The following is a 49,221-nucleotide window of genomic DNA, read 5'->3' on the forward strand; positions in this document are numbered from 1 at the left end:
GCGGTGGCGGCGCGTCTGGCAGCTGGTAAATGCACCCCGGCGCTACAGCGCAGCAAACAGCGCCTGGGCCATGGCACCGACCAGGGCCTCGCGACGGGCGTCCGGCACAGGATCCTCGCCGATCGATGACCATGCTGGATGGCCCCGGGCTTCGTCCAGCATGCGCTGCACATCCGGCGGCAGGCGCCGCAGGGGTTCGGGCGGGGTAGTAGCGGCGTCGGTCTCGGCGGCGGCCTGCCCCCCCTGATCCTGGGTCACATCCGGCCCGCTGTCACCCGTCCCTGACCCGGCAGGTTCAGGCCCTGGCGGCGTCAGCAGGTCACCGTCGATAGGCCGCATGGCCGCATGTCCCCGGCATTCCAATGCCCGCACCAGGGCCAATTGCCGCAATCCCAGCAGATGCAGGACCGGATCATCCACCGTCATTTCGGTATTGCCCGCCAGCCGGCCCACCAGGCGCTTGCCCCACTGGCTGGCGCCCTGCCAGGCGCCGCCGATGGCAGCACCCAGCAACGCAGCCGTCCCCAGGCTCAGCCCCCCGGTCAACACATCGATGGTGGCACCCGCCATGGCGCCTGTGGCCAGGCCTTTGCCAACCTGGATGCCGAACGTGCGCAGCGCCTGGGGATTGAACAGATCCATGCCCCAGCGTTCGCCTTCCAGCGGCAAAGGGTGGTGAGGAAACGTCATCTTGCTGAAACGGTAGCGTTTCAGCAGCGCATGCACGCAATCCTGTTCCCGGTCACGGGTACGCTTGCGCAATCCCAGGGTGATGGTGGCCATGTCGGTCGGATCTTGGGAACAGGGCAACCGCAGTGCGGCCGCATCCACCAGCAGTTCGGCGATCAGGCGCGTGGCATCCTGCAGCCGCCGCAGTCGCTGCTGGCCCAGATCGGCACGCAGGGCCTGCAAGGCGACGGCATGGTGGTCCAGCATCAAGGCCAGACGATCCAGCAACTGGCCCTCGCCATCCAGCGCAGGCGCGACGGTATCGAAATCTACCGTGGCATGCAGGCCCAGACGGGCCAGCGCATCGCGCCAGGCAGCCGTGTCCGACAACGCCGCGCGAGTGAAATTCAGCACTGGCAGAATGGGCCGGCCGCACGCGGCCAGCAACATCAATTCGTCGCGATGCTTGGGCAGGACCGGGTCCCGGGTATCGATGACGTACAGGGCCGCGTCGGTCTTCAGCACCGCATCCAGGACCCGGCATTCCTGCTCGAACCGGCCAGCGGCCTCGGGGCTGTCCAGCAGCGCGCGGATGCGTTCCGGGCCATCGTGCCGTTCCTGGGGCGGTGACAACTGATCCAGGTAATCCAGGACACCCATGGCGTCTTCCAGACCCGGCGTGTCTCGCAACACCAGGATGGCCTGGCCAGTCTCGGTCAGCAGCTGGGCGCTTTCGACATGGCGGGTAGTCCCGGGGCGGTCCGCGACTTCGCCAAAGGATTCATCACGCAGCAACGTGCGCAGCAACGAAGTCTTGCCGGTGTTGGTATGGCCGACGACCGCCAGGTCGATGGGTTTCGAAGCGTCAGTCATGGCGGGGGGGTTCCGATGTGTTCGAGCCAGCTGTCCAGGCTGACGGCCTGGGCAACGGCCTGTTGCGACAGGAGATCCTGCCAGGCCTGCACGCGCTGCGGTGATCCACCGAGGCACAGGACGCGCAGGTCGGGGCAGGATCGGCGCAATTCGTCCAGCCAGGCGGCAGCAGCCCGGTCCGGGGTCAGGCGCGCATCACACACGAGCAGCAAGTGCGCAGGCGGCGGGTTCAACAACCCACGGATGCGCGCGCGGTCTGCACGGCTGTTGCAGCGCCCCAGATCAGCCACCCCTGGCGGCAATCCATCCGGTGGCCAGGCCAGGTCGGGCCCCAGTTCGTAGGCCAGCACCGCTGACCGACCACCGTGCGCCGTGGGTGGCGGTACGGCAGGATCGGCTGCGCGCCCCTCGGCTGGCGCCGGACGGTCGATTCCCAGGCTGACATGAGTGGGCATCAGGCGCTCACGCAGATCCAGCCAACCCGGCAGACCCGGATCGACCGCCAGCCCGGCCAGACGGCGCCGCAGACACAGAATGCAGACGGCCAGCGCCAGCAGCCGCGGCAGCAGTCCCCAAGCGATGACGCTGCCGACCAGCCACAGGGACCAGTCGGCCTGAACGCCTGCGGCCAGTGGCTGGACACCCAGGCTGGCGGCGACCTGAGCATCATCGGGCGCCGGAAAACCCAGCAGCCCGGGCAGCCAACCCAGCGCCTGGGTCACACTCACGAATGCATCCGGCGAGAGCAGGGTGGTTTCCCAATGAAACGTGTATCGGCGTGCGCTCAACAGCAGCAGCAATGTGGGCACCGCCCCCAGGAAAGCGGCGGTCCAGGCACCGTGGCTGATCAGCCCGATGGCCATTTTCCAGGACCGCGCCCGGCCCAGCAAAGACAGGAATGCCTGGGCCGCCAGGGCGGCATCCGGCCCCCGGACCAGGCGCTGCGTCAACCAGAGCCACAACCGTGACAGCGCGGTTGAGTCAGGCAACCCCGGCAACCAGCCAGCCAGCCAGATCAGAAAGGTCAGCGCATGCAGGCCCAGCATCCCCAGCAGAGCCAGGGCCAGATTGACCTGCCCCGGCCCCAGGACGGCAGCCGCCGTGCCGATACCCGCCAGACACGCGCACAGCCACAGGATGGCCAGCGCCCAGCGAGCGCCGACTGACCACTGGATCAGGCGGTCGTGCAGTTCACCGTGTTCAGCCAGCCAGGCAGCCCGCGCCAGGATGCGGCCCTGGAGATCGGCCGGGAGACGCAGCGCCGCTTGGCAGGCAGCGCGATCTTCCAGTGGTCCCCAGTGGGCTTCCCGCAAACGCACGGCCTCGGCCTGCCAGTACTGAAGCAACGGACTGGCGGCGAGATCGGCAGTGGACAGGGGGCGACTCCTCATGGGGGCACAAGTGATTGAAAACAGGATGATACCGAGTTTTACCGGCTCCGGGCGCACTGGTGCGGAAAGGCGTTCAGCCATTCTGCCGGCGTGCCGCCGGCCCGTGCGCCTTGCGCATGCTGGCCGGCGGCACGCCCATGGCCTCGCGGTACTTGGCCACGGTACGCCGAGCGATCACCACCCCCTGGTCCGCCAGCAATTGCGCCAGGCGCATGTCGGACAGCGGCTTGCCAGCCGGTTCTGATTCCAGCAGCGTGCGCATCAACGCCTGCACGGCCAAGGCCGAGGTTTCCTCTCCCGAGCGGGTCTGCACCACGGTGCCGAAAAAGAATTTCAGTTCGTGTACCCCCCAGGGGGTCTGCGCGTATTTCAAGCGTGTGGCGCGAGAAATCGTCGATTCGTGGAGTTCGAGCGCCTGCGCGACCTCTCGCAGAGTAAGCGGCCGCAATGCTGCCACGCCAGACTCCAGAAAGCCCCGCTGGTGCCGGGCGATATATTCGGCCACCCGCAGGATCGTCTGCCGTCGCTGGTCCAGGCCATGGATCAAACTGCGCGCCTGGCGCACCCGGTCACGCAGATCGGGCGACAGATCCTGGCCCGCCAGGCCATCCACCAATTCCGGGTTCAGCCGGACACGGGGTTCGATGGCCGGATTCAGGCTGACCTGCCAACCGCCTGCCGTGCGATGGAACAGCACGTCGGGCACCACATAATGGATGGGACCTGTCTGCCAGGCGCCCGCAGGCCGGGGATCCAGGCGCCGCAGGGCACGGTGGGCGGCATCCAGCAATGCACGATCGCAGGCCAGTGTTTCGCACAGCCGCCCCCAACGGCCCGCGCCCAGGTCCTCCAGATGGTCCGTCAACCGACGGGCGCAGGCCAGCACGTCTGCTGGCCACTCGCCAGCGCGCGCGTCCAGCTGCAAGCGAAGACATTCCGACAGATCGCGCGCGCCCACCCCGGGGGGATCGAAAGACTGCAACAAGCGCAACGCCGTGTGCCATTCTGCGTCCTCGATGTCCAGTTCTGGGGGCAGGCCGGCCGCCAGGGCTGCCGGATCGAATTCCAGGTAGCCGCGTTCATCCAGTTCGCCCATCAGCCGGATCACCAGCAGGCAATCGCGTTCGGTGGCGCGGGTGGCATGCAGTTGCAGCAGCAGATGATCGACCAGGCTGGTGGGCTGGCCGGGTTCCGGCAAATCATCGGGCAGGGCGGCGCGCGCAGGTTGCGACCAGAGGCGGTCCAGCCGTTCTGCCTGGGCCGCCGATTCCGGATCCGGGTCGATGCGTTCAAGCAGCGGATTGTCAGCCAGCGCCTGGGCGATTTCCTGGTCCAGTTCCTGGGATGAGCATTGCAGCAAGGCCAGCGCCTGGCGCAACTGCGGCGTCAGCGCCAGGTGCTGATGCTGGCCCAGTTCCAGGGATGGTTGCACACGCATGTTCAACTTAAAATAAGGCTCATGAAACCAGAACGCAACGAATCCCCCAGCCGTCAGGACCACGCGCTGCTGCGCAAGGTTCTGCTCAAGCTCACCGCCACGTCCAGAATTCTTGCGGCGGTCCTAGTCGTGACGGTCGCCCTGATCTGGTATGACGCGCTGAACCGGCTGCTGGCGTTCGGCAACGGTATCGATTATGCCGGAAACCGTATCGTGGGGGCGGAAGCCACCGCCCTGCTGCAGCGCTACAACCCCTATTTCTGGGGCGCACTGGCCACACTCTGTTCCCTGCTGCTGGCCTATCTGACCTGGCTGGCCGTGCGCGCGATTCTGGTGCGCGCACGCCTGCGGCCTGTCGATGCCACGTCCTTTCAGCAGCTGTCCAGTCAGCTGTCGGGCGCTGCGCTGGACGTGCTGCTGTGGGCCTGGCAGACGCGCGACGAACCCCTGCGCGTGGGCGATCTGATGCTGACCCGGACCGAACTGTCCGCCGGCCGCGCCGCCCGCCTGCATCGGGCGGCCGAACAACTCGCTATCCTGGAAAACGCTCGCCAGCGATCCTAGCGGCGCGCAGGGCAGGGCTCAGACGGACGGACCCTCCACAGGGCCACTAAGGATATTAATGATAATAATTATCATAATCATTGATTGATTTGGCTGGTTCTTCTATAGTGTGGCTCCGCCAGAACGGCGGACACGCCTGCCATTCACCCACACATCCTTGCCACACACCATGACCGCATTCCGCCCGCCCTGTCACTGATCCATACAGGGAGCCTGAACAATGAACCATCCGATCACAGGCCGGGGGAAAGCACCCACCGCGCCGCGCGTTGGCACGCGCGCGCTGACGTTGGCATCCAGTCTGCTGCTGGCGGCTGGCGCCGCCAGCGCGCAGGACGCCAGCCCGCCACACACCACCTGGCTCGACACCATCACCGTGACGGGCACACGCACCGAGACATCCGTCATGCACAATCCCGCCTCGGTCTCGGTCGTTGGCCAGGATCAACTCGAACGCCAGGCCCCGGAAAGCATCGCCGATCTGGTGCGCGACGTGCCCGGGGTCGAAGTCGTCGACGCGTCCGCACCGGGCATGAAACGCCTGCGTATCCGGGGCGAGTCCTCGCACCGCGTGACCATTCTGGTGGACGGCCAGGAAATCACCGACCACAGCGACTACGGCACGCCCATCCTGGTGGACCCGGCCAATGTCGAACGCATCGACGTCATCCGCGGCCCTGCCTCGGTGCTGTACGGCGCCAAGGCCATCGGCGGCGTGGTCAACATCATCACCAAGCGCGGCGCACCCAGGCCGATCCAGCTGGAAACGGGCACCAGCTACTATTCCGGCACGCGTGGCTGGCAGGGCTGGGCCGCCGTATCCGGTACCGTGGGCGATTTCGACTATCGCCTGTCGGGCAGCGCCGACCGCCACCACGACCGCGCCGTGCCCAATGGCCGCTACACCCAGGACGGCCGCCTGGACGGGTCCAGCTACCGCGACAGCGACCTGGCGCTGCATCTGGGCTACACCTTCGGCACACACCGCAACCACTATCTGGCGCTGAAGGCCGAACAGCACATCCTGAGCACGGACAGCTGGACGGATCCAGGCTACCTGCAGGGACCGATCCGCGATTTCCGTATCGAACTGCCCAAGCGCGACCTGCGCAAGATCGGGCTGTACTACGACGCCAGGGACCTGAGCCCCGTGGTACGGAAGATCCACGTGGACGCCTACCGCCAGACCGTGGACCGGCTGTTCGAAAACCGGGTCGAGGTGCAGCCCGTCTTCTTCATGAACGTCAAGAACACCGCCACATCGGACGACCGCAACCTGAACTACGGCGGGACTGCACAGGTCGATCTGGCCCTGCACCCCGATCACTACACCATCGTCGGCGCGCAGTACCTGATGGACGACCTGGACACCCGCAAGAACAGCATCACGACCACCCGCCGGACGATTCCATTCCCTTCCACGACAGTAAAGAGACACCCAACGCATACCCGTGCCTCGATCCAGACGGCTTCGCTGTACGCCCAGGATGCGTGGTCCTTCGCCCAGGATTTCAAACTGACAGCGGGCCTGCGTTATTACCATGTGCGTTCAAGCCTGGACGAAACCACCAACACCGCATTGGCGGGCCAGGGCGACCGCACCACCGGTCGCCTGGTCAAGTCCCTGGGCCTGACCTGGAATGGCCTGGCGCACACGACGCTGCGCGCGCTGTATTCCGAAGGCTACACGACCCCCACCCTGATGCAGCTGTACAGCGACACCACGGCCGGCAGCGGCTCGCCGACCCGCGCGAATCCCGACCTGAAACCCGAGACCTCGCAGAACTACGAACTGGGCGCCCGCTACCAGCATGCCGGTGTGGTCCTGGATGCGGCGGTGTTCTACACCCAGGCCAAGGACTACATCAGCACCACATCATGCGTCTCGGCAGGCACCTGCCCGCCAGGCCACGCCGCCAGCGACCGCACCTACATCAACGCCGACCGCGCCGACACCCACGGCATCGAACTGGCCGCCGAATACGCGCTGCCCGGCACGGGTTTCACGCCCTATGTCTCCGGCGCCTGGACGCGACGGGAACTGAAATACGCCCGCTATTCGACCCGCGACAGCGGCGTGCCGGCCTTTTCGGGCCGCACGGGGGTGCGCTACGACACGACGCTGTACGGCGCCGATGTCTGGGCCGACCTGTTCGTGCGCGCCGCCACGGCGATCAGGCAGGCAGAAAACGCGACCCACAGCGAACGCCTGCCGGGCTGGGGCACGCTGAATCTGGCCTTCGGCGGCACGCATGGCAAGGACCGCAAGGTGCAGGTCAGCGTGCAGTTCAACAACATCCTGGACAAGGAATACCGTTCTGCGTTCGATTCCCTGCCGGGCACCGGCCGCAATGTGGAAGTCACCCTGCGCACCACATTCTGAGCCGGACTCCGCGCGCGGCCGCCAGCCCGGTCGGCCGTTGCGCCAGCGCCGCATCCGCGCGCGCCGGGTCGGCCTGCGACTGCGATCGCCCGGCGAAATATCCGTGAAAACTTGCCAAACGCCTCGAAATGTGTTTGACTTTCACCTATGAACGTCACGCACACCGCCTTTTTTGACACCCTGCAGCGCCCTGCTGCCGGGCGTGTGCGTGCGTCTTGCCTCCTCTCCCTGTCGGGCCTACTGCTGCTAACGATCGGTTGCCGGGCCTAGCGCCGCGTGGCAGTTCGGCAGCCTGTTTCGCCACATCCGTACATTTCCGCGCCCGTGATCCGGGCGCATCCGCCCAGACAGGTACCGACATGATCAAGAACCCCGCCGACAAATACGTCCCGTTCGTCCCGTTCACGCGCGACTTCGCCGAACGCACCTGGCCCAGCCGCCGCATCTCCGCCCCGCCGATCTGGATGAGCACCGACCTGCGTGACGGCAACCAGGCGCTGATCGAACCCATGAGCGTGGAACGCAAGCTGCGTTTCTTCGAACAACTGCTGAAGATCGGCTTCAAGGAAATCGAGGTCGGCTTCCCGTCCGCGTCCCAGACCGACTTCGACTTCGTGCGCAAGCTGGTCGACGAAAAACGCATCCCCGACGACGTCACCATCATCGCCCTGACCCAGTCCCGCGAAGACCTGATCCAGCGCACGGTCGAAGCCTGCGCGGGCGCGAAACACGCCATCGTCCACCTGTACAACGCCTGTGCGCCGGCCTTCCGCAAGATCGTCTTCCGCATGAGCCGCGACGAAGTCCGCACCATCGCCATCGAAGGCACCCGGATGGTCAAGGCTGCCATGGCCAAGCATCCGGAAACCCACTGGCGTTACGAATATTCACCAGAAGTCTTCAGCACCACTGAGCCCGATTTCGCGCTGGAAGTCTGCAATGCCGTGGTCGAGACCTGGCAGCCGACCGTCCAGGACAAGATCATCCTGAACCTGCCGGCCACCATCGAAGCCACCACGCCCAATCTGTACGCCGACCAGATCGAATGGATGCACAACAATCTGGCGCAACGCGACCGGATCATCCTCAGCGTCCACCCGCACAATGACCGGGGCACGGCCGTGGCCGCCGCCGAATTCGCCGTCATGGCCGGCGCCGACCGCATCGAAGGCTGCCTGTTCGGCAATGGCGAGCGCACCGGCAACGTGGACCTGGTCACTCTGGCGCTGAATCTGTACACCCAGGGCATCCACCCGGGCCTGGACTTCTCGGACATCGACGAAGTCCGCCGCTGCGCCGAATACTGCAACCAGTTGCCCGTGCACCCACGCCATCCCTATGCCGGCGATCTGGTCTTCACGGCCTTTTCCGGTTCGCACCAGGACGCCATCAAGAAAGGCTTCGCGGTGCGCCAGGAAGGCACCGTCTGGGAAGTCCCCTACCTGCCCATCGATCCGGCCGACCTGGGCCGCAGCTACGATGCCGTCATTCGCGTCAACAGCCAGTCCGGCAAGGGCGGGGTGTCCTTCCTGCTGGAACAGGAACACGGTCTGGTCCTGCCGCGCCGCCTGCAGATCGAATTCAGCCGGGCGATCCAGCGCGTCACCGACGAAACTGGCCGCGAGGTCACGCCCCAGGACGTGTTCGAGATCTTTTCCAGCGAATACCTGGATCGCGAAGCGCCGATGAAACTGATCCGGCACCGCATCACCGGCAGCCCCAAGACTACCGGCCAGAAGCAATTCATGATCGAGGTCGAACTGGAAGTCGACGGCCAGGTCCGCCACCTGTCGGGCCAGGGCGACGGCGCGATCTCGGCCTTCATCGCGGCCCTGGACATCGATGCGCGTGTGATGGACTACCAGGAACACGCCATCGGCACCGGCACCGATACCCGCGCGGCGTCCTACATCGAAATGCGCATCCAGGATTCTGCCAGCGGCTACGGCGTCGGCATCCACGAGGACATCGTGACCTCGTCTTTCCTGGCCATCCTGAGCGCGGTCAACCGCCACGCGGCGGCAGGCGGCAGCATCCAGCCCCGCGCCTCGGCCGCAGCCTGATCCAGAACGCAGCAACGCACATCCCGCATGGGGTGTGCGTCATGCGACATCTCAGCGCCAGCGGGCAGCGCTGTCCCCCTATCCCGGGGTTTCATGGCACCACAAGCGCCCGCCTCACCGAACCTCGTCCTACCGGGCGGGGTTTTTTCAATACACGATCGCCAGCCCCGGCAGATCCACCGTCACGCGGGGTTTTTCCAGCGCCTGGATGGCATGGCCGGCAAATTCCTGGGCCAGTTCCGGCTGCGAGGACAAACGGCTGTAGCCCAGGCTGTCGGCCACGCCCAGGATCTTGTCCAGCAGCAGCACCTTGCCGCTGACCCGCAGGGGCTCGCATCCCATGGATTCCCAGGTCTGCTCGAACCATTCACGGGCGGCATGGGCCCGCTCGGCATCCACCGGCGCATCAACGGTCAGTTCCAGTGAGCGATGGGCATCGAAAATCACGATCACGTGTCCCTGCATGGGGTGTCTCCAAGAGTGAAAGGCGTGAATTTACCAGGATGGGGCGGGTTCCCAAGTGACATCCTCGCCCTTTTCACGGGCCAGGCGCAGCATGGTCAACAACGGCCAGGCCCGACGACGCATGCCGACCGGCTGGGCAATGGGATGTTCGGCCGTGTCGTCGTGATCCCCGGAAGGATCGTCATGCCCGGGATCGGCGGCGACCAGCGCCTCGATGCCGGCGATGGCGGCGTCCAGTTGTTCCCGGGTGATGACGCCGCGTTCCGGCACGCCGGGCGCATCGAACGTCTTGCCGGCGGCCAGCAGAATGGGCCGGGCATGCTGGGCAAACATCAGGACTTCCGCTGCAGATTTCGACTGGAACAAAATGAGCATGATGGACTTCCCGCAATGGACACATTCATACACTAACCGATCTTCAACCTCCCTGCCAAGCGACACAATGAGCGTCCCGACAGGAGGTTCTCATGCCCGCAACCCGTGCCCGGCACCGCTGGCCGGCCCGACTGGCCAGCCTGCTGCTGACGCTCTCGTCCTGGTCCCTGCCGCCGTGCGCGCTGGCCGCCAACCTGAGCTGTCCCGTGCCACAGATTCAGACGCCCTGCGGCGCAGGGCCGGCCCGCGGACCGGGAGCGGAACCCGCCCCCGATTCGGGCCTGACCAACCCCGTGCATCTGGCGACCGGCGAGAAATTCCTGCGGGAAACCGATCTGCCCGCACCATTCACGGACAGCCACCCATCCTTCATCCGCCTGTACCGCTCGGGATCCACCGTAGACGGGCCGCTGGGTCGGGGCTGGACCAGCGAATACGACATCCGCCTGCATCCCATCCAGACAGGCTGGCGCCTGGACCTGCCCGACGGCCGCCGCGTGCATTTCGACCCACGGGGTCGGGGCGCCAGTCCCGCCGATGGCCGCATCCTGGCGCCGGCCTCGAAACAGGACGCACCTCTGGCGTGGCAGGGCACCGACGGAGGGCAGCTGCGTTTTGACGCACAGGGCCAGCTGCAGACCATCACGACACCCGGACGGCCCGATATCGTCATCGAGCGCTACATCAACGGCCCGCTGGCCGGCCTGATCCAGGAAATCCGCCGCGGCACGGCCGCACTGCGCCTGGACTACGACACCGCACCACCCCGCCCCCGCCTGCGCGCGCTGGACACGCCGCTGGGCATATTCCGATACACGTATGCGCCCGCCAGCGACACTGGGGCAGCGCACGCCGCCCCAGCCACCCCATGGATGCAGCTGATTGCCGTGCAACGCCCCGACGGCATGCGCCGCCGTTATCACTATGAACCCGAGCGGCAGTCAGGCCACCAGGCCGCAATCACCGGCATCACGCTGCAAGCCGCCGATGGCCGGCGCTGGCGCGCCCGCAGCTGGACCTACGACACCCTGGGTCGCGTCATCCAGGCCATTCCCGGCGCCCCAGGCACAACGACAGGCCAACTGGATCTCCGCTACCCGAACGATCCATCCGGCACCGGCGCGACCCGGATTCAGTCGCTGGCCGGCATGGTCGAGGTCGAGCACAGAGTGCATGGCCATCGGACCGTGCCGCACACCGTCCGCTCGACCGCCTGCGCCGCCTGCCCGGAGACCATCCGGCACATCGGGTACGACACGCAAGGCCGGCTGAGCGCCATTGAAGGCCTGCGCATCCACCGCACACCAGACGGTTCGATCCGCGCACTGGAACAAACGCACGGCGGCTGGCCCGACCTGCGCCTGGACTACCGGCCCGACGGCCGCCTGGCGCGCTGGTCCAGCCGGCTGAGCGGTACGACCCGGCTGGCACATGATGCGCAAGGCCGCCTGGCGCTCATGCGCCTGGCCGATGGCAGGCGCCTGGACATCCAGCGCGACAGCATTGGCCGCCCCGTGCGGCTGCTGCACACCATGCCGGGGCAGCCGCCACTGGATATCGGCCTGCGCTGGCGAGGCGACCACCCCATCCGGCTGACACACCCCGCCGAATCCGAGTCCCTGACGCATGATGAACACGGCCGGGTGACGGCCCGGGCCATCACCCGACCCCACCCACAGGGCACGCTGGACTATCGGGAACAGTTCAGCTACGACATGCACGGGCGACTGGTGCGCCATGATCTGCCCGAAGGCGGTGCGCTGCACTACGCCTGGTCCGCCTCGGGACGCTTGGCCCGGCTGGACTGGGAAGCAGCCGACGGCACGCGCCGTACCGTCATCGACTCGGTCCCGGGCAGTGCCGGCTACCGCTACGGCAACGGCCTGTGGCTGAGCACGGCCACCGGGACAGACGAGCGGGCCGATACGCTGGTCCTGGCCGACGGGCCGCGCATCCTGTGGGGCGAACGGCGGCACCACGACGCACGTGGCCGGGTCACGCGCCAGACCACCTGGCTGGCGTCTGGACACTGGCAGCAGCAGCGCCTGGCCCACGACGCACAGGATCGCCTGATCGGATTCCAGGATGACACGACCCGGACCTGGCTGGCCTGGCACGAAGACGGCAGCCTGGCCGCCCGCCACGACCAATCCACCCGGACTGGCACCGCCCCCGGCCCACTGCCCGCCATCCCCCGCAACACGGCTGGCCGGCCCTTGGCCGTCGGCGCCAGGACGCTGCGTCACCAGGCCCAGGGCAGGGTGGCCGAGGTCCTGGAAAACGGCCGGCCCCTGGCCCGTTATGTCTACAACGCCCGGGGGCAGCGCATCCGCACCATCCAGGATGGCCAGGAGACGGAACGCTATTACCTGGACAACCGCCTGGCGGCGATCTGGCGGCGGCCTGCCTCGGCGCCGCCGCACGCGCCGTCCTTTGGCGTCACCCAGCGCTATCTGTACGCCAATGAGGTCCCGGTCGGCCTGCTGCAGACTGACGCAGACGGGCGCACGCACCTGATCTACCTGCACGCCGACCTGCTGGGCGCCCCCGTTCTGGCCACCGACGATGACCGCGCAATCCGCTGGGCGGCCCGCTACGACGCGCTGGGCCGCGCAACCCGCCTGGACGGCGACCTGGATCTGCCGCTGCGCCGGCCCGGCCAGGACGAAGACCCGGCAACCGGCTGGCACGACAATGTCTTCCGTACCTTCCTGCCCGGGCGCGGCCACTATCTGGAACCCGACCCCCTGGGGCCGCTGCCCGGCCAGCAGGCCCTGGGCTACGCGGCCCAGCAGCCCTTGCGCCACGTCGATCCCCTGGGCCTGATCCTGCTGGCCTTCGACGGCACACGCTACGGCCCGCGCAATCAAGGCAACGTCTGGAAGCTGGCCCAGATCTATGAAGACGGCCCGGCCTACTACCACGCCGGGCCGGGCAACAGCTACTACATCGACTGGGATGCGATCACGGCCGCCAGCAGCCGCCAGATTCTGAAAAACCAATGGCAATCCCTGCTGAACGCCCTGGACCGGGCGCAGGGCAGCGCCACCCCGGTACCCATCGACATCCTGGGCTATTCGCGCGGCGCTGCCCTGGCCCGCGATTTCGCCAACCGCATCGCACGCCATACTCGCAACGGCTGGTTTTCCTACGACGACCCGCTGCGCGGGACCATCGGCCTGTGCGTCGACCTGCGCTTCCTGGGCCTGTTCGACACCGTGGCGCAGTTCGGACTGCTGGGCGCAGCCAACGCCGGCTTCGACCTAGGCATCGGCGGTGCCTGGCACTGGGTGGCGCATGCGGTGGCGCTGCACGAACTGCGCGCCCTGTTCCCTCTGGTCTCGGCTGCCGGGAACACCGGCAATACCGTCGAAGCCCCCTTCATCGGCGCCCACGCCGACATCGGCGGCGGTCTGCTGCTGGACGAACAGATGCAGCCCATCGCAGACGGCGACCTGTCGGACGTGGCCCTGAACTGGATGCGCTGGCAGGCCCTGGCCGCTCTGGTGCCCCTGGCGGAACTGGCGCCAGAGGATCGAACCGTGACTCACCCGCTGCTGCACGACGAACGCAGCCCCGCGCTGCGCCTGCTGAAAGGGGACCGACCCCTGCAGGATGCTGCTACGCAGACAATCGGCCCGCAGGGTGCGGACCCGCGTCTGGGGGATGCCCAGCGGCGCATCGTCGAAGCCTTCATCCGCCGCGCCGACGGCGCGGATGGCAACCCAGGATCGGTGGCCGGCACGGTCGACATGACAGCTTACGGCGCCTGGCTGGAAGCCGAACTGGGGCTGCCCATGATGTGAAATCGGGCTATCATTTCGCGATACCCTCAGATACGGACACCATGCTACCCGAGCACCACACCCGGCTCAGTGCCATCCTGCGCTCCGTCCTGGACACGCTGATCCCCGGCCAGATCCCGGACATCACCCTCGAACGCCCCAAGGTCGCCGCCCATGGCGACGTGGCCAGCAACGTCGCCATGCAGGCCGCTCGCGCGGCGCGGCGCAACCCACGCGAACTGGCCCAGGCCGTCGTGGCCGGCGTCCTGGCGCACCCGGACGCCACCGGCCTGATCGCCTCGGCCGAGGTCGCGGGGCCAGGCTTCATCAATTTCCGCCTGTCGGCTGCGGCCCACCAGGCTGTCCTGAAGACCATCCAGGCCCAGGGCGAACGCTATGGCCATCGCCCCCAGAATACCGACCGCGTGCTGGTGGAATTCGTCTCTGCCAATCCGACCGGGCCGCTGCACGTGGGCCACGCCCGCCAGGCAGCGCTGGGGGATTCCATCTGCCGCCTGTTCGCCACGCAGGGCGCCCAGGTCTCGCGCGAGTTCTACTACAACGACGCCGGCAATCAGATCCACAACCTGGCCATCAGCGTCCAGGCGCGGGCGCGCGGCATCGAACCCGACGACCCGCGCTTTCCGGCCGATGGCTACCGAGGCGAATACATCCAGGACATCGCCCGCGACTACCTGGCCCGCGCCACGGTCCAGGCCAGTGACGGCGACCCGGTCCAGGCGACCGGCGATCTCGACGATCTGGACGCCATCCGGCGCTTTGCCGTCGCCTACCTGCGCCGTGAACAGGACCTGGACCTGCAGGCCTTCGACCTGCGCTTCGACCACTACTACCTGGAAAGCTCGCTTTACACCAGCGGCCGTGTCGACCGCACGGTCCAGGCCCTGATCGACGCCGGCCATACCTACGAACAGGACGGCGCGCTGTGGCTGCGCACCACCGAATTGGGTACGGGCGACGACAAGGATCGCGTCATGCGCAAGTCCGAAGGCGGCTACACCTATTTCGTGCCGGACGTGGCCTACCACGTCACCAAATGGGAACGCGGCTTCCATCACGCCATCAACATCCAGGGCACCGACCACCACGGCACCATTGCCCGCGTGCGCGCCGGCCTGCAGGGCCTGGGCCTGGGCATCCCGGTCGACTACCCGGCCTATGTGCTGCACAAGATGGTGCGCGTCATGCGGGACGGCGCCGAGGTCAAGATCTCCAAACGCGCCGGCAGCTACGTCACGCTGCGCGACCTGATCGACTGGGTCGGTCGTGACGCGGTGCGGTTTTTCCTGGCCCAGCGCCGCGCCGACTCCGAATTCGTGTTCGACATCGATCTGGCGCTGTCGCACAGCGAGGAAAACCCGGTCTACTACATCCAGTATGCGCACGCCCGCATCCATTCCCTGCTGCGCCAGCACGACGCCGGCGGCCAGGGTGCAGCCGCAGATCCATCCCTGCTGACTGCCCCCACCGAAATCGCGCTGCTGCAGCGCCTGGCCGAATACCCCAGCGTGCTGACACAGGCCGCCCACGAACTGGCCCCGCACCAGCTGGCCTTCTGGCTGCGCGACTGTGCAGCCGATTTCCATGCCTGGTACAACGCGGAACGCATCCTGGTCGACGACCCCGCCCTGGGGGCCGCCCGCCTGCGCCTGGCGCGCGCCACCGCCCAGGTGATCGCCAACGGCCTGGGCCTGCTGGGGGTCAGCGCCCCCGAACGCATGTAACGCCATGGCTACCCGCAAGAAATCCTCCTCGCGGTCCGGCAGCGCCTGGTTCGGCCTGATTCTGGGCATGGTTCTGGGCGTTGCGGCCGCCGTGGCCGTGGCCCTGTTCGTCACCAAGGCTCCCATGCCCTTCAAGGACAAGGCCAGCCGCAACGCCCCGACCACCCTGCTGCCGGACGTCAAGAACGCCCCGGACCCGAACATCGCCCTGTACGGCAAGGACGGTCCGGCTGGCACCCGTTCGACCGCCCAGGGCGGCAGCGCCATCAATCCGCCAGCGCCGGCTCCTGAACCCGGCACGGCCCCCGACAACCCCCTGTCCGACGCCATCGGTCAGATCATCGCCGGGCTGGACAAACCCGAATCCAAGCCCCTGCAGGCCCCGGCCCGCACCCCGGCTGCACCCCAGGCCAGCCAGCCCATTCCGCCCCCACCGCCACCGCCGCCCGCTGCCCGGCCTGCGCCTGGCACGCAGACCACCTATTACCTGCAGACCGGCGCGTTCCGATCCCAAAAAGAAGCCCAGGCCATGCTGGCCCGGGTCGTGCTGCTGGGCCTGCCGGTACGCATCGAAACCGGCGAATCCAACGGTGCCCCCATCAACCGCGTGCGCGTCGGTCCATTCAAGGGCATCGACGAAATGAACCGCGCCCGAACCCGCCTGGGCGACGAAAAGATCGAATCGACGGTCGTCCGCCCCTGACCCATCTTTCAAAGGACCCTCTCATGCAGACCTCCTTGTTTTCCCGACTGATCTCGGGCCTGGTCCTGGGCCTGGCCGCACTGGCCATGGCCCCTGCCCAGGCAGCCCCCTATGACACCCTGGATCCGGTCCAGCCGTCGGACACCCCGGGCAAGATCGAAGTCCTGGAATTCTTTTTCTACACCTGCCCGCACTGCCATCAGATCGAGCCACTGATCGAACAATGGCGCAAGACCCTGCCGGAAGGGGTGGCCTTCAAGAGCGTGCCGGTCGCCTTCAACGCCGGCATGCGCGACATGCAGAAGCTGTACTACACCCTGGAAGCCCTGGATCGCCTGGACCTGCAACCGGCGGTCTTCAAGGCCATTCACGAAGACAACCAGGATCTGACCCAGGCCCGGAACATCATCGACTGGGCCGTCGCCCAGGGGCTGGATCGCCAGACCTTCACCGACACCTTCAATTCCTTCGGGGTGCAGACCAAGGTCACCCGGGCCGACGAACTGACCAGGTCCTACCATGTCGAAGGCACACCCGCGATCGCCATCGGCGGCCGCTACCGGACATCCCCCGCGCAAACCGGCACCTACCAGGGCGCCATCGACGAAGCGGACAAGCTGGTCAAACAGTTGCTGGCGGGAAAACAATAAGACTGGCCAGGACCACTCTGCCCTGCCTATTTTGTCCGGCTCCACATGGAGCCGGAATTCGCTCGCCGGTACAATCGGTTTGATGTGAGGCCCTGTTTGAGAGCGCTCCGAACAAACCCAGGCGATCCGCAATATGCCCGTCAATCTTGACAAGCCGCACCTTTGGAAGACTGATGTGGCGGCGTCGGTCGACATGTACAACCGCTGGTTCATGGATTTTGCGCCGGTCGTTTTTCGCGACACGCGCGTCCAAACCACGCAAAGCGTGAAAGATGCGCTTCGCGCCACTGCCCATCTGACCGATGTTCAACCAGCACTGCTGCGTCAGCACCCCGGGATCCTGCCGACACTCCGAATGTCGATGTGCCCTCCGCTCGCTGTAGACCGGCTCATCGGCTTATCTGGCGTCTCGCCGAATCTCGTCAAATGCATGGAGAAAGAACAACGGCTGCCGGTGCGAATGTCCAGCGCCAAAGCAGATCATGAGCTTGGCAAGATCGCCGCCGTGATCGAACGCCTGGCCGACCCGGATATCTTCGTCTGGCTCGCTCGCGAGGCACCGGCTACCAACGCCGAAATTCATCGGGCAGCAACCATCATCGCCGACAGACTGTGCGGCGCCGTGACGAACCCGATCATTCGCAACGCACAGGAGCAACGGCAACTTACCGTGATCCAGACCTATCTGGAGCAACACGGCTACAGGCGGCTTCCTCCCGGAGATGGCGCCAAATTCGACACCATGCCTCCCGGGACGTTCAGCTTCCGAATGAACGTCCCAATCAGACAAACGACCGGCACGCAAACTATCAACATCCCTGTTGATGCGGTCATCATGCCGAAGACGGCAAAGCACGGAAATCTACCGCTGTTCTTCGAGGCAAAATCCGCAGGCGACTTCGCCAACACCAACAAGCGGCGCAAGGAAGAAGCGGTCAAGATGGCCCAGCTTCGCCATACCTATGGCCCCAACGTACGCTTCAACCTGTTCCTGTGCGGCTATTTCGATAGCGGTTATCTGGGCTACGAGGCTGCGGAAGGCATCGACTGGGCGTGGGAACATCGCATCGATGATCTGTCATTGTTCGGGATATGACCATGATTCGCAAGACCGAGACAAGCGACTCCGTGGAGAAACGGCGCCTGACCCTCCAGGCGGAACTCGACGGCAGCAAGACGCAGGCCGAACGAAACAGGCTTGGTCAATTCGCCACACCCACCCGGCTTGCTCACGACATACTCGCCTACGGCTTGCATCTGCTGCCCAAAACCGAAGCCGTGCGCTTCCTCGACCCCGCCATCGGTACAGGCTCCTTCTACTCGGCCTTGCGCTCGACTCGCGGACGATATTCTGTCGCCTGGGCGCGTGGTTTTGAAATTGATCCTCACTACGGCAATCCTGCCCAGAAGTTCTGGCGAGACACTCCGCTCGACATTTCTCTCTCGGACTTCACCCAGGAAAAGCCCCCATCGCACAATGCAGACAAGTCGAACCTGCTCATCTGCAATCCCCCCTATGTGCGGCACCATCACATCGGCAGCGACGACAAGCGCCGCCTGCAAAACGCTGCACGAGAGGCCGCCAACATCGAAGCCTCTGGGCTATCAGGGCTTTATTGCTATTTCCTGGCGTTGTCACATCGCTGGATGAGCGAAGGCGGCATCGCCGGATGGCTCATCCCCAGCGAATTCATGGACGTGAACTATGGCAAAGCCCTCAAGGCGTACCTGCTGCGGGAAGTCACGTTGCTGCATATCCATCGGTTTGATCCCAACGACGTGCAATTCGACGACGCGCAGGTGTCTTCCGCCGTCGTATGGTTCAAGAAACAAAACCCGCCCCCAGGCCACCAGGTCACCTTTTCCTTTGGTGGCACACTGCAAAAACCCTCACTGGTGAAAAAAGTAGCGATCAATGAACTGAAAGCCACAAGCAAATGGACTCGGTTCCCCCATCAAAACACTGAGCTCACGCAGGAGGGCTACCGGCTCGGTGACCTTTTTTCGATCAAGCGAGGCCTCGCCACAGGAGACAATGACTTCTTCATCCTGGACGAAGACCGGGCCATTGCGCTCGATATTCCATCCCAGTTTCTACGACCTATCCTACCGAGCACCCGGTACGTCAGAGACAACGAAATCATGGCGGATGAACACGGAATCCCTTTACTCGAAAAGCGCCTGTTCCTGCTCGACTGCAACCTGCCGGAACATGAAGTGCAGCGCAAGCATCCAACGCTATGGGCCTATCTTCAAACCGGACGGGACCGTGTTGCGCAACGCTATCTCTGTCGATCACGGCGTCACTGGTATGCCCAGGAGCGCCGACCGGCCGCTCCCATTGTCTGCACCTACATTGGCCGTAGCGATCACGGCGGAAAGCCTTTCCGCTTCCTGCTGAACCACAGCAAAGCAACCGCGACGAATGTGTACCTCATGCTTTATCCGTCCCCCCTGTTGATGAGCAGGCTCCAGAACGCGCCTGCCACGCTGTATGCGCTATGGCATGCGCTCAACGCCATCGACAGCACTGTTCTGCTCGGCAACGGCCGTGTATACGGCGGAGGGATGCATAAACTGGAACCCAGAGAACTGGCCAATGTGCCAGCCAACGATCTTGCTGCGCTGGTGGGTCTCGACGAGAAACGCGCGGCAAGGCAGTTGGAACTCGAAGCGATGGCATTGCTCTGACAGCCTATCGAAACATCCACAGGCCCTAGGCGCGCCCGGCAACCTCGAACGCCTGGGCCAGATCTGCGATCAGATCGGCCGGATCTTCCAGGCCGATGTGCAGGCGCAGCACCGTGCCGGCCTTCATGCGTTCGTCGGCCAGCGACGTCCAGTAGCCGTGCGCGGCCAGGGCAGCAGGTTCGACCTGCGTGACCAGGCTTTCGTAGCCCCCCCAGGAATAGCCGATCCCGAACAGCCGCAGCCCGTCGATCAGGCGGCGTACCTGGGTAGTGTCAAAATCCACGGCCACGGACAGCAGGCCGTTGGACCCCGTTGCGTCACGCCGCCACAGGGCGTGGCCCGCGTCATCCGGCCACGCCGGGAAAAAGATCCGCGACACCTGTGGCTGGGCAGCCAGCCAGCGGCAGACTTCCAGCGCATGTTCCGCGCAGGCGCGCAGACGCACCCCCAGGGTGCGCGCCCCACGCAGGGCCAGCCAGGCATCATCGGCGCTGACAGTGCTGCCCAGGGCATAGTGGGTCTCATGCAGCCGGCCGATCAGGGCCGGATCGCGCGCCACGGCTGCGCCCAGCATCAGGTCGGAATGCCCGCCCACGTACTTGGTCGCCGCGATCACGGACACATCGGCTCCAAGCGCCAGGGGACGGTAGAGATAGCCCGAACCCCAGGTATTGTCCGCCACCACGGTCAGACCGTGTTCATGCGCCCAGCGCGTCAGGGCAGGCAGATCCAGCATTTCCATCAGCAGCGAACCCGGAGATTCCAGATACAGCACCCGGGTCTGGGGCCGCAGCGCAGCTTGCAGGCTGGCGAGATCGCCATGCACGAAGTCCATGGCCACGCCCATGCGCGACAGAACGGTCTTGTGGAAGTAGCGCACCGGCCCATACACGGAATCCACGACCAGCGCATGATCGCCCTGGCCCAGCAAGGCCATCAACGCCATGCTGATGGCCGCCATGCCCGACGGCGCCAGGAATGCCCGTTCACCGCCTTCCAGTTGGCACAGCAGGGTTTCCAGGGCCTCGTGGGTCTGCAGGCCGACCCGGCCATAGGTGGGCACGCGCTCGCCGCGCTGCTTGGCTGCCTGCGCACGGTCCAGCACGTCCATGGAGGCAAAACGCACCGTGCTGGTGCGATAGGACGGCAGGGCCACCGGCCCGGAACCCGTGGCGGGATCCAACGGGGCCTGGCCGATGTGCTGCAGCACAGTGTCGATACGATCGGAATCGTGGCTGTTCATGGCGTGGGGCAGAAGTCTTACACACGTTGAAAGCGGTACACCCCGTCCTCGCCCAGGCTGCGCCGCAATTTTCCCTGGAAGTATAGGGCGTGCAGATGAGCGATGGATTCCCCCATGGCAAAGGACAGCTGGTGCAGGTCGAGCTTGCGATGAAACAGCACAGGCAGCAGATCATGGGCGCTGCGCGGCTGGTCACAGGCGGCCAGGACCTCGGCCAGGCGTTCGGCATGGTGCGCCCGCTGCTGGGCGACGCGCTGATGCAGGCCCAGGAAAGGCCGGCCATGGGACGGCAACACCAGAACGTCCTCGGGCAGGGCATCGTAGGCGGACAGCGAATCCAGATACAAGCGCAGGGGATCGGCCTCGGGTTCCAGATCGAACACACTGACGTTGGTGGAAATGCGCGGCAGCACCATATCGCCCGAAATCAGCACCCCCGGATCCGGACACCACAGCGAGACATGCTCGGGCGCATGCCCATAGCCGACGATGACCTGCCAGTTGCGGCCACCGATGGGCACTGCCTGGCCGTGCATCAGACGATGGAAACGGGGCGGCACGTCAGGCACCAGGCGGGTGTAGTAGTCATGGCGCGCACGGATCAGGTCCTGCGCCTGGGGATCGACCAGGCCATGGCGGGCGAAGTGCCGCACGGCCGCGCCGCCGGCCGGGCCGCTGCCCTCGACCGAGGAGTCGGACACAGAAGTCCCCGCCCACTGCCGGGCCAGTGCGTAGTCGGTCATGGACATCCACAGTGGCACTTGCCAACGGGCGCACAACCAATGGGCCAGTCCGACATGGTCCGGATGCATGTGCGTGACCAGCACGCGCAGTACCGGCAGGCCGTCCAGCGCCTGCTTGAACACGGCTTCCCAGCAGTCCCGGACCTCGGCCCGATCGATGCCGCAATCCACGACCGTCCAGCCCTCGCGACCATCGATGCGGTCGCGCAACAGCCACAGATTGATGTGGTCCAGCGCGAAAGGCAGCGGCATGCGGATCCAGCGCACGCCATCGGCCACGTCACGCGCATGGCCAGGTTCGGGCAATGCATCGCCCCAGGGATAGTCCAGTTCGTTTTCCAACGGGTTCATTCCGTGTCTCCTTCAGGGAAGTCCCCGAGCATTATGTCAGAATTTTTTCTTTACGTTGACGTAAACGTCAGTCATAATGACGGCTGATTCCGCCATCCTTGATTCAGGCCACGAACGACCCATGAGCCAAACCACCTGGACCATTTCCGATCTGGCCCGAGAATTCGGCATCACGCCACGCACGATCCGCTTCTACGAAGACCAGGGCATCGTCAGCCCGACGCGCGCAGGCCGCAACCGCGTCTACGCCGCGCGCGACCGCACGCGGCTCAAACTGGCCCTGCGCGGCCGACGCCTGGGATTGCAACTGTCCGAAATCGTCACCCTGATCGATCTGTACGACCGCAGCAGCGCCAGCAATGACGCGCAGCTGCGTCAATACGCCGAAGTCCTCGCCAGCCACCGCGAAAAGCTCGAACAGCAGCGGCGCGACCTGGACGAGACCCTGAAAGAACTCCGTCGCCAGCAAGCCGATTGCGAGGCATTGCTGGCGGCCCGCCACCCCTAGGAGCCCGTCCATGAACCTGCCTGGCCTGAACTTCGACCTCGGATCCGACCTCGACATGCTGCGCGAAGCGGTCCGCAACTTCGCTCAAACCGAAATCGCCCCGCGTGCGGCTGCCGCCGACCGCGACGATCAATTTCCCATGGACTTGTGGCGCAAGTTCGGCGACCTGGGCCTGCTGGGCATCACGGTGGCCGAAACCTATGGTGGCGCCAACCTGGGATACCTGGCGCACATGATCGCCATGGAGGAAATCTCGCGCGCCAGCGCGGCCATCGCCCTGTCCTACGGGGCGCACTCCAATCTGTGCGTCAACCAGATCCATCGCAATGGCACCGAAGCCCAGAAACAGAAATACCTGCCTGGCCTGATCTCGGGCGAACAGATCGGCGCTCTGGCCATGAGCGAACCCGGCGCGGGATCGGACGTCGTCAGCATGCGCCTGCGTGCCGAAAGAAAGGGCGACCGCTATGTGCTCAATGGCACCAAGATGTGGATCACCAACGGCCCGGATGCCGACACCCTGGTGGTCTACGCCAAGACCACGCCCGAAGCCCACCAGCGCGGCATCACCGCCTTCATCATCGAAAAGTCCTTCCCCGGATTTTCCGTGGCGCAAAAACTCGACAAGCTGGGCATGCGCGGCTCGCACACCGGCGAACTGGTGTTCCAGGACTGCGAAGTCCCGGCCGAAAACGTGCTCGGCGAAGTCGACGGCGGCGTCAAGGTCCTGATGAGCGGCCTGGACTATGAACGCGCCGTGCTGGCGGCCGGCCCCCTGGGCATCATGCAGGCGGTGATGGACGTGGTCGTGCCCTATGTGCATGAACGCAAGCAGTTCGGCCAGTCCATCGGCGAGTTCCAGCTGATCCAGGGCAAGCTGGCCGATCTCTACACGACCCTGCAGGCCTGCCGCGCCTATTGCTACACGGTCGGCAAGAACCTGGACAGCCTGGGATCCGGCCACGCCCGCCAGGTGCGCAAGGACTGCGCCGGCGTCATCCTGTATTGCGCCGAGAAAGCCACCTGGATGGCCGGCGAAGGCATCCAGATCCTGGGCGGCAACGGTTACATCAACGACTACCCCACCGGCCGCCTGTGGCGCGACGCCAAGCTCTATGAAATCGGCGCGGGCACCAGCGAAATCCGCCGCATGCTGATCGGCCGCGAACTGTTCAACGAAACGGCCTGAGCCACGCCATGGACGATACTGGCGACCACCGCCGCATTGAACCCGTCCCGCCCCGGGGGCAATCCCCGGAGGCCGTGGCGCGCATGATCCTGGCCGGGTTCGACCGCCACTATGCTTTGTTCCGCTACAGCGCGCAGCGGGCCAAGTCGCTGTTCGAGTCGGGCGACTGGCACGGCATCCAGCAGCTCTCGCGCGAGCGCATCGAATACTACGACACCCGGGTGCGCGAATGCGCCGCCGCCCTGGACCAGGCCTTGCGCAACACCACCCGCGCCCAGGCGGCGCCGGACACGGCGCTGAGCAGTGAACAGATCGAATTCTGGCAGGCGGCCAAGACCAGCTACATCGGGCTGCTGGCCGGTCACCGCCAGCCCGAATGCGCAGAGACCTTCTTCAACTCGGTATCCTGCCGCATCCTGCACCGCAATTACTTCAACAACGATTTCCTGTTCGTGCGCCCTGCAGTGGCGACCGATTACATCGACGGCGAACATCCGTCCTACCGGGCCTACTACCCGCTGACCGAAGGCCTGCTGCCCAGCCTGACCCGCATGGCGGCCGACTACGGCCTGGCCGCGCCCTACCACGACCTGCCAGCAGACGTGAGGCGCATGGCCCGCATGGGTTTGCGCCACCTGCGCCACACCCTGCCGCGTGGCCTGGGCCGACGGCTGGCGCCCGATTGCCAGATCCAGGTGCTCAACACCCTGTTCTTTCGCAACAAGGGCGCCTATATCGTCGGCCGCCTGATCAACCAGACCACCATCCATCCATTTGCCGTCGCGCTGCTGCACACGCCTTCGGGCCACATCCGGTTCGACGCCCTGCTGCACACCAGCGACGACCTGAGCACGCTGTTCAGCTTCACGCGCGCCTATTTCCTGGTCGACATGGAAGCCCCGGCAGCCTATGTGGATTTCCTGTCTTCGCTGTTCCCGCGCAAGCCCAAGGCCGAGATCTACACGACCATCGGTCTGCAGAAACAGGGTAAGACCCTGTTCTATCGCGACTTCCTGCATCATCTGTCCCATTCACGGGATGCCTTCGACTATGCACCGGGGATCGAGGGTATGGTGATGACGGTGTTCACGCTGCCTTCCTATCCCTATGTGTTCAAGCTGATCCGCGACCGCATTGCCAAGGACGGCATGGATGAAGCCACCGTACGGCGCAAATACCAGATGGTCAAGAAACATGACCGCGTCGGACGCATGGCCGACACCTGGGAATATTCCCTGGTCGCCCTGCCGCGCAGCCGGTTCTCGCCGCGCCTGCTCGAAGGCCTGCGCCGCGAGGTCCCCAGCCTGCTCGAAGAAACCGGCGATCTGGTGGTGCTGCGCCACGTCTACATCGAACGCCGCATGACGCCGTTGAACATCTTCCTGGCCAATGCATCGGATGCCGCCCTGGAGGCCGCCGTACAACAATACGGCCAGGCCATCCGGGAACTGGCCGCCGCCAACATCTTCCCGGGCGACATGCTGTACAAGAACTTCGGCGTCACCCGGCTGGGTCGCGTGGTCTTCTATGACTACGATGAAATCCAGCGCATGACGGAAATGCAGTTCCGCCGCATTCCGCCCGCCCCCAACGAAGAAGCCGAACTGTCCGGCGAACCCTGGTACCCGGTGGGCGCCAACGATGTCTTCCCCGAGGAGTTCGAACGTTTCCTGCTGGGAGACCCTCGGGTACGAGCCGCTTTCCTCAAGCACCACGCACCGCTTTTGGATGCACAATGGTGGCAGGACTGCCGCACGCGCGCCGCCCAGGGTCGCATCGAGGACATCTTCCCCTATGACCAGGCCCGCAGGCTGCAGCCACCGGACGGCCACTGACGGCCTGCCCGGAGCGAATCTAGGGCTACCCCCTTAAAAAGGAGCTTCACTATGTCCGAATCCATCGTCATCGTATCCGCCGCCCGTACCCCCATGGGAGGCATGCTGGGCAGCCTGTCCGGCCTGGCCGCGCACGAACTGGGCGCTGTCGCGATCAAGGCGGCCGTCGAACGCGCAGGCATCGCCGGCGACGCCGTCCAGGAAGTCATCATGGGCAACGTGCTGCAGGCGGGCCAGGGCCAGGCGCCCGCCCGGCAGGCGGCCCTGGGCGCCGGTCTGCCGAAAAGCGTGGCCTGCAGCACGCTGCACAAGGTCTGCGGATCGGGCCTGAAGGCCGTCATGCTGGCCCACGACATCATCAAGGCCGGCTCTGCCGACGTGGTGGTGGCCGGTGGCCAGGAAAGCATGAGCAACGCCCCCTACCTGCTGCTCAAGGGCCGCCAGGGCTACCGCTACGGCCATTCCACGGTCTACGATCACATGGCCATGGACGGCCTGGAAGACGCCTACCAGCGCGGCACCGCCATGGGTGTGTTTGCCGAAGACTGCGCAGCAAAGTACAGCTTCACGCGCGAACAGCAGGATGCGTTCTCGCTCGAATCCCTGCGCCGCGCACGCCAGGCCATCGAGGACGGCAGCTTCAAGTGGGAAATCACCCCCGTCACGGTCAAGGGCCGCAAGGGCGACACCGTGATCGACACGGACGAAGCACCGCTCAAGGCCATGCCGGAAAAGATCCCGACGCTTCGCCCGGCCTTCAAAAAGGATGGCACGATCACGGCCGCCAATGCATCCTCGATCTCCGACGGCGCGTCCGCTCTGGTCGTGATGAGTGCATCCAAGGCCCAGGCACTCGGCGCCACGCCCCTGGCGCGCATCGTCGCGCATACCCAGTTCTCGCATGAACCAGAGTGGTTCACCACAGCCCCCGTTGGCGCGATCCAGAAACTGTTCGACAAGACCGGCTGGAAAGCCGGCGATGTCGATCTGTACGAAATCAACGAGGCCTTCGCCGTGGTGACCATGGCAGCCATGGCCGACCTGAATCTCCCGCATGATCGGGTCAATATCCATGGCGGCGCCACAGCCCTGGGCCATCCCATCGGCGCTTCCGGCGCGCGCTTGTTGACCACGCTGATCGGTGCCCTGCGCAAGACCGGCGGCAAACGTGGTATTGCCTCGCTGTGCATCGGCGGCGGCGAAGCCGTGGCCCTGGCCATCGAGATGCTGTAACGCCTGCAGTACGCCCCACGGAATGCGTCCAGGCGCCGAACAGTCTGCAAAGGCTGTCCGGTGCCTGGCGGATCGCAGCGCTCTCGCTGGTCTTTCTCTTTACTTCCAGGAACCGACATGCCGGTCATCGAGTCCCGCATCAACCCACGATCCCAGGAATTCCAGGACAACGCCCGCACCATGCGGGCGCTGGTCGACGATCTGCGCGAACGCATCGCCCACACGGCGCAGGGCGGCGACGATGCCGCCCGCGCACGGCATCTGGCGCGCGGCAAGCTGCTGCCACGAGAACGGGTCGAACGCCTGCTCGACCCCGGCACGCCCTTCCTGGAACTGTCTCCGCTGGCGGCACTCGACGTCTACGACAATGCCTCGCCCGGCGCGGGCCTGATCACCGGCATCGGCCGAGTAGGTGGCACCGAATGCGTGATCGTCTGCAATGACGCCACGGTCAAGGGCGGCACCTATTACCCGCTGACGGTCAAGAAACACCTGCGCGCCCAGGAAATCGCCCAGCAGAACCACCTGCCCTGCATTTACCTGGTCGATTCAGGCGGTGCCAACCTGCCCAACCAGGACGAGGTCTTTCCCGACCGCGACCACTTCGGACGCATCTTCTACAACCAGGCGGTCATGTCGTCCATGGGCATCGCGCAACTGGCCGTGGTGATGGGGTCCTGCACCGCCGGAGGGGCCTACGTGCCCGCCATGAGCGACGAATCCATCATCGTGCGCAACCAGGGCACGATCTTTCTGGGCGGACCGCCGCTGGTCAAGGCCGCCACCGGCGAGGAAGTCTCTGCAGAAGACCTGGGCGGCGGCGACGTGCACACCCGCTTGTCGGGCGTGGCCGATCACCTGGCCGAAAACGACACGCACGCACTGCGGCTGGCGCGCGACGCAATGGCCCGGCTGAACCGGCCCATCCCGCCCGGTGGCGCGCCCTGGACCGAGCCCGTGTACGACCCGGCCGAACTGGACGGCATCATCCCCCAGGACACGCGCAAGCCCTACGACGTGCGCGAAGTCATCGCCCGCATCGTGGACGGATCCGATTTCGAGGAATTCAAGGCGCGGTTCGGCACCACCCTGGTCACCGGCTTCGCACGGATCTACGGCATGCCGGTGGGCATCATCGCCAATAACGGCATTCTGTTTTCCGAGGCCGCCCAGAAAGGCACGCACTTCATCGAACTGTGCTGCCAACGGAACATCCCCCTGGTCTTTCTGCAGAACATCAGCGGTTTCATGGTAGGCCGCAAGTACGAAAACGAAGGCATCGCCCGCCACGGCGCGAAAATGGTCACGGCGGTATCCACCGCCTCGGTGCCGAAATTCACCGTGCTGATCGGCGGTTCCTTCGGCGCGGGCAACTACGGCATGTGTGGCCGCGCCTTCGGCCCGCGCCTGCTGTTCCTGTGGCCCAACGCACGCATCTCGGTCATGGGCGGGGAACAGGCCGCCAGTGTCCTGGCCACCGTGCGGCGCGACAGCATCGAACGCAAGGGCGGCGCCTGGTCCACCGCAGAAGAAGAAGCCTTCAAGGCGCCCATCCGCGCCCAGTACGAACACGAGGGCCATCCCTACTATTCCACCGCGCGGCTCTGGGACGACGGCATCATTGCGCCGTCGGATACCCGGCGGGTGCTGGGCCTGGGCCTGGCCGCCGCGCGCCACGCCCCGGCCGAAGCCACCCGCTTCGGCGTGTTCAGAATGTAAGGAAACCACCATGTTCGACACTCTCCTGATCGCGAACCGGGGCGAGATCGCCTGCCGCATCGCCGCCACGGCCCGCCGCATGGGCATCCGGACCGTCGCCGTCTATTCCGATGCCGACGCCGACGCCCGCCATGTCCACGCCTGTGACCGGGCCGTACACATCGGCGGCCCGGAACCCGCCGCCAGCTACCTGCGCGCCGACGCCATCCTGGATGCCGCCCGTCGCACGGGCGCCCAGGCCATCCATCCGGGCTACGGTTTCCTGTCCGAAAACGCCGACTTTGCGCGCGCCTGCGCCGACGCCGGCCTGGTCTTCGTCGGGCCGCCGGCAGACGCCATCGCCGCCATGGGCAGCAAATCCGCCGCCAAGACCCTGATGTCGGGCGCCGACGTGCCCCTGGTGCCGGGCTACCACGGCGAACGCCAGGAAGCCGATTTCCTGCAGGAACAGGCCCGCGCCATCGGCTACCCCGTGCTCATCAAGGCCAGCGCGGGCGGCGGCGGCAAGGGCATGCGCATCGTCCACACCGACGCCGAATTCCCGGCCGCCCTGGCGTCCTGCCAGCGCGAGGCCGCTGGCAGTTTCGGCAACCCCCAGGTCCTGGTCGAACGCTACCTGACCAAGCCGCGCCACATCGAAATCCAGGTCTTCGCCGACACGCATGGCCAATGCGTACACCTGTTCGAACGCGATTGCTCGGTGCAGCGACGCCACCAGAAGGTCATCGAAGAAGCCCCGGCGCCCGGCATGACGCCGGAACGCCGCGCAGCCATGGGCCGGGCTGCCGTGGCCGCCGCCCAGGCCGTCGGCTACGTCGGCGCCGGCACGGTGGAATTCATCGCCGAACCCGACGGACGCTTCTACTTCATGGAAATGAACACCCGGTTGCAGGTCGAACATCCGGTCACCGAAGCCATCACCGGCCAGGATCTGGTCGAATGGCAGCTGCGCGTGGCAGCCGGCCAGCCGCTGCCGCTGCGCCAGGACCAGCTGCGCATTCAAGGACACGCCCTGGAAGCCCGCATCTACGCCGAAAACCCGGACAAGGACTTCCTGCCCAGCATCGGCCGCCTGCATGCCCTGCACTGGCCGCCGCATGTCGTCTTTCAAGCCGGTCCCGTGCGCGTGGATGGCGGCGTGCGCGAAGGCGACACGATTTCCCCGCACTACGATCCGATGATCGCCAAGCTGATCGTCCACGGCCAAGACCGTGAACAAGCCCGCCAGCGGATGCTGCGCGCACTGGGTGCGGTACGCTGCACCGGCGTGCAGACCAATATCGCCTTTCTGGGCCGCCTGATGGACGATCCGGCCTTTGCCGCCGCCGACCTGGACACCGGCCTGATCGAACGCGAGCATGACCGCCTGTTCCCCGCACCCCAGGACTGCGCAGATACCGCCCTGGCCCTGGCTGCCGCAGCGCTGCTGCACGACGACGGACTGGCTCACCCCGATGCCACAGCGGGTACCGATCCCTGGCGCCAAGCCGACGGCTGGCGCATCGGCGGTCGCTACGAACGCACCCTGACCCTGCAGGACGCCGGCAACGAACGCGCCGTGCGCGTACACCGCGACGGTCGGCACTGGACCCTGGCGGTGGATGCAGGCCCGGCACAGGCTTTCCACTGGCAAGCCGAAGGCCACCATCCGACCCAGGTCCGCATCCGCCTGGGCGACTCGGAGATCCGCGGCGACGTCCACCGCGACGGCTCGCGGCTGGACATTTTCGCGGATGGCCGACGCCAGACCCTGGAATGGCGCGACCCACTCGCCCTGGCGACCGCCAGCGCCGATGACGCCGCCGGCGGATTGAGCGCTCCGATGCCGGGCAAGATCCTGTCGGTCGCCGTGGCGGCAGGCGACATCGTGACGCGTGGCACGCCCCTGATCGTCATGGAAGCCATGAAAATGGAACACACCATCGAAGCGCCCCACGATGGCACAGTCCGCGAGGTCTTCTATGCAGTCGGCGACCAGGTGACCGAAGGCGTGACGCTGATCGACCTGCAAGCCGCCGCATCCGACTGACCACAGGGCCATTCGCCCCTGGCCAACCCAGGCCGTCCCGCGCCGCACTTCTGGCGGCGCGGGACGGATGCGTTTCCAGAGGAATCCGGTAAACTGGCATGGCAACCATCCCACGAGCGCCATGTACGACATTCTGGTCTATCTGTTCGAAAACTACTACACACCCCAGGCCTGTCCGCGCGCCGAAGTCCTGGCCAGCAAGCTGGCAGCCGCCGGATTCGAACACGAAGACATCGACGATGCGCTGAACTGGCTGCGCGGCCTGGCCCGCACCACCGAACGCTGCCTGCCGCTGGCCGTCATGCGCGACACGCGGCGCGACGCCGCGCGCATCTACACCGATACGGAATATGCGGCCCTGGGCACGGAGGCCATCGGCTTCATCAGTTTTCTGGAACATTCCGGCAGCCTGCCCCCGGTCCTGCGCGAAATCCTGATCGAGGCGGCCCAGGCAGCGGATCATTCCCCCCTGTCCCTGGCCGAAATCAAGGTGCTCGCGCTGATGGTCCTCTGGAGCCAGGAGGCCGAAGTCGACCACCTGGTCTTCGAGGAACTGCTGACCGACGACGCAGACCGGCTGTCACACTAGGGACTGTCCGCCCCTGGCCAGGACATCCGCGTGCCCACCCCGAACACATCCGATCCCCGCCCCTATGTGGGCCGCTTCGCGCCCAGCCCCAGCGGCCCCCTGCACGCGGGTTCGCTGGTCGCCGCCCTGGCCAGCTATCTGGATGCCCGGGCGCACCGGGGCCGCTGGCTGCTGCGCATCGAAGACATCGACGAGCCCCGCACCGTGGCCGGCGCCGAGCGCGTCATCCTGGGACAACTCGAAGCGCTGGGCATGCACTGGGACGAAGCCCCGGTCCGGCAGACGGCTCGCCATCCCCTGTACGAACGCGCATTCGCCCGGCTGCGGGATGCCGGGCGCGTCTACGGTTGCGCCTGCATGCGGCGGGAACTGCCGCCTGGCCCGTACCCCGGCATCTGCCGGCCGCCAGCGGGCACGGGAAAGCGCCCGATCCGCAGCTGGCGCTTTCTCGTCGAACCTGGGGTGGAGATCTTCTCCGACCGCTGGCTGGGCCCCCAATCCCAGGACGTGGCGGCCGAAGTGGGGGATTTCATCATCCGCCGTGCAGACGGTCTGTGGGCCTACCAGTTGGTCGTGGTCGTCGACGACGGCGACCAGGGCATCACGGATGTAGTGCGCGGCGCCGACCTGCTGGATTCCACGGCGCGCCAGCGGCAGCTGGCCCGCGCCCTGGGCCTGCCCCTGCCCCGCGTCCTGCACGTGCCACTGGTCCTGGACAGCACCGGCCGCAAGCTGTCCAAACAGAACCATGCACCCGCGCTGGATGTCTCGCGCCCCCTGGACTGCCTGCAAGCCGCCTGGCAGGCCCTGGGGTTCCCCGAACCGGCTGCGGCCACACGGCAGGACTTCTGGTCCGAAGCCACGGCACGCTGGGCACGGCGCTTCGGGATCATGCCACCACCCGGCTGAAGCGCCAGATCGGGCGACGGCCTCGGACACCAGGGCCCGTTTGATATATTGGACCCACAAAAACCGGAAAATACCCGAAGCCCTGCTTCCGGAGCACACCAGCAGCGCCGTCAGGCCCGTGGCGCGCGCCCCTGCCGGGGCGTTGCGACTTGCATGCTAAGGTGCCCACTCGTATGATCCGCGCTATCGTGGTCGCAGAACGGCCACCACTGGAACCACATGACCAAGACTCTGATCATTGCCGAAAAACCCTCGGTCGCTCTGGACATTTCCCGGGCACTGGGCGGCTTCACCCGGGAAGGCGACTACTTCGAAAGCGAGCAGTACGTACTGTCCTCCAGTGTCGGCCACCTGCTCACGCTGGTGGCCCCCAACGACCCGGTGCGCGGCAAATGGAGTTTCGCCCACCTGCCCGTGATCCCGCCCCGGTTCGAACTGGGGCCGACCGACAAACGCTCCGCCGAGCGGCTGAAGCTGCTGGTCAAACTGCTCAAGCGCAAGGACGTCGGTGCCGTCATCAACGCCTGTGACGCGGGCCGCGAAGGCGAACTGATCTTTCGCTACATCATCCAGTATTCCGGGGTGAAAAAACCCCTTCAACGCCTGTGGCTGCGATCCATGACGCAGGCCGCCATCCGGGATGCGTTCGCCAATCTGCGCGACGACGAGGCCATGAAACCCCTGGAAGCCGCCGCCCGTTCCCGCGCCGAGGCCGACTGGCTGGTCGGCATCAACGGCACCCGTGCCATGACGGCCTTCAACAGCAAGGACGGCGGTTTCTTCAAGACCCCGGTGGGCCGCGTCCAGACGCCCACACTGGCGATCGTGATGAAACGCGAGGAACTCATCCGCAATTTCGTGTCGCGCGATTACTGGGAAGTCCACGCCACTTTCGTCGCCGCCGCCGGCCTGTACGAAGGCCGTTGGTTCGACCCCGGTTTCAAGAAGAACGAACAGGACCCCGATGCCCGCGATTCGCGCCTGTGGTCCGCAACGGCGGCCCAGAGCATCGTCGCCGCCTGCCGCGAACAGCCCGGCAGCGTGACCGAGGAATCCAAGCCCAGCACGCAGCTGTCCCCGGCCCTGTTCGATCTGACCACGCTGCAGCGCGAGGCCAATTCGCGCTTCGGCTTTTCGGCCAAGACTACGCTGTCCCTGGCCCAATCGCTGTACGAACGCCACAAGGCCCTGACCTACCCGCGTACCGATTCACGCTACCTGCCCCAGGATTACGTCGGCACCGTGCAGCAGACCATGCAGGTGCTGGCCGACAGTGATTCGAACGTCGCCCGCTCGGTCAAACCCCACGCCGCTCAGGTCGTGCAGCAAGGCTGGGTCAAGCCCAACCGGCGGGTCTTCGACGACAAAAAGATTTCCGATCACTTCGCCATCATCCCCACGCTGCAGGTGCCGCGCGAACTCAGCGACGCTGAATACAAAATCTACGAACTGGTGGCGCGCCGTTTCCTGGCGGTCTTTTTTCCCGCCGCCGAATTCCGTGTCACGACCCGCATCACCCAGGTCTCGGGCCACCACTTCAAGACCGAAGGCAAGGTGCTGGTGTCCCCCGGCTGGCTGGCCATCTACGGCCGCGACGCCCAGGAAGACAACGCATCGCTGGTGCCCGTGGCCGACGGCGAACACGTGCGCACCGAAGACATCGAAATGCGCGGCCTGGCCACCAAGCCGCCGGCGCGCTTCAACGAAGCCACGCTGCTGTCGGCCATGGAAGGCGCCGGCAAGCTGGTGGACGACGAGGCCCTGCGCGAGGCCATGTCAGAACGCGGCCTGGGCACCCCGGCGACCCGCGCGGCCATCATCGAAGGCCTGATCAACGAAACCTACCTGCGCCGCGAAGGCCGCGATCTGGTGCCCAGCGCCAAGGCGCGCCAGCTGATGACCCTGCTGTCGGGCCTGGGGGTCAATGAGCTGACCTCGCCGGAACTCACCGGCGAATGGGAACACCAGCTGAAACTGATCGAACAGCGCCAGCTGGACCGCGAATCCTTCATGCGCGAAATCGCCCAGATGACCCAGGTGATCGTCAAGCGTGCCAAGGAATACGAACGCGACACCGTGCCCGGCGACTATGCCACCCTGCAGACCCCCTGCCCGAAATGCGGCAGCGTGGTCAAGGAAAACTACCGTCGCTATGCCTGCACGGCCTGTGATTTTTCCATCGGCAAGCACCCGGGCGGACGCACCTTCGAAATCGCCGAGGTCGAAGAACTGCTGGCCCAGCGCACGCTGGGCCCATTGACCGGTTTCATCAGCAAGATGGGCAGGCCCTTTGCCGCCGTGCTGCGCATCACCGACGAATACAAGCTGGAATTCGACTTCGGCCAGCGCGACGAAGACGACGCCGAACCCGTGGATTTTTCCGGCCACACCCCGCTGGGCGCCTGCCCCAAATGCGGCAGCCGCGTCTTCGAGCACGGCATGAACTACGTCTGCGAACGCGCTGTCGGCCCGGAAAAAACCTGCGACTTCCGCAGTGGCAAGGTCATCCTGCAGCAGGAAATTCCTGCCGCGCAGATGAGCAAGCTGCTGGCCACCGGCAAGACCGATCTGCTCGAAGGCTTCGTCTCCAGCCGTACCAACCGCAAGTTCAAGGCCTTCCTGGTGCGCCAGGCCGACGGCAAGGTCGGCTTTGAATTCGAACCGCGCCCGGCCAAGGCGGGCGCCAGGAAAACCGCCAAGACCGCTACAAAGACCAGCGCGAAGACCGCCAGCAAGACTGCCGCAAAGACTGCGGCAAAGAGCGCCACGAAAACGGCCGCAAAAAAAACCGCTGCTGCGCGTAAAAAGGCCGCCGCGACCGAGCACGACGAGCCGGCATTCTAGACCCGCCAACCCGGTCGCGTTGCCTGCACAGGCGGACACCCGGCGGTGCAGGCATTTCCCGACGCCCAGGCCCTACCCGGACCTGATGCGTTGCTTCGAGTGCTTCATGACCCTGCTTACCGAGGAGACTACCCCGACATGTTCAGACTCTTGACCCGCAGTTCAGTGCGCCTGGTAGAACGCTATCTGCCCGACCCCTACATCTTCGTGCTGTTGCTGACCCTGGTCGCCGCCGTGGCCGCCATGCTGGGCGAACAACGCACTCCCATGGAAATCGCCCGCATGTGGGGCAACGGATTCTGGGGCCTGCTGTCCTTTGCCATGCAGATGCTGCTGGTGCTGCTCACCGGCCACATGCTGGCCAACACCCCGCTGGTCAAACGCTGGCTGACCGCACTGGCCTCGCTGGCCAAGTCGGCGGGCGGCGCCATCATCCTGGTCACCCTGGTCTCGCTGATCGCCAGTTGGATCAACTGGGGCTTTGGCCTGGTGGTGGGCGCCCTGTTCGCCAAGGAACTCGCCCGCCAGGTGCGCGTGGACTACCGCCTGCTGGTGGCCAGCGCCTATTCCGGCTTTCTGGTCTGGCATGGCGGCCTGGCGGGATCGATCCCCCTGACCATCGCCACCGAAGGCCACTTCGCTGCCGCCAAGATGGGCGTGATCCCCACCTCGGAAACCATTTTTTCGGTTTATAACCTGGCCATCGTCATTGCGCTGTTCATCGCCGTGCCGCTGATCAACCGCCTGATGCTGCCCAGCGAGCAGGAAAGCATCTACGTCGATCCGAAACTGCTGACCCCACCCGCCGATGAAGGCCACGACACGACCGATCGGCCCGCCGACCGGCTGGAAACCAGCCGCCTGCTGTCCTGGCTGATCGGCATCGGCGGCCTGGCCTATCTGTTCGACTACTACATCGTGCGAGGCGCCGGCCTGAACCTGAACGTGATCAACTTCACCTTCCTGTTCCTGGCCATCATCCTGCACGGCACCCCGCGCCGCCTGCTCAAAAGCCTGGACGAGGCCATCCGGGGCGGCGCCGGCATCGTGATCCAGTTCCCCTTCTATGCGGGCATCATGGCGATCATGATCGATTCCGGGCTGGCGGCCAGCCTGTCGGCCTGGTTCGTGTCCTTTTCCAGCGCCACCACACTGCCATTCTGGACTTTCATCAGCGCCGGCCTGGTCAATATCTTTGTGCCCTCTGGCGGCGGTCAATGGGCCGTGCAAAGCCCGGTGGTCATCTCCGCCGCCCAGGCGCTGGGCGCCGATCTGCCGCGCGTGGCCATGGCCGTGGCCTGGGGGGATGCCTGGACCAATATGCTGCAACCCTTCTGGGCGCTGCCCGTGCTGGCGATCGCCGGCCTGAAGGCCAAGGACATCATGGGCTTCTGCCTGATCCAGCTGTTCGTGTCCGGCATCCTGATTTCCATCGGCCTGACCTGGATGTAATCCAGCCTGCATCCGGCCATCCAAGGTTCAGGTATCGGCCTGGAGCCCCATCACGGGGCCCCAGGCCCTGAAACGGATCAGCGATACGCCAAGTCGCGGAAATACAGCGACAGATCCGGCCAGTAGGTGATCATCACCAGGCAGGCCAGCACCACGCCCACAAAAGGCAGCAAGGGCCGGATCAGCCGTTCGATGGGCACCTGGGCGACTGTGCAGGCAGCAAACAGGTTCACGCCGAAAGGCGGCGTCACCATGCCCAGGGCCAGATTCACCACCATGATGACCCCAAAGTGCGCCGGATCGATGCCGAACTGCACCGCCACGGGCAGTAGCAAAGGCGCCAGCACCACGATGGACGCCGACGTCTCGATGAACATGCCGATGCAGAACAGGGCGATGTTCACCCCCAGCAGGAACGAGATTTCACTGCCGAACAGCTGGCCGAGCCATTCGCCCAGCATCATCGGCACCCCGGCGCGATTCAGCAGGAATCCAAAGACCCCGGCGTTGGCGATGATGAACATGATGATCGCCGTGGAAATCACGGAACGGTGAAACGTGCGGCCCAGCGTGGCAAGCGTCAACCGGCGATAGATGAAGATACCCACGAACAGGGCATACACCACCGCCACGGCCGAGGCCTCGGTCGGCGTGAAGATGCCGCCATAGATCCCGCCCAGGATGATGACCGGCATCAACAAGGCCCACCAGGCCTTCCTGAAGGCCATCCAGACCGGCAGGCGGCCATCGCCATCGTGCCGTCCCAGGCCGTTGCGGCGTGCGTACCACCACACATAGATCATCAGCGCGGCAACGATCAACAGGCCCGGCCCGATGCCTGCGATGAAGACCTCGCCCACCGACGTGTCAGTGGACACGGCATACAGAATCATCGGGATGGACGGCGGGATGATGACGCCCAGTTCGGCGGCCGTCGCCTGCAGCGAGGCGGCGAAGGGCGCCGGATAACCGTGCCTGACCATGGCGGGAATCAGGATGGCACCCACCGCAAAAGTCGTGGCCACGCTGGATCCGGCCACTGCCGCGAAAATCATGCAGGTCAGCACGCAGGTGCAGGCCAGCCCCCCTTGCACACCGCCCACCACGCTCTTGGCGAACTCGACCATGCGTTCGGAAATACCGCCTTCTTCCATCAGGTTGCCAGCCAGGATGAAAAAAGGCACGGCCACCAGCGGATATTTGTCCAGCGCGGCGTAGATCTGCTGCGCGATCACCAGCCAGGTCATGTGGCCATCGAACGCGACCCCGGCCATGGCGGCCAGACCGATCGACACGGCCACCGGCACAGTCAGGCCGAAGAACAACAGCATGGAGATGACCATCAACTGCGACATGATGCAGCCGCTAGACGGTTTCGACGCGGGCGCGCCGCGGGCCTTCGGCCCAGCAGGCCAGTGCGGCCAACAGCGCCAGCAAGGCCCCTACGGGGATGGCCAGGTAGATCCACGAAATGGAAACCCCCAGGCTGGGTGTGGTCTGGAACCGCACACGCCAGGTCATGTCGGCCCCGATCCAGACCAGGAACCCCAGAAAGCCCACGGCGATCAGCAGGACCAGGTGTTCCAGCATCCGCGCCCAGCGCGGCGCAAGCAGGTTGTGCAGCAGGTCCACCCCCAGCATGGCGCCCTGGCGGAACGCCAGGGCAACCCCCAGCATCACCGCCCAGATGATGGCGGCCCGCGTCCAGGCCTCGGACCAGGCCGAGGGGGATTCAAGGACAAAGCGCGCCAGGACCTGGTAGAACCCCGCAGCCACAGCCGACCACAGCAGGCCCTGGGCGACCCAGGACACCAACCGGGCCAGTCCCCGGTCGAGCCGGCCGAGCACGCGCATGGGCCTACTGGGTATTGCGGATGGCATCGACCAGATCCTGGCCGAACTGCTTGTAGTACTGCGGATAGACCGGCTGGACCGCCTGGACAAAGGCCGCATGGTCCACCGGATTGACCTGCATGCCATTGGCTTTCAGGGTTTCGATGCCATCCAGCTCGACCTGATCAACATAGGCCCGCATGGCCTGGACGCCGGCAGTGGCCGCCTGCTTGAATTTTTCCTTGGCGGCATCATCGAGGCCGTCATACACGGCAGGCGCCATCAGAATCAGTGCCGGCCCATACACGTGCGCCGTCAGCGACAGGTATTTCTGCAGCTGCCACATCTTGACCGACACGATCACCGACAGGGGATTTTCCTGGCCATCGATGGTGCCCTGCTGCAGGGCGGTCGCCACCTCGGGCCAGGCCATGGGGGTGGCCAGCACGCCCAGTTCCTTGAAGGCGGCGATGTGGATCGGATTTTCCGTCGTGCGGATCTTCAGGCCCTTGATGTCGGCGGGTGCTTTCACCGGCCGCACGTTGTTGGTCAAGTGGCGAAAGCCCTGTTCGCCCCAGGCCAGGGCCACCAGGCCGCGCTTGGGAAATTCGGCCAGCATGTCCTGGCCGATCTTGCTGTCCAGGACCGCGCGCGCATGGGCCAGGTCACGGAACAGAAAAGGGATGTCGAACACCCCGGTCTGAGGCACGAAATTCAACGTGGCCCCCGTGGACACGATGGCCAGATCGATCGTGCCCAGTTGCAGGCCTTCGATGACCTCGCGTTCACCACCCAGCGCACTGTTGGGGAACTGCTGGATCCTGACGTCCGGTGCGCTGGTTTCCAGGGACTTGGCAAAGGCGGCGGCGCCCGCGCCATAGTGTGAACTTTCGGACAGCGCGTAGGCCATCTTCAGTGTGGTCTGCGCCAGCGCCGGCACGGATACCGTCATGCTGGCCAGGACTGCGGCCACGAGCCATCCTGACAATGTCTTCCATTGGAACATGTGTCGTCTCCCGAATCCAACCACGTCGTTGTCCAGCCCGCGCACCACTCGGCGCCATCCGCCGTCACGGCCATGCAACAAAACATCAAGGCCTTGGTGTTCTAACATGAACCCTGGCAGGGTCGCAATGGCAACCCTGCCAGGATGCGGGTTATCGCACGGGCCGTCATCGTCTGCCACTATCGACCTCGCTGCGCTTGCCCCAGTCCAGCAGCGTAGCCGGCACGCAACCGATCTGCGGCGCAATGAACTCGACGGCAGCCCACCACGAAAGTGGTGCCTCCTCAAAAACCAGGACTATTCAATAGCGTAGCAGCAGCGGTAAATAGGACGGGTTTTTCCTATGCATCCTATGCACCGTTTCCTCCCAGCAGTGATTCCAGCAACGCATGACGTGGAGAGGCGAAGGGATTCACGACCGTTACGCCGCCCCATGTGAAGCCGTCCTGTAGATCTTCGGACAGGAGCAACCGGCAACCGGCCTGCGCGGCAACGGCGAGGATAACCGCATCCCAGATGCTCAAATGGTGGTCGGTGGCGAGGTCGGCGGCCGTCAACATCACCTTGGGTGCGGTTTCGAAAACCGGAAAAGTATCACGCCAGCTCAGAAGGGCTTCGCGGGCTTCGGCCCGCGACCGCCCAGCTTTGCGCGTGAGAACGTTGAACAGTTCTCCAAGCACCTGAACGGGGACGATGGCTGACTCTTGCGGCAGGTTACGCACCAGTTCGAGGACGACGTCGCGCTTCTCAACGCCGTTGACGCCCTCCGCATAGGCAAGGATGTTGGTATCGAGCGCGACCTTCACCGCTCGTCCTCATAAAGCTCGTCGCGTGTCCAGCGCCCGGTATTGACGATGGGCTGGCGTTCAAGGCGCGACAGCAACGCCGCGCGTGCGCCGGACACCACGCTTTCGCGCTTGTCGGCGGGAACGATACGCGCAACGGGCCTGCCGTGACTCGTCACGACATAGCTGTGCCCCTCACGCACGCTGCGCAGGATGAGAGAGAATTTGCGGTTGGCATCCGCTGCGGAAACGGCTTCTTCCATCGCAACACCCAGTAAGTAGTTATATTAACTACAATAAGGGAAAAAGAGACATTTCGCAAGCGGGGATGACGGCGATCAACGCTGCCGACTACTGTGCCGTGCAGACCGCCGATGCATTCCGGAAGACATGGTCAATGCTATGACGATCTCACCGCCCCGTCGGGGGCCTATGCATTTCACCTGAAGCTCGGTTTTTGCTACGAGGGATATACCTTGATCCGATAGGTATGACAAATCCGTGCTGATGTCGATGGCTCAGCGCAATGAACTCGACGGCAGCCCACCAACATCGGCCATTCATTCTTCCACGTACCAGGTATCTTCCGACAGCATCACTTGCTGGTGCCCGTAGCCGGCCGGCATCATCGGAAAGCAGTTCTGCAGCGGCACCACCGCCACGTCCAGGAAGAACGGGCCGTCATGCGCCATGCAGGCATCCAGCGCGGCATCCAGGTCGCGCGGATGCTCGACCCGCGCCGCCCCCCAGCCAAACGCGCCCGCCAGCGCCACGAAATCCGGGATCGAAGCGTTGTAGCTGTGGCTGTAGCGGCCCTCGTGGATCAATTCCTGCCACTGGCGCACCATGCCCATGTGGCCGTTGTTGCACAGGATCAACTTGACCGGCGCACGGTGCTGCACGGCCGTGGCCAGTTCCTGGATGTTCATCAGCACGGATGCGTCGCCACTGACGCAGACCACCGGCTTGTCCGGATGTGCGATCTGCGCACCGATGGCGGCCGGCAACCCGTAGCCCATGGTGCCCGCCCCGCCCGAGGTCAGCCAGCGATTGGGCCGGTCGATGCCGATGTACTGGGCCGCCCACATCTGATGCTGCCCCACATCGGTAGATACGATGGCATCGCGCCCGGCCAGCAGCCGGTCGATGCGCTGCATCAGGTCCTGGGGCAGGATGCACGCATCCGAAGGCGGGAATTTCAGGCAGTCACGCGCCTGCCAGACGGCAATGCGCTGCCACCATTCTTCCAGGCGGCCGGGGTCCAGCGGATGCTGACCCAGTTCCTTGTGCAGGGCACGCAGCAGCGGATAGCAGTCGCCCACCAGCGCCACATCGGCGCGCACGACCTTGCCGATCGAAGCCGGATCGATGTCCAGATGGATCTTTTCGGCGTGCGGGCAGAAATCCGACAGCCGGCCGGTGATGCGGTCATCGAAACGCGCACCCACGCAGACGATCAGATCCGCGTGATGCATCGCCAGATTCGCCTGCAATGTGCCGTGCATGCCCAACATGCCCAGGAACTGCGCATCGCCCGCGGGATAGGCGCCCAGGCCCATCAGCGTCAGGGTGCAGGGCGCCCCGGTCACCTGCACCAGGCTGCGGAACGCATGGCAGGCATCGATGCCCGAATTGATCAGCCCGCCCCCGCCATAGAACACCGGGCGACGGGCGCGCGCGATCAAGGCGGCGGCACGCTTGAGCGCGGCCTCGGTCACCGGGGCCAACGGGCCGGTGGCAGCCTCGGGTTCTGCGACTGCGACGGCATGTTCCGGCGGCACGCGGGCCATCTGCAGGTCCTTGGGAAAATCCAGCAGCACCGGCCCGGGGCGGCCGGCCTGCGTCAGGCGCAGGGCCTTGGCCGCCAGGTCGGCAATGTCCTCGGCACGACGCACCTGGGCGTTCCATTTGGTGACCGGACGCGAAATGCCGACCGCATCGCATTCCTGGAACGCATCGGTGCCAATGGCGCCCGTGGCCACCTGGCCGCTGATGCACAGCACGGGGACCGAATCGCAGAGCGCATCGAGCAGGCCCGTGGTGGTGTTGGCCATGCCCGGCCCCGACGTCACAAAGACCACGCCGGGCCGGCCCGTGGATCGCGCATAGCCTTCGGCGGCATGCATGGCCGCCTGTTCGTGGCGCACCAGAATGTGGCGGATGCGCGGTTCGGCATACAGGGCATCGTACAGCGGCAGCACTGCGCCCCCCGGATAGCCGAACACCGTGTCCACGCCCAGAGCAATCAAGGTATCCAGCAGGACCTCGGCACCCTTGCGGTCGAGGACGGGGGCCGATGCGGCGGCATGGGCGGGGGCAGAAGCGTTCACGGGCATTCACCTGGAGTAAGGATCGGGGATGGCGCAACCGCCTCTCGCACGCACGGACCCCCGGCAGGATCACCGCCGGGACGAGTGGACTTGCATGGGACATCCCAAGGATAATGAGGGCCAGTTTATCCCTTTTCGATTGCGTCTCCCTTCAACCTCATCCCATGGCCACATCCCGCTCGCCCTGGCATGCCGTGCGTGTCTCGACCCTGCACGGCACGGGCGTTTTTGCCGCACGCGATATCCCGGCCGGCACCCGTATCCTGGACTACGCAGGGCGCCGCCTGTCGGCGGAGCAAGCCGATGCGCGCTGGCCGGTCAACCCGGACGACCCGTACCACACCTTTTATTTCGCGCTCAGCAGCGGTCAAGTGATCGACGGCGGCCAGCGGGGCAATGACGCCCGCTGGATCAACCACGGCTGCGCACCCAACTGCGAAGCGCGCGAAAATGCCGCCGGCACCCGGGTGGCCATCTATGCGCTGCAGGACATCCCCGAGGGCACCGAGCTGCTCTATGACTATGGCCTGGTGATCGATGAACCGCTGACGCGCACACTGAAACGCCATTACCGCTGCCGCTGCGGCGCGCCCAACTGCCGGGGTACGATGTTGGCGGTGCCTGACACTCCCTGATCCGGCGTCCGTACTCATCCCAACTGGCAATCATGCCATTTCGCAGTAGGATGCGGTGTTGCCATCTGGCCCTGCATCCGCTCCATCCGATTCATGCCTGACGATCCCGCTACCGATTCCACCGTTTCTCCCGACCCCGCATCACCTGCCGATCCCCCCCTGCGCGTTCCGCTGCGATTCGAGGACTGGCTGACCGTGCTGACCCTGGCCGCCCTGGCCTGCATCACCCTGGCCAACGTCATCGTCCGCTACCTGACGGCGGAATCCTTTGCCTGGACCGAGGAAATCTCCATCTTCCTGCTGATCGTGCTGACCCTGAGCGCCAGTTCATCGGCCTTCGTGCGGCGGCTGCACATCCGCATCGAACTGCTGGCCGACGGCGGCAGCCCCGTGCGACAGCGGCGCTTCGCACGGGTGACCGGCACCGTATCGCTGCTGTTCTTTGCCGGCCTGACCATCCTGCTGGGCCGCATGGCCCTGGACGAATACAACTGGGGCGATACATCCCCAGCCATCGGCGTGCCCACCTGGTGGTATTCCATGTGGCTGCCCGTACTGTCAGCAGTCATCACCCTGAGACTGGCAGGCGTCCTGCGGCGCACCTGGGGGCAAACCGCATGATCCCCACCCTGCTGTTCGGGCTCTTCATCGTCCTGCTGATCATTGGCGTGCCGGTAGGCATCGCCCTGGGGGCGGCCGGCACGCTGGCCATCGCCCTGGCCAACCCCGACACGCACTGGTTCGGCCTGATGGCGGTCTCGCAAAGCTTTTACGCCGGCCTGGCCAAATATCCCCTGCTGGCCATTCCCATGTTCGTGCTGGTGGGCTCGATCTTCGACCGCTCGGGCGTGGCCGCCAAACTGGTGCGCCTGGCCCAGTCCATCACCGGCAACGGCCCCGGCATGCTGGCCGTGGTTGCCATCACCGTCGCCATGTTCCTGGGGGGGATCTCCGGGTCCGGTCCGGCCTGCGCCGCCGCCGTGGGTGCCATCATGATCGGCGCCATGAACCGCGCCGGCTACCCTCGCGCCTATTCGGCCAGCGTCGTGGCCGCAGGCGCGGCCACCGACATCCTGATCCCGCCTTCGATCGCCATGATCGTCTATTCGGTCCTGGTGCCACAGGCCTCGGTGCCGGCGCTGTTTGCGGCCGGCCTGTTCCCGGGCATCCTGGCCGGCATCGGGCTGATCATCCCGGCCGTGTGGCTGGCGCGACGTCACCGGATGGGTGCCGCCGCCCGCGCCGAACCCCGTCCGCCTTTCTGGCGCAGCCTGTTCGAGGCCATCCCCGGCCTGGCCGCACCCGTCATCATCCTGGGCGGCATGCGCATGGGCTACTTCACACCCACCGAGGCCGCCGTGGTCGCCGTGTTCTACGGCCTGCTGATCGGCATGTGCGTGCATCGCTCCATCCACCTGCGCGATCTGTTCCCCATCCTGCGCGAAGCCGGCGAACTGTCCGCCGTCATCCTGCTGATCGTCACGCTGGCGGGGATCTTTGCCTGGTCGCTGTCCACCCTGTCGATCATCGATCCGATCACCAACGCCATCGTGCATTCCGGCCTGGGGTCCTACAGCGTCCTGGCGCTGCTGGTCCTGCTGCTGATCGTGGCGGGCATGTTCCTGGACGGCATCTCGATCTTCCTGATCTTCGTGCCGCTGATCCAGCCCGTCGCCCAGGCGTTCGGCTGGGATCTGGTGTGGCTGGGCGTCATGCTGACGCTGATGGTCGCCGTGGGCCAGTTCACGCCGCCGGTCGCCGTCAATCTGATGGTTTCCAGCAAGATCGCCCGCATCCCAATGGAAAGCACCACGCCCTGGGTGTTGTGGCTGCTGGCCGGCATGCTCGGCGTCCTGGTCCTGGTCGCGGCCTTTCCACAGATCGCGCTCTGGCTGCCGCATTATCTGGGATACTGACACGCGTTCGAACGGGCCCAAGGGCCCATTGGGGATTTTTCAAACAGGAGAAGACTGACATGCGCTTTCATCGACTCATCGGCGCCGCCGCCCTGGCCTTCACGGCCCTGGCCTGTGCCCTGCCGGCCCAGGCGGCCGACTACAAGTCCGAATACAAACTGTCCATCGTGGTGGGCACCAATTTCCCCTGGGGCCAGGGGGCGGTGATCTGGTCCGACCTGGTGCGTGAACGCACCAATGGCCGCATCAACATCAAAGTCTATCCCGGCACGTCCCTGGTCCAGGGCGACCAGACGCGAGAATTCACCGCCATCCGCCAGGGCGTGATCGACATGGCCATCGGTTCGACCATCAACTGGTCCCCGCAGGTCAAGGAACTGAACATTTTTTCCCTGCCCTTCCTGATGCCCGACTATTCCGCCGTCGACGCCCTGACGCAGGGCAAGGTCGGCGAACAGCTGTTCGACATCCTGTCCAAAAAGGGCGTGGTGCCGCTGGCCTGGGGCGAAAACGGCTACCGCCAGCTGTCCAACTCCGCCCGCGAGGTCAAGAACCCCGAGGACGTCAAGGGCATGAAACTGCGCGTGGTCGGCTCGCCGCTGTACATCGACACGTTCACCGCCCTGGGCGCCAACCCGACCCAGATGAGCTGGGCCGACGCCCAGCCGGCACTGGCCAGCGGCGCCGTCGATGGCCAGGAAAACCCGCTGTCCATCTATGCTGGGGCGAAACTCTACGATGTCGGCCAGAAATTCCTGAGCCTGTGGAACTACGTGGCCGACCCGCTGATCTTCGTGGTCAACCGGGACGTCTGGAATTCCTGGGCACCGGCTGATCAGCAGATCGTGCGCGAGGCCGCCATCGAGGCTGGCCGCCAGGAAATCCTCATCGCCCGCAAAGGCGTGACCAGCACTGACGATTCCCTGCTCAAAGAAATCGAAAGCCACGGCGTGAAAGTCACGGTGCTCTCGCCCGAGCAGATCGGCGCATTCGCCAAGGCCACCCAGCCGGTGTTCGACAAGTGGGCCAAGCAGATCGGCCCGGACCTGGTGAAACAGGCACAGGCCGACATCGCCAAGCGCTGATCGGCCCGCGCTCGCACGCGGTCCCGGCACCGCGCGCGAGCACCTTCGCAGCGGCGTATGATGCCGGCATGCGCCCACCCTCCGGCATCCCATGGAAATCACCTTCGACGTCGCTGCCCTGCTGTTCTTCGTTGCATTGCTGGCAGGCGTCGTGGACGCCATCGCTGGCGGCGGCGGCCTGATCACCATCCCGGCGTTGCTGGCCGTGGGCCTGCCGCCCGGGGCCGCCATTGCCACCAACAAGCTCGGCGGCATCGCCGGGTCCACCGCCGCCACCCTGCATTTTCTGCGCATGCGCCAGATCGACCTGAAACGCAGCCGCTGGATGATGCTGAGCACATTCCTGGGGGCGCTGGCCGGCGGCATCGCCCTGACCCGCATCGACAGCGGCGTGTTGCGCCAGGTGATTCCCTTTCTGCTGATCGGCTTCGCCCTGTATTTTCTGCTGTCGCCCCGTGTCGGCGCCGAAGACCGCGTCCAGCGGATCACGCCCGCCCTGTACGGCGCCACCCTGGCGCCGCTGATCGGCTTCTACGATGGTTTCTTCGGCCCGGGCACAGGCACGTTCCTGGCGATTTCCTGCGTCACGATGCTGGGCTTCAACCTGGTCAAGGCCACCGCGCATGCCAAGCTGCTGAACCTGTGCAGCAACCTGGCCTCTGTCCTGTTTTTCGCGGCCAGCGGCCATATCGCCTGGGCCTTCGGCCTGCCCATGCTGGCGGGCCAGTGGATCGGCGGCACCCTCGGCGCGCGCCTGGCCGTCACGCGCGGCCACCAACTGATCCGCATCCTGATGGTGACCATGGCCGTGATCGTGTCGGTGAAGATGCTGCTGGAATAGGGCGCCGGCCCCAGGCTGTGCTGTGGCCACAGGCCAGCACGGTCATTGTCCGCGATGTAGCGATCCACCTTGTAGACGGTGGATCTTAAGGCCATGGTGTCCGATTATTTGAACGCCGTCTCGATGAAGCTGCGCAGTTTGCGGGAATGCAGGCGCTCGCTGGGCATTTCGCGCAGATGTTCCAGCGCCCGGATGCCGATCTGCAGGTGCTGGTTGACCTGGGTGCGGTAAAAGGCGGTGGCCATGCCCGGCAGTTTCAGTTCGCCATGCAACGGCTTGTCCGACACGCACAGTAACGTGCCGTAGGGCACACGAAACCGGAAGCCGTTGGCCGCGATGGTGGCCGATTCCATGTCCAGGGCGATGGCGCGCGACTGCGACAGGCGCTGCACGGGTTCCTGCTGGTCACGCAGTTCCCAGTTGCGGTTGTCGATGGTGGCCACCGTGCCGGTGCGCATGATCCGCTTCAGTTCCCAGCCCGACAGGCCGGACACATCGGCCACGGCCTGCTCCAGCGCGACCTGGACTTCGGCCAGCGGCGGCACCGGCACCCACAGGGGCAGATCGTCATCCAGCACGTGGTCCTGGCGCACATAGCCATGGGCCAGCACGTAGTCCCCCAGCCGCTGGGTGGTGCGCAGGCCGGCGCAATGGCCCAGCATCAGCCAGGCCGACGGCCGCAGCACGGCCACATGATCGGTGATGGTCTTGGCATTGGACGGCCCCACGCCGATGTTGATCAGCGTGATGCCAGTGTGGCCGGGCCGTTTCAGGTGGTAGGACGGCATCTGCGGCAGCGGCGCCGGCCCTGCGCGGACCTCGTCCAGCGTATCCCGCGTGACGATGCGATTGCCCGGTTCGACCAGTTCCGTGTAGCCCCCCGTGCCGGCGGCCAGGGTTTCGCGTGCCCACTGAACGAACCCGTCCACGTAGAACTGATAATTGGTGAACAGCACGAAATCCTGGAAATGCCCTGGCGCCGTGGCAGTGTAATGCTGCAGCCGATGCAGGGAATAATCGATGCGCGGCGCGGTGAAGGGCGCCAGGGGCCGGGCCTGGTTGGCGCGGCCACGCCAGGTGCCGTTGACGATGGCATCATCGGTCACCGCCAGATCGGGCACGTCGAAATGGTCGCGCAGCGTGTGGCCGGGGACCTCGGAATATTCGCCCTCGACGTACTCGCCCTCCGGAAAGGCGAAGTGCAAGGGGATGGGCAGGTCGGATTCGCCGATCTCCACCGGCACGCCATGGTTGCGCAACAGCAGGCGCACCTGTTCGCGCAGATAGTCGTGGAACAGGGCTGGCTGGGTGACCGTGGTCATGTAGACACCGGGCTCGACCAGGTGGCCGTAGGACAGGCGGCTGTCGATTTCCTGGTAGGAATGCACCCGGATGCGGATCGCCGGATAGCAGGCGCGCACCCGCTGGCCGGTTTCCAGGCCATGGGTGCAGTATTCGCGAAAGGCGTCGCGGATGAAGGCCGTGTTGCGCCGGTAGATTGCCAGCAGCTGGTCCACCGCCGCGTCAGCGTCCTCGTAGCTGGAGAACGGGATCAGCGGCGGCAGCCGGGTCGGGCGCGCGGTATCGATGAATTTTTCCATGCGCCCGATTATGGCAGGTCTTGATGAAGACGGGATGGCTCACCCACGTCGATGCACTTCCCGTCCCGCCGCGTAGGTGGCGGCGATGGCGCGATCATCGCCCAGCATCGCCAAGGCGAACAGCAATTCCTCCAGCGAGTCGGCCAGGGCGCTGCGGCGCTCGAGCAGCGGCGTCGCCTTGGGGTCCAGGACGATGAAGTCGGCCTCGGCGCCGGGCTCCAGCGTGCCGATCCGGCCGGTCAGGCCCAGGTGCTTGGCCGCGCCCTGCGTCGCCTGCCAGAACATGCGCCGCGCCGTCAGGTAATGGCCCGACAGACGCGCCACCTTGTGCGCTTCGTTCATCGTCAGCAGCATGGAAAAAGACGAGCCGCCGCCCACGTCGGTGGCCAGGGCCACCGGCATGCCGAAACTCTTGGCGGCCGCGAAATCGAACAGGCCGCTGCCAAGGAACTGGTTGGACGTGGGGCAGTGGGCGGCGACCGCGCCGGCATCGCGCATCCGGCGGCGGTCGTCGTCGTCCAGCCAGACGCAGTGTCCGTAGACGGAACGGGGCCGCAACAGGCCGTACTGGTCGTAGATGTCCAGGTAGCTGCGATAGCCTGGGAACAGGCTCATGACCCATTTCACCTCGTCGCGGTTCTCGGACACATGCGACTGGATGAAGACGTCCTGGTAGCGCCTGGCCAGTTCGCCGCACAAGCCGAGCTGCTCGGGCGTGGAGGTCGGCGCAAAGCGCGGCGTCAGGGCATA

Annotated in this window: 39 protein-coding genes; 24 read left to right on the top strand and 15 right to left on the bottom strand. The window is 65.5% G+C overall.

The features are described from left to right. Positions 1 to 42: 42 nt before the first annotated feature. From RBR29_RS00655 to rpoN, 3 genes are all read right to left on the bottom strand, one after another. Positions 43 to 1,542 carry a GTPase/DUF3482 domain-containing protein gene (locus RBR29_RS00655; RefSeq protein ID WP_320346223.1) on the bottom strand — a complete coding sequence of 500 codons (1,500 nt, stop codon included), beginning with the start codon at positions 1,540 to 1,542 and terminating at the stop codon, positions 43 to 45. Next, on the bottom strand, positions 1,539 to 2,933 hold the full coding sequence (locus tag RBR29_RS00660) for a DUF2868 domain-containing protein (RefSeq protein ID WP_320346225.1): 1,395 nt from the start codon (positions 2,931 to 2,933) through the stop codon (positions 1,539 to 1,541). Before RBR29_RS00660 ends, RBR29_RS00655 begins: the two co-directional genes overlap by 4 nt. A gap of 73 nt (positions 2,934 to 3,006) precedes the next feature. After that, complete coding sequence (rpoN, locus tag RBR29_RS00665) at positions 3,007 to 4,371, bottom strand: RNA polymerase factor sigma-54 (protein ID WP_320346226.1); 1,365 nt, start codon at positions 4,369 to 4,371, stop codon at positions 3,007 to 3,009. A 21-nt stretch (positions 4,372 to 4,392) separates the two neighbouring features. Between rpoN and RBR29_RS00670 the strand changes: the two genes are divergently transcribed. The 3 genes from RBR29_RS00670 to leuA all read left to right on the top strand — a co-directional run bounded on the left by RBR29_RS00670 (position 4,393) and on the right by leuA (position 9,381). After that, entirely contained in the window at positions 4,393 to 4,935 is a 543-nt protein-coding gene (locus RBR29_RS00670) for a hypothetical protein (protein ID WP_320346229.1), read from the top strand. A gap of 220 nt (positions 4,936 to 5,155) precedes the next feature. Continuing rightward, positions 5,156 to 7,318 carry a TonB-dependent receptor gene (locus RBR29_RS00675; protein WP_320346231.1) on the top strand — a complete coding sequence of 721 codons (2,163 nt, stop codon included), beginning with the start codon at positions 5,156 to 5,158 and terminating at the stop codon, positions 7,316 to 7,318. Between the two features lie 359 nt (positions 7,319 to 7,677). Next, on the top strand, positions 7,678 to 9,381 hold the full coding sequence (gene leuA, locus RBR29_RS00680; RefSeq protein ID WP_320346233.1) for a 2-isopropylmalate synthase: 1,704 nt from the start codon (positions 7,678 to 7,680) through the stop codon (positions 9,379 to 9,381). A gap of 147 nt (positions 9,382 to 9,528) precedes the next feature. On the opposite strand, the gene RBR29_RS00685 is transcribed toward leuA, so the two are convergent. After that, complete coding sequence (locus RBR29_RS00685) at positions 9,529 to 9,846, bottom strand: hypothetical protein (RefSeq protein ID WP_320346235.1); 318 nt, start codon at positions 9,844 to 9,846, stop codon at positions 9,529 to 9,531. Positions 9,847 to 9,876: 30 nt separating this feature from the next. Then, entirely contained in the window at positions 9,877 to 10,221 is a 345-nt protein-coding gene (locus RBR29_RS00690; protein ID WP_320346237.1) for a DUF1840 domain-containing protein, read from the bottom strand. A gap of 92 nt (positions 10,222 to 10,313) precedes the next feature. Here RBR29_RS00690 and RBR29_RS00695 point away from each other — a divergent pair, with 92 nt between their 5' ends. The 6 genes from RBR29_RS00695 (at position 10,314) to RBR29_RS00720 (ending at position 19,795) form a co-directional block, all read left to right on the top strand. Next, the gene (locus RBR29_RS00695; RefSeq protein WP_320346239.1) at positions 10,314 to 14,027 is read left to right on the top strand and encodes a DUF6531 domain-containing protein; all 3,714 of its coding nucleotides are present in this window, start codon (positions 10,314 to 10,316) and stop codon (positions 14,025 to 14,027) included. Between the two features lie 41 nt (positions 14,028 to 14,068). After that, entirely contained in the window at positions 14,069 to 15,751 is a 1,683-nt protein-coding gene (argS, locus tag RBR29_RS00700) for an arginine--tRNA ligase (protein WP_320346241.1), read from the top strand. 4 nt (positions 15,752 to 15,755) lie between these two features. After that, a complete protein-coding gene (locus RBR29_RS00705) occupies positions 15,756 to 16,454 on the top strand; it encodes an SPOR domain-containing protein (protein WP_320346242.1) in 699 nt (232 codons plus the stop codon). Positions 16,455 to 16,477: 23 nt separating this feature from the next. After that, a complete protein-coding gene (locus RBR29_RS00710) occupies positions 16,478 to 17,104 on the top strand; it encodes a thiol:disulfide interchange protein DsbA/DsbL (RefSeq protein WP_320346244.1) in 627 nt (208 codons plus the stop codon). 133 nt (positions 17,105 to 17,237) lie between these two features. Continuing rightward, positions 17,238 to 18,200, top strand: a complete 963-nt coding sequence (locus RBR29_RS00715; RefSeq protein WP_320346246.1) for a XamI family restriction endonuclease — start codon at positions 17,238 to 17,240, stop codon at positions 18,198 to 18,200. Positions 18,201 to 18,202: 2 nt separating this feature from the next. Continuing rightward, positions 18,203 to 19,795: an Eco57I restriction-modification methylase domain-containing protein gene (locus tag RBR29_RS00720; RefSeq protein WP_320346248.1), complete on the top strand. Its 1,593-nt coding sequence runs from the start codon at positions 18,203 to 18,205 to the stop codon at positions 19,793 to 19,795. A gap of 25 nt (positions 19,796 to 19,820) precedes the next feature. Here the strand turns inward: RBR29_RS00720 and RBR29_RS00725 are convergent, their stop codons facing one another. Beyond that, positions 19,821 to 21,038, bottom strand: a complete 1,218-nt coding sequence (locus RBR29_RS00725; protein WP_320346250.1) for a PLP-dependent aspartate aminotransferase family protein — start codon at positions 21,036 to 21,038, stop codon at positions 19,821 to 19,823. 17 nt (positions 21,039 to 21,055) lie between these two features. After that, positions 21,056 to 22,132, bottom strand: a complete 1,077-nt coding sequence (locus RBR29_RS00730; protein ID WP_320346252.1) for an MBL fold metallo-hydrolase — start codon at positions 22,130 to 22,132, stop codon at positions 21,056 to 21,058. A gap of 121 nt (positions 22,133 to 22,253) precedes the next feature. Between RBR29_RS00730 and RBR29_RS00735 the strand changes: the two genes are divergently transcribed. The 10 genes from RBR29_RS00735 to RBR29_RS00780 all read left to right on the top strand — a co-directional run bounded on the left by RBR29_RS00735 (position 22,254) and on the right by RBR29_RS00780 (position 36,439). Next, positions 22,254 to 22,640, top strand: a complete 387-nt coding sequence (locus tag RBR29_RS00735) for a MerR family DNA-binding transcriptional regulator (RefSeq protein WP_320346254.1) — start codon at positions 22,254 to 22,256, stop codon at positions 22,638 to 22,640. A 10-nt stretch (positions 22,641 to 22,650) separates the two neighbouring features. Continuing rightward, positions 22,651 to 23,829 (top strand): isovaleryl-CoA dehydrogenase, encoded by a 1,179-nt coding sequence (locus RBR29_RS00740; RefSeq protein WP_320346256.1) that lies wholly within the window; start codon positions 22,651 to 22,653, stop codon positions 23,827 to 23,829. Positions 23,830 to 23,837: 8 nt separating this feature from the next. Next, positions 23,838 to 25,664, top strand: a complete 1,827-nt coding sequence (gene aceK / locus RBR29_RS00745) for a bifunctional isocitrate dehydrogenase kinase/phosphatase (protein WP_320346258.1) — start codon at positions 23,838 to 23,840, stop codon at positions 25,662 to 25,664. Between the two features lie 51 nt (positions 25,665 to 25,715). Further along, a complete protein-coding gene (locus tag RBR29_RS00750; RefSeq protein ID WP_320346259.1) occupies positions 25,716 to 26,897 on the top strand; it encodes an acetyl-CoA C-acyltransferase in 1,182 nt (393 codons plus the stop codon). 117 nt (positions 26,898 to 27,014) lie between these two features. Then, positions 27,015 to 28,616 carry a carboxyl transferase domain-containing protein gene (locus RBR29_RS00755; RefSeq protein ID WP_320346261.1) on the top strand — a complete coding sequence of 534 codons (1,602 nt, stop codon included), beginning with the start codon at positions 27,015 to 27,017 and terminating at the stop codon, positions 28,614 to 28,616. Between the two features lie 10 nt (positions 28,617 to 28,626). Next, positions 28,627 to 30,645: an acetyl/propionyl/methylcrotonyl-CoA carboxylase subunit alpha gene (locus RBR29_RS00760; RefSeq protein ID WP_320346263.1), complete on the top strand. Its 2,019-nt coding sequence runs from the start codon at positions 28,627 to 28,629 to the stop codon at positions 30,643 to 30,645. A 121-nt stretch (positions 30,646 to 30,766) separates the two neighbouring features. After that, on the top strand, positions 30,767 to 31,234 hold the full coding sequence (locus RBR29_RS00765; RefSeq protein ID WP_320346265.1) for a DUF494 domain-containing protein: 468 nt from the start codon (positions 30,767 to 30,769) through the stop codon (positions 31,232 to 31,234). Between the two features lie 30 nt (positions 31,235 to 31,264). After that, positions 31,265 to 32,143, top strand: coding sequence for a tRNA glutamyl-Q(34) synthetase GluQRS (gluQRS, locus tag RBR29_RS00770; protein WP_320346266.1), 879 nt, complete (start codon positions 31,265 to 31,267; stop codon positions 32,141 to 32,143). 219 nt (positions 32,144 to 32,362) lie between these two features. Next, the gene (locus RBR29_RS00775; protein ID WP_320346267.1) at positions 32,363 to 34,987 is read left to right on the top strand and encodes a DNA topoisomerase III; all 2,625 of its coding nucleotides are present in this window, start codon (positions 32,363 to 32,365) and stop codon (positions 34,985 to 34,987) included. A gap of 138 nt (positions 34,988 to 35,125) precedes the next feature. Next, positions 35,126 to 36,439: a short-chain fatty acid transporter gene (locus RBR29_RS00780; protein ID WP_320346269.1), complete on the top strand. Its 1,314-nt coding sequence runs from the start codon at positions 35,126 to 35,128 to the stop codon at positions 36,437 to 36,439. 77 nt (positions 36,440 to 36,516) lie between these two features. Here the strand turns inward: RBR29_RS00780 and RBR29_RS00785 are convergent, their stop codons facing one another. The 6 genes from RBR29_RS00785 to ilvB all read right to left on the bottom strand — a co-directional run bounded on the left by RBR29_RS00785 (position 36,517) and on the right by ilvB (position 42,393). After that, positions 36,517 to 37,794 (bottom strand): TRAP transporter large permease subunit, encoded by a 1,278-nt coding sequence (locus RBR29_RS00785; RefSeq protein WP_320346271.1) that lies wholly within the window; start codon positions 37,792 to 37,794, stop codon positions 36,517 to 36,519. Between the two features lie 10 nt (positions 37,795 to 37,804). Next, the gene (locus RBR29_RS00790; protein WP_320346273.1) at positions 37,805 to 38,293 is read right to left on the bottom strand and encodes a TRAP transporter small permease; all 489 of its coding nucleotides are present in this window, start codon (positions 38,291 to 38,293) and stop codon (positions 37,805 to 37,807) included. 4 nt (positions 38,294 to 38,297) lie between these two features. Further along, positions 38,298 to 39,224 carry a TRAP transporter substrate-binding protein gene (locus tag RBR29_RS00795; protein WP_320346296.1) on the bottom strand — a complete coding sequence of 309 codons (927 nt, stop codon included), beginning with the start codon at positions 39,222 to 39,224 and terminating at the stop codon, positions 38,298 to 38,300. 404 nt (positions 39,225 to 39,628) lie between these two features. Next, positions 39,629 to 40,084 (bottom strand): PIN domain-containing protein, encoded by a 456-nt coding sequence (locus tag RBR29_RS00800; RefSeq protein ID WP_320346275.1) that lies wholly within the window; start codon positions 40,082 to 40,084, stop codon positions 39,629 to 39,631. Next, a complete protein-coding gene (locus tag RBR29_RS00805; protein WP_320346277.1) occupies positions 40,081 to 40,326 on the bottom strand; it encodes a type II toxin-antitoxin system Phd/YefM family antitoxin in 246 nt (81 codons plus the stop codon). Before RBR29_RS00805 ends, RBR29_RS00800 begins: the two co-directional genes overlap by 4 nt. A gap of 297 nt (positions 40,327 to 40,623) precedes the next feature. Then, positions 40,624 to 42,393, bottom strand: a complete 1,770-nt coding sequence (gene ilvB / locus RBR29_RS00810) for a biosynthetic-type acetolactate synthase large subunit (protein ID WP_320346279.1) — start codon at positions 42,391 to 42,393, stop codon at positions 40,624 to 40,626. 164 nt (positions 42,394 to 42,557) lie between these two features. Between ilvB and RBR29_RS00815 the strand changes: the two genes are divergently transcribed. From RBR29_RS00815 to RBR29_RS00835, 5 genes are all read left to right on the top strand, one after another. After that, on the top strand, positions 42,558 to 43,028 hold the full coding sequence (locus RBR29_RS00815; RefSeq protein ID WP_320346281.1) for an SET domain-containing protein-lysine N-methyltransferase: 471 nt from the start codon (positions 42,558 to 42,560) through the stop codon (positions 43,026 to 43,028). A 93-nt stretch (positions 43,029 to 43,121) separates the two neighbouring features. Further along, entirely contained in the window at positions 43,122 to 43,649 is a 528-nt protein-coding gene (locus tag RBR29_RS00820; RefSeq protein ID WP_320346283.1) for a TRAP transporter small permease, read from the top strand. Further along, complete coding sequence (locus RBR29_RS00825) at positions 43,646 to 44,944, top strand: TRAP transporter large permease (RefSeq protein ID WP_320346285.1); 1,299 nt, start codon at positions 43,646 to 43,648, stop codon at positions 44,942 to 44,944. The genes RBR29_RS00820 and RBR29_RS00825 overlap by 4 nt, the downstream gene beginning before the upstream one ends. 59 nt (positions 44,945 to 45,003) lie before the next feature. Next, on the top strand, positions 45,004 to 46,029 hold the full coding sequence (locus RBR29_RS00830; protein ID WP_320346287.1) for a DctP family TRAP transporter solute-binding subunit: 1,026 nt from the start codon (positions 45,004 to 45,006) through the stop codon (positions 46,027 to 46,029). Between the two features lie 91 nt (positions 46,030 to 46,120). Beyond that, on the top strand, positions 46,121 to 46,870 hold the full coding sequence (locus RBR29_RS00835; protein WP_320346290.1) for a TSUP family transporter: 750 nt from the start codon (positions 46,121 to 46,123) through the stop codon (positions 46,868 to 46,870). A 104-nt stretch (positions 46,871 to 46,974) separates the two neighbouring features. Here RBR29_RS00835 and RBR29_RS00840 read toward each other — a convergent pair whose 3' ends face one another. Both RBR29_RS00840 and RBR29_RS00845 read right to left on the bottom strand, forming a co-directional pair. Further along, complete coding sequence (locus RBR29_RS00840; protein WP_320346292.1) at positions 46,975 to 48,471, bottom strand: AMP nucleosidase; 1,497 nt, start codon at positions 48,469 to 48,471, stop codon at positions 46,975 to 46,977. Between the two features lie 39 nt (positions 48,472 to 48,510). Next, positions 48,511 to 49,221 (bottom strand): guanine deaminase (locus tag RBR29_RS00845; protein ID WP_320346294.1); only part of this gene is annotated, 711 nt, incomplete at its 5' end.

Source organism: Castellaniella sp. (assembly GCF_034007085.1).
Taxonomy (GTDB): domain Bacteria; phylum Pseudomonadota; class Gammaproteobacteria; order Burkholderiales; family Burkholderiaceae_B; genus Castellaniella.

Bases quoted from the DNA above. Each gene is read 5' to 3' on its own strand.
- RBR29_RS00685 (WP_320346235.1), bottom strand. From the start codon at position 9,846: ATGCAGGGACACGTGATCGTGATTTTCGATGCCCATCGCTCACTGGAA.
- RBR29_RS00740 (WP_320346256.1), top strand. From the start codon at position 22,651: ATGAACCTGCCTGGCCTGAACTTCGACCTCGGATCCGACCTCGACATG.
- RBR29_RS00695 (WP_320346239.1), top strand. From the start codon at position 10,314: ATGCCCGCAACCCGTGCCCGGCACCGCTGGCCGGCCCGACTGGCCAGC.
- RBR29_RS00775 (WP_320346267.1), top strand. From the start codon at position 32,363: ATGACCAAGACTCTGATCATTGCCGAAAAACCCTCGGTCGCTCTGGAC.
- rpoN (WP_320346226.1), bottom strand. From the start codon at position 4,371: ATGCGTGTGCAACCATCCCTGGAACTGGGCCAGCATCAGCACCTGGCG.
- RBR29_RS00755 (WP_320346261.1), top strand. From the start codon at position 27,015: ATGCCGGTCATCGAGTCCCGCATCAACCCACGATCCCAGGAATTCCAG.
- RBR29_RS00715 (WP_320346246.1), top strand. From the start codon at position 17,238: ATGCCCGTCAATCTTGACAAGCCGCACCTTTGGAAGACTGATGTGGCG.
- RBR29_RS00750 (WP_320346259.1), top strand. From the start codon at position 25,716: ATGTCCGAATCCATCGTCATCGTATCCGCCGCCCGTACCCCCATGGGA.
- RBR29_RS00725 (WP_320346250.1), bottom strand. From the start codon at position 21,038: ATGAACAGCCACGATTCCGATCGTATCGACACTGTGCTGCAGCACATC.
- RBR29_RS00815 (WP_320346281.1), top strand. From the start codon at position 42,558: ATGGCCACATCCCGCTCGCCCTGGCATGCCGTGCGTGTCTCGACCCTG.
- aceK (WP_320346258.1), top strand. From the start codon at position 23,838: ATGGACGATACTGGCGACCACCGCCGCATTGAACCCGTCCCGCCCCGG.
- RBR29_RS00710 (WP_320346244.1), top strand. From the start codon at position 16,478: ATGCAGACCTCCTTGTTTTCCCGACTGATCTCGGGCCTGGTCCTGGGC.
- RBR29_RS00660 (WP_320346225.1), bottom strand. From the start codon at position 2,933: ATGAGGAGTCGCCCCCTGTCCACTGCCGATCTCGCCGCCAGTCCGTTG.
- leuA (WP_320346233.1), top strand. From the start codon at position 7,678: ATGATCAAGAACCCCGCCGACAAATACGTCCCGTTCGTCCCGTTCACG.
- RBR29_RS00820 (WP_320346283.1), top strand. From the start codon at position 43,122: ATGCCTGACGATCCCGCTACCGATTCCACCGTTTCTCCCGACCCCGCA.
- RBR29_RS00805 (WP_320346277.1), bottom strand. From the start codon at position 40,326: ATGGAAGAAGCCGTTTCCGCAGCGGATGCCAACCGCAAATTCTCTCTC.
- RBR29_RS00730 (WP_320346252.1), bottom strand. From the start codon at position 22,132: ATGAACCCGTTGGAAAACGAACTGGACTATCCCTGGGGCGATGCATTG.
- RBR29_RS00840 (WP_320346292.1), bottom strand. From the start codon at position 48,471: ATGGAAAAATTCATCGATACCGCGCGCCCGACCCGGCTGCCGCCGCTG.
- RBR29_RS00765 (WP_320346265.1), top strand. From the start codon at position 30,767: ATGTACGACATTCTGGTCTATCTGTTCGAAAACTACTACACACCCCAG.
- RBR29_RS00690 (WP_320346237.1), bottom strand. From the start codon at position 10,221: ATGCTCATTTTGTTCCAGTCGAAATCTGCAGCGGAAGTCCTGATGTTT.
- RBR29_RS00795 (WP_320346296.1), bottom strand. From the start codon at position 39,224: ATGACGGTATCCGTGCCGGCGCTGGCGCAGACCACACTGAAGATGGCC.
- RBR29_RS00830 (WP_320346287.1), top strand. From the start codon at position 45,004: ATGCGCTTTCATCGACTCATCGGCGCCGCCGCCCTGGCCTTCACGGCC.
- RBR29_RS00670 (WP_320346229.1), top strand. From the start codon at position 4,393: ATGAAACCAGAACGCAACGAATCCCCCAGCCGTCAGGACCACGCGCTG.
- RBR29_RS00785 (WP_320346271.1), bottom strand. From the start codon at position 37,794: ATGTCGCAGTTGATGGTCATCTCCATGCTGTTGTTCTTCGGCCTGACT.
- RBR29_RS00780 (WP_320346269.1), top strand. From the start codon at position 35,126: ATGTTCAGACTCTTGACCCGCAGTTCAGTGCGCCTGGTAGAACGCTAT.
- RBR29_RS00835 (WP_320346290.1), top strand. From the start codon at position 46,121: ATGGAAATCACCTTCGACGTCGCTGCCCTGCTGTTCTTCGTTGCATTG.
- RBR29_RS00790 (WP_320346273.1), bottom strand. From the start codon at position 38,293: ATGCGCGTGCTCGGCCGGCTCGACCGGGGACTGGCCCGGTTGGTGTCC.
- RBR29_RS00760 (WP_320346263.1), top strand. From the start codon at position 28,627: ATGTTCGACACTCTCCTGATCGCGAACCGGGGCGAGATCGCCTGCCGC.
- argS (WP_320346241.1), top strand. From the start codon at position 14,069: ATGCTACCCGAGCACCACACCCGGCTCAGTGCCATCCTGCGCTCCGTC.
- RBR29_RS00720 (WP_320346248.1), top strand. From the start codon at position 18,203: ATGATTCGCAAGACCGAGACAAGCGACTCCGTGGAGAAACGGCGCCTG.
- RBR29_RS00675 (WP_320346231.1), top strand. From the start codon at position 5,156: ATGAACCATCCGATCACAGGCCGGGGGAAAGCACCCACCGCGCCGCGC.
- RBR29_RS00735 (WP_320346254.1), top strand. From the start codon at position 22,254: ATGAGCCAAACCACCTGGACCATTTCCGATCTGGCCCGAGAATTCGGC.
- RBR29_RS00705 (WP_320346242.1), top strand. From the start codon at position 15,756: ATGGCTACCCGCAAGAAATCCTCCTCGCGGTCCGGCAGCGCCTGGTTC.
- RBR29_RS00825 (WP_320346285.1), top strand. From the start codon at position 43,646: ATGATCCCCACCCTGCTGTTCGGGCTCTTCATCGTCCTGCTGATCATT.
- RBR29_RS00655 (WP_320346223.1), bottom strand. From the start codon at position 1,542: ATGACTGACGCTTCGAAACCCATCGACCTGGCGGTCGTCGGCCATACC.